Below are 53971 nucleotides of genomic sequence, written 5' to 3' on the forward strand. Positions count from 1 at the left end.
ATTACTGCGTCAAGTTCACCGTGCTGGATGCTCTGGCGCTCGGCTACGCGGTCAACGTCATCACCGACGGCTGCCGCGGGGTGAACCTTCAGCCGCAGGACAGCAGCCAGGCGTTTATGGAGATGGCCGCCGCGGGCGCCACGCTCTATACCCTTGATGACTGGCGGGAAACCCACGCCTGATCCTTCACCCGGCGCTTCCGCGCCGGGTCTTCTTCTGCCGCTTCGTTATCGTCCATAAATTGAACTCTCTCGCAGTTTCAAGAGGTTATTGCTGGTAGTCTGGCAAGGCTGTTTTTTCGCCACGCCATTTCCGTGGCGCGGTTATTTTTTTATGTCAAAGAGGAACCACTATGAAACGTTTGCCCTTGCTGGCAGCCTTGCCCCTGCTTTGCGCTTCCGCGCTCTCTGCCCAACCGCTGATGTCCGTCGGCTATTTCAACGGCGGCGGCGACGTCACTGCCGGGCCGGGCGGGGATATCGACAAGCTGGACGTCCGGCAGATCACCCATCTCAACTACTCGTTTGGCCTTATCTATAACGATGAAAAAGACGAGACCAATGCGGCCCTGAAGGATCCTGACCATCTGCACGAGATCTGGCTGTCGCCAAAGGTGCAGGCGGATCTGCAAAAGCTCCCTGCCCTGCGTAAACAGAACCCGGACCTCAAGGTCCTGCTTTCGGTCGGCGGCTGGGGGGCGCGCGGTTTCTCCGGCGCGGCGGCAAGCAAAGAAACCCGTAAGGTGTTTATTCAGTCTGCGCAGGAAATCGTTGAAAAATATGGTCTGGATGGGATTGACCTCGACTGGGAGTTTCCGGTCAACGGCGCGTGGGGGCTGGTTGCCAGTCAACCGGCCGATCGCGATAACTTTACCGCGCTGTTAAAAGAGCTGCGCGCAGCGTTTGGTACGAAGAAACTGGTCACTATTGCCGTGGGCGCCAACGCCGAGAGCCCGAAAAGCTGGGTGGATGTCAAAGCGGTGGCCCCGGTGCTGAACTACATCAACCTGATGACCTACGACATGGCCTACGGCACGCAGTACTTCAACTCGAACCTGTATGACTCCAGCCACTGGCCGACGGTTGCGGCGGCGGATAAATACAGCGCCGATTTTGTGGTCAACAATTACCTGGCCGCCGGGCTTAAACCCAGCCAGATGAACCTCGGGATTGGTTTTTATGGCCGGGTACCAAAACGGGCGGTCGAGCCGGGGATTGACTGGAGTAAAGCGGATGCGCAAAAGAACCCGGTCACCCAGCCCTATTTTGGTCCACAGCAGATCGCGCTGTTTGCCTCGCTGGGCTATGACCTGAGCAAAGACACCTACGTGAAATACAATGATATCGTGGGCAAATTGCTCAACGATCCGCAGAAACGCTTTACCGAGCACTGGGACGATGAGGCGAAAGTCCCGTGGCTGTCGGTGCAGTCCGCGGAGGGCAAGCCGCTGTTCGCCCTCTCCTATGAGAACCCGCGCTCGGTAGCCATTAAGGCGGACTACATCAAGGCGAAGGGCCTCGCCGGGGCGATGTTCTGGGAGTATGGCGCCGATGACCAGAACCAGTTGGCCCGCCAGCTGGCGGAATCCCTGGGGATCAAACACTAATCGCGGCTGTTCCTCCGCCGCATCGTCGCCGCCGGGCGGCGTGACGCAGGCAGCATCGCCTGCAATGCAGGTATATCGCGCCGCCCGGGATAGGTTATGATGCCTGTTATCCGCTGCGCCAGGGGCTGGCGCAGCTTAACCGTTTGACAGGAGGCAGGGGGCCATGGCCTATATCCCCAAAAATTACGCACGTCTGGAAGTGGGTTATCGCGAAAAGGCGCTCAAGCTCTTTCCCTGGGTATGCGGACGCTGCTCGCGGGAGTTTGTCTACTCCAATCTGCGCGAGCTGACGGTGCACCATATCGATCACGACCACTCCAATAACCCGGAAGATGGCAGCAACTGGGAGATGTTGTGCCTCTACTGTCACGATCACGAACACTCCAAGTACACCGAAGCCGATCAGTATGGCTCCACGGTGGTGGCCGGCGAAGATGCGCAAAAGAGCGTCGGCGAGGCCACCTACAATCCGTTTGCCGACCTGAAAGCGATGATGAACAAAAAGTAAGCGAAGCGGCTGACCGCCGGGCGCGGTCGTGGACGCTGACCCTTCCGGCTCCGGATCACCCGACGCCGGAACCTCTCCCCGCCGGCCGGCGGTTTATTGCAGCTTCACGGTGGCGATCGGCTTCGGCACGATACCGAAATCTTCTTTCAGCTGCTGTTTGCTCTTCATCACCATCTGCCCGCGGGTGTCGATGGTCATATGCTGGGCGTCGGTGTTATACCGGGCCTGCCACAGCATCACCAGCTGCAGGCTATTTTCCTTCTGCTCCGGCGTCAGCGCCACGCCATCCGGCCATTTTCCCAGCTCCACCGCCGTCGCCAGACGCTGATACACTTCCGGGGTCATGCTGTCGATAATTTGCTCAATATCCATCTTCCGCTCACCTCCACCTGGAATAATTTGCTGAATCGTTTCTTCAACCCTTGATCTGCTCGCCGTTCTGCTCATCGGTGAAGCTGAGCGACGCCGAATTCACACAATAGCGCTCGCCTGTCGGCTGCGGGCCATCCGGAAACACGTGACCGAGGTGGGCATCACAATTTCCGCAGCGGATCTCTATGCGCTGCATGCCGTGGGAGCTGTCGTCCAGATAGCGAATGGCCTCTTCGCTTACCGGCTCGTAGAAGCTCGGCCAGCCGCAGCCGGAGTCGTACTTGGTCTGGGAGTTGAACAGCGGCGCATCGCACACCAGGCAGTGATACACGCCATTTTTCTTGTTGTGCAGCAGCCGTCCGGTGAAAGGCGGTTCGGTACCATGATGTTGGGTCACGTAAAACTGCATTTCGCTCAAGCCGTTTTTCAGCTCTTCCGGGGAGGGTTTATTTGCCATGGGCTTACATCTCGCTTTGCAATGGACAACTTTCGCCCCAATTCTAACAAAACATTAACAATGAAGCGTACACTTTTGTTCTAAACTTATCCGGTGCCCACAGGCAGCCAGATAATTGTGACTTAAATCACGTTTTTATCTTAAATGCCCTTTAAAATTCCGCGCGCAGCCCCCATATGGAATTGGGCTCAAAGGGAGAGTGAGGCAAATCAATCGCGCAAAGGTCTGCTCAGGATTGATTTGTCGCAATGATTGACACGATTCCGCTTGACGCTGCGTAAGGTTTTTGTAATTTTACAGGCAACCTTTTATTCACTAACAAATAGCTGGTGGAATATATGACTATCAAAGTAGGTATCAACGGTTTTGGCCGTATCGGTCGCATTGTTTTCCGTGCTGCTCAGAAACGTTCTGACATCGAGATCGTTGCAATCAACGACCTGTTAGACGCAGAGTACATGGCTTACATGCTGAAGTATGACTCCACTCACGGTCGTTTCGACGGCACCGTTGAAGTGAAAGACGGTCATCTGGTCGTTAACGGTAAAAAAATCCGTGTTACCGCTGAACGTGACCCGGCTAACCTGAAGTGGGACGAAGTTGGTGTTGACGTTGTTGCTGAAGCAACCGGTATCTTCCTGACCGACGAAACCGCTCGTAAACACATCACCGCTGGCGCGAAAAAAGTCGTTCTGACTGGCCCGTCCAAAGACAACACCCCGATGTTCGTTCGCGGCGCTAACTTCGACACTTACGCTGGCCAGGACATCGTTTCCAACGCATCCTGCACCACCAACTGCCTGGCGCCGCTGGCTAAAGTCATCAACGACAACTTCGGTATCGTTGAAGGCCTGATGACCACCGTCCACGCTACCACCGCTACCCAGAAAACCGTTGATGGCCCGTCTCACAAAGACTGGCGCGGCGGCCGCGGCGCAGCTCAGAACATCATCCCGTCCTCTACCGGCGCTGCTAAAGCAGTAGGTAAAGTACTGCCAGAACTGAACGGCAAACTGACCGGTATGGCGTTCCGCGTTCCGACTCCGAACGTATCCGTTGTTGACCTGACCGTTCGTCTGGAAAAAGCAGCGTCCTACGAAGAAATCAAGAAAGCTATCAAAGCCGCTTCTGAAGGCGCAATGAAAGGCGTTCTGGGTTACACCGAAGACGACGTTGTTTCTACCGACTTCAACGGCGAAGTTTGCACTTCCGTGTTCGATGCTAAAGCGGGTATCGCACTGAACGACAACTTCGTTAAACTGGTTTCCTGGTACGACAACGAAACTGGCTACTCCAACAAAGTTCTGGACCTGATTGCCCACATCTCCAAATAAGTTGAGATGAAAAAGTAATCTGTAAGAGCGACTTCGGTCGCTCTTTTTTTTGTCTGCAGAGATAGGATTGCACAATGATAAATAAAATTTTTGCTCTCCCGGTGAATGAAACCATTTCGCCCGTTATCTCCCGTCGCCAGCTGGACGACCTGGAGCTGATTGTCATCGACCATCCGCAGGTGAAAGCCTCTGTGGCGCTGCAGGGGGCGCATCTGCTCTCCTGGAAACCCGCCGGTGAAGAAGAAGTCCTGTGGCTGAGTAACAACACCCCGTTTAAACAGGGCGTCGCCCTGCGCGGCGGCGTGCCGATTTGCTGGCCCTGGTTTGGCCCATCGGCGCAGCAGGGCCTGCCGTCGCACGGCTTTGCCCGCAACCTGCCGTGGACCCTGGAAGGCCATGATGAAGACGACGGCGGCGTGATGTTGACCTTTGCGCTGCAGAACAGCGCCGAAACCATGAAGCTGTGGCCGCATGAGTTCACCCTCTATGCCCGCTTCAAGCTGGGCAAGACCTGCGAAATCGAGCTGGAAGCCCACGGCGAATTTGAGACCACCTCTGCCCTGCACAGCTACTTCAACGTCGGCGATATCGCGGCGGTGAAAGTGAGCGGTCTTGGCGAGCGCTATATCGATAAAGTGAAAAATGCCGAAGAAGGCGTTCTGAGCAACGGCGTGCAGACCTTCCCGGATCGTACCGACCGCGTCTATCTCGACGCCGAAGGCTGCAGCGTGATCCACGACGACGCGCTCAGTCGCACTATCGACGTGGTGCATCATCATCAGCACAACGTGGTGGCCTGGAACCCGGGCCCGGCGCTGTCCGTCAGCATGGGCGACATGCCGGACGATGGCTACAAAACCTTCGTGTGCGTCGAAACCTGCTGCGTGACCCAGCCGCAGAAAGCCAGTGAAGAGACCCCGTCTCGCCTGGCGCAAACCATCAGCGTGAAAAAACGCTAAGCGCAAAAAGCCCCGTTTATCACGGGGCTTTTTCTCTTCTCCACCAGGATGCGCTGTGGGTTAAACCATATCCAACCGCGTTTTCCGCGGCGGCGGTGGATAGAGGCGGTCCAGCTGCGCAAGCTCTTGCGGGCTGAGAACGAGATCAAGCGCGGCGGCATTCTGCACCACATGTTCAATACTGGCCGCTTTCGGGATCGCCAGCATTCCCGGATGACGAATCACCCAGGCCAGCAGCAGCTGCGCCACCGTCACGCCCCGCTCGTTAGCCATTTTGATGATATCGGTATGCTGAAAAAGTCCATCGCGTAAGCGCCCCGCCTGCGCCAGCGGACAATAGGCCATCACCGGCAGGGTGTGCTGCTGGCACCAGGGCAGGAGATCGTATTCAATGCCCCGCGACGCGAGATGATAGAGCACCTGATTGGTGGCGCAGCGTTCGCCACCCGCCGTGCGCCACAGCGCCTGCATATCGTCGGTGTCCAGATTGGAGACGCCCCAGCGGCGGATTTTACCCTCGGCCACCAGCCTTTCCATCGCCTCGACCGTCTCCTCTAGCGGGATATCGCCCCGCCAGTGCAGGAGATACATATCCAGATAGTCGGTCTGCAGCCGGCGCAGACTGTTTTCACAGGCGCGGCGCATCGCCGCGCCGCCGGCGTGCCAGGGATAGACTTTGGAGACCAGCACCACCCGGTCGCGCAGGCCGCGGACCGCCTGGCCCACCACCTCCTCCGCCCCGCCGTCGGCATACATCTCAGCGGTATCGATTACCGTCAGGCCATGGTCGATGCCCGCGCGCAGTGCAGCCACCTCCTGCTGACGCTGCGCCGCGTTCTCGCCCATATACCAGGTCCCCAGCCCGATGGCCGGAACTGCCGCCTGCTCGCCAAAGCATACTGTTTTTTTCACCATCGTCTCCTCCTTAGCGCCCTGCACCACCATAAAGCAAAACAGGGCACGAAGCCCTGTTTTGATGCATAAAGCGCACTGTAATAATGCACAATCAGAAGGTGTAAGTGATCCCGGTTGAGATCAGACCGCTCCAGGATTTGTCCACCATCGGACTATCGGTAATTTCATCCGACAGACGGGTGTAGCGCGCAATACCGTATACGCTCCAGTCGCCGAGGAAGCGATAGTTGGCCGACAGCTCCAGATACGGGTTCCAGCTGCTGTCCGGATCGTAGCTGCGCATGCCGCTGCGACGGGACTCATGCTGCGAGACGCCATAATAGTATTCGTTCTGATTGTCGCTGTTCCACTCCACGCCGATGCCCGGCGTCAGCGTCAGGTTCCCGTTGGTGTAGCGGTACAGCCAGGCGAGATCCCAGTTGATGCCGTTGCTGTTATCCAGCGTATCGCCGGCAATCGTCGTGCGCAGGAAACCATAGGGCGTGTTGTGGACATAAGAAAGACCGGCCATCACGGTTGATTTACGTTTATCCAGGCGACGCATTTGTTCGCTATCGCTGTCGCCCGGCTTGAAGTACATCGGCGACCAGTAAGCCGTTATCGACAGCTTATCATTGGTGTCATTCCACAGGTAGTAACCCCCACCCAGACCGTGGAACCAGAAGTTATCGCTCTCATAACTAATGACCGGCACCGGATACACATCCGCATCATACTGCTTGTACGGATGCTCAACGATGCCGACGCCAGCGCCAAGCGTGAACTTCCCATCGGCATGCGCCGCGCTGGCGGAGGTCGCAATCAGCACGCCGAGTGCCAGAAGTTTGATTTTAGTCACAATCCATATTCCCGTTGTCAAATAATCAGCCCGTGCAGTTTACCGTCGTAGGTCTCATGCCTCAAATTCTTTACCCGATATGACACAAATCGTTCACTTTCCCACCCTTCTCTTACCATCTGGTGACAGCCCGATGACAGCTTCACGTCCCGGCGAAGCAAAAAGCGTCTTTTTCAGGATGAGTTATTGATATGTCATTGAAATTGATTTTCTGCGTCATGCAAGATTTCTAAATGCATCTACGCTTAAATTTAGAAGGTGTAATTGCAGGGCACATTCACGCTACCCCACCCGCAACCTGGCATAAGGGTTGCTGGATACCAGGAGAGCGATGTTCAGCTTATGTCTTCCGGGGGCCCCCACTATTCATATGAACGGCTCTCAACCTGTGCTAAAAAACGAAAGGACGGCATGCCATGAATATATTCGATCACTATCGCCAGCGCTATGAAGCTGCCAAGGACGAAGAGTTCACACTGCAGGAGTTTCTTACCATCTGCCGGCAAGATCGCAGTGCCTATGCCAATGCGGCAGAACGTCTGTTGATGGCCATTGGTGAACCCGTCATGGTTGATACGGCTCTCGAGCCGCGGCTATCCCGTCTCTTTTCAAACCGGGTTATCGCACGCTATCCGGCGTTTGAAGAGTTTTACGGTATGGAAGACGCCATTGAGCAGATCGTTTCCTACCTCAAGCATGCCGCCCAGGGGCTGGAAGAGAAGAAACAGATCCTCTATCTGCTGGGACCGGTGGGCGGGGGTAAATCATCGCTGGCTGAACGGCTGAAAGCCCTGATGCAGCGCGTGCCTATCTATGTGCTGAGCGCCAACGGCGAGCGCAGCCCGGTTAACGATCACCCGCTGTGCCTGTTCAATCCGCAGGAGGATGCGCAGATCCTTCAGAAAGAGTATGGCGTCCCTACCCGCTATCTCGGCACTATTATGTCGCCATGGGCGGCCAAACGCCTGCATGAGTTTGGCGGCGATATCACGAAATTCCGCGTGGTCAAAGTCTGGCCATCGATTCTCGAACAGGTCGCCATCGCCAAAACCGAACCGGGCGATGAAAACAACCAGGATATTTCGGCGCTGGTGGGTAAAGTGGATATTCGCAAGCTGGAACACTATGCGCAGAACGACCCGGACGCCTACGGCTACTCCGGTGCGCTGTGCCGCGCCAACCAGGGGATCATGGAGTTCGTCGAGATGTTTAAAGCGCCGATCAAGGTGCTGCATCCGCTGCTGACCGCGACTCAGGAAGGTAACTACAACGGGACCGAAGGGATCTCCGCCCTGCCGTTTAACGGGATCATCCTTGCCCACTCCAACGAATCGGAATGGGTGACCTTCCGTAATAACAAAAACAATGAGGCCTTCCTCGACCGCGTCTATATCGTCAAAGTGCCTTATTGCCTGCGGATCTCCGAAGAGATCCGTATCTATGAAAAACTGCTCAACAGCAGCGAGTTGACTCATGCGCCATGCGCTCCGGGCACTCTGGAAACGCTGGCGCGCTTCTCGATTCTGTCGCGCCTGAAAGAGCCGGAAAACTCGAGCATCTACTCGAAAATGCGGGTCTATGACGGCGAGAGCCTGAAAGATACCGACCCGAAAGCGAAATCCTATCAGGAGTATCGCGACTACGCCGGGGTGGATGAAGGGATGAACGGGCTCTCCACCCGCTTCGCCTTTAAGATCCTCTCAAGGGTGTTTAACTTCGACCATGTTGAAGTGGCGGCCAACCCGGTGCATCTGTTCTATGTCCTGGAGCAGCAGATTGAGCGCGAACAGTTCCCGCAGGAGCAGGCCGAGCGCTATCTGGAGTTCCTCAAAGGCTATCTGATCCCGAAATACGCCGAGTTTATCGGCAAAGAGATCCAGACTGCCTATCTGGAATCCTACTCCGAGTATGGGCAGAACATTTTCGATCGCTATGTCACCTACGCTGACTTCTGGATCCAGGATCAGGAATACCGCGATCCGGACACCGGCCAGCTGTTTGACCGTGAATCATTGAATGCCGAGCTGGAGAAAATTGAGAAGCCGGCCGGGATCAGCAACCCGAAAGACTTCCGTAATGAAATCGTCAACTTTGTGCTGCGCGCCAGAGCCAACAACAGCGGACGTAATCCGAACTGGACCAGCTATGAGAAACTGCGCACGGTTATTGAGAAGAAAATGTTCTCCAATACCGAAGAGCTGTTGCCGGTCATTTCGTTTAACGCCAAAACCTCAACCGATGAGCAGAAAAAACACGACGACTTTGTCGACCGCATGATGGAGAAAGGCTACACCCGCAAACAGGTTCGCCTGCTGTGCGAGTGGTACCTGCGGGTTCGTAAATCGTCCTGATGCGTCCAGCCCGGCGGTGCGCCGCCGGGTCAACTGCAGCTGAATGATGATAAGTAAAGTTGGCTAATGCAGTACAGGAGGGCATATGACCTGGTTCATAGACCGACGCCTGAACGGGAAAAACAAAAGCGCCGTCAATCGTCAGCGCTTTTTGCGCCGTTATAAGGCGCAGATTAAACAATCAATCTCCGAGGCCATCAACAAGCGCTCGGTGACCGATATTGAGAGCGGAGAATCCGTCTCGATCCCGACGGACGATATCAACGAGCCGATGTTTCATCAGGGTCGCGGCGGACTACGCAACCGCGTCCACCCGGGTAATGACCATTTCGTGCAAAACGATCGGATCGAACGCCCGCAAGGGGGCGGCGGCGGCGGTGGCAGCGGTCAGGGGCAAGCCAGCGCCGATGGCGAAGGGAAGGATGAGTTTGTCTTCCAGATTTCAAAAGATGAGTACCTGGATCTTCTGTTTGAAGATCTCGCCCTGCCGAACCTGAAGAAAAATCAGCACCGGCAGCTAAACGAGTTTAAAACCCATCGCGCGGGTTTTACCTCTAACGGGGTGCCGGCCAACATCAGCGTGGTGCGTTCGCTGCAGAACTCGCTGGCCCGCCGGACGGCGATGACCGCCGGCAAGCGCCGTGAACTACGCGCTCTGGAGGAGGATCTGGAGACCATCAGCCGCAGCGAGCCGGTGCAGCTGCTGGAGGAGGAGCGCCTGCGCAAAGAGATTGCCGAACTGCGGGCTAAAATTGAACGGGTGCCGTTTATCGACACCTTTGACTTACGCTACAAAAATTATGAAAAACGGCCAGAGCCCTCCAGCCAGGCGGTAATGTTCTGCCTGATGGACGTCTCAGGCTCGATGGACCAGGCCACCAAAGACATGGCCAAGCGCTTTTATATCCTACTGTATTTGTTTCTCAGCCGGACCTATAAAAACGTCGATGTGGTCTATATCCGCCACCACACCCAGGCGAAAGAGGTGGATGAACACGAATTCTTCTATTCTCAGGAAACCGGCGGCACCATCGTTTCCAGCGCCCTCAAGCTGATGGATGAGGTGGTGCAGGCGCGTTATGACCCGGCGCAGTGGAACATCTACGCCGCCCAGGCGTCGGATGGCGACAACTGGGCCGATGACTCCCCACTGTGCCACGAACTGCTGGCGAAGAAAATTCTGCCGGTGGTGCGTTATTACAGCTATATCGAAATTACCCGCCGGGCGCACCAGACCCTGTGGCGCGAGTATGAACACCTGCAGGCGACCTTTGATAATTTCGCCATGCAGCATATTCGCGACCAGGAGGATATCTACCCGGTATTCCGCGAACTGTTTCACAAGCAGTCCTCTAAAAGTGAAGCGTAGTTAAATAAAATCAGCCAGTTAGCGTCACCTGCTGGCTGATTTATTTTTTAAATGCTTTTATTTCTCTATTAATCAATACGCTCATTTTTTGTGCAGAATAGATGCAGCTGCCTCATCGCAAAATGCTTCTTTCCCCCATGTTGTACATTCCAGGTACAAATCCCTAACCCTGTGTATTATAACTGCCTAATCTGCTTCAAACATTCACGCGATCGTCAGCGTTGCACTGTTTCCACTCTCAGGAGCCTGCTATGACCCCTTTTTATCAATTGACCGCCACCCGCCTGCGCGGCCAACCTCTCTCCATGGCTGACTATGCTGGCAAGGTGGTTCTGGTGGTGAATACGGCCAGCCATTGTGGCTTCACGTCACAGTATGCTGGCCTGGAAGCGCTCTACAAAAAGTACGCGGCTCAGGGGCTGGTGGTGCTTGGTTTTCCGTGCAACCAGTTTGGCAAGCAGGAACCCGGCGGTGCGGATGAAATCGAGCAGACCTGTCACGTTAACTACGGCGTGAGCTTCCCGATGTTTGCGAAAGTGGACGTCAACGGCCCCGCTGCACACCCGCTGTTTCGTTATCTGAAACAAGCGTTGCCCGGCGTGCTCGGCGGACGGATCAAGTGGAATTTCACCAAGTTCCTCATCGGTCGCGACGGCACACCCCTCACGCGTTTTGCGCCGTTCACGACACCGGAGAAAATGGAGGCTTCCATTGTTGCCGCCCTCAAGCGCTGAGTGTGCAGTCATTCCACGTTCACCCAACGGTGGCTGTCTGCCCATACAAGATAGATGTTGGTTCCTGGCCTGTAGCCGACCGCGCCAGCTGTCGCCGGAACGCCCTATTTCACGTCAGGGGCTGTAAACGCGCAAAACCGTAAGATGCTATATGCGAAGCGCCTGTTTCTGGTTGACGAACTTATCAGTTGCGGGAGAATAATGCTGACAAACGCATGCCAGCTTATTCCCGTCAGGATCGCGCAGGTAGGCCACATAAAAGTCGGGGCCATAGGCGGGGCGTGTGCCCGGTGCGCCTTCATTTTGCCCTCCTGCAAGAAGGCCTGCGGCATGGAACTGTCTGACAATCTCTGCGTTATCAGCCTGGAATGCAAACATTGTCCCGTTTCCCGCCGTTGCGGAATGTCCGTCAAAAGGAGGGCAAATACAAAAGCTGAACGCCTTATCCGGATTATTTTTATCTCCCCACATTGCCCAGCTTTCTGTCCAGGCCGGCAGACGTGAGTAGCCAAGAACATTAAAAATAGCGTCATAAAAATCTACTGAGCGCTGAAAATCATTGGTACCTATCGTGATATAAGCCAGCATCTTATGACATCCTCTTTGCCGTTTCGCAGAACAGGCAGGATACCTCTTAACGTAACAATAAACGATTTCCGCTGATGCGCCTGACGCCGTTTGCCGTCTGAGCATCGGCGGTTTCGACATAGCCCGACCTGTTAAACGCTGGCGCAGTTGAGCGGTCCAGGGTTAATTAACCGGTGACGTCAGTCGATCTCACGCGGCCAGCAACCGTCTGTTGCTGGCCGATCTTCCACCTGCCCGGTCATCAGTCTACAGCGGCGACACGGCCTCAACTTCATGCTGAAACACGTAGGGGTCGGAGAGGAGTTCGAATACTTCATCGTCCGGATAGGTGACCGCGACGTGATAGTCTTCGCCTGCGAAGGCTTTGACCGCCGCGAGATCCTACCAGTAGGTGGCGAGAAAGAAATGCGCCCATTCGCCCTGATTTTCCCGGCGCACCAGGGCGCCTCTATTGCCGGCGATGCTCTGAGCGTGTTCTACGCCGGTCCGCTCGAGGTGGCGGGCAAACCCCTCAGCATGCTGCAATGGCACACAGCCGTGCCAGGTCCTGACAATCATTTGCGTTCTCCTGTGGTGATAAACGTCTCACCCTAACATCGACAGGCATTTCTGGGGGAGCGCGACAATGCGGCGCTGGCCACAACACTAAATTATTTTGCCGGACGGGGATATCCTCTCACTCTGCACGATTTTCGACTGCGGAGCAGCATTGGGCCGAATATTGCGCGGCGAGTATCGCTGTTAGCTGGCGCGGAAAAAATCGTGGCTCGTCAGCCTCGGGCAGTCGTATCGCTACACGCCCCTTCAGGGCATCGCCAGCCGATCTTGATGGGCCGCAAAGAGGGTGATGAGATGGTCGGCGATAACCCGCACGCGTCTGGACCCGGCCAGGTCGGAATGCATCACCAGCCAGAGAGTCTGATCCGCGCCGATCTCCGGCTGCAGGCACTGCAGGCCGCTGGCCCGTGCCATAAAGTGCGGCAGAACGCCCAGTCCGAGGCCCGCGGATACCGCGGAAACCTGGGCCACGAGCGTATTGGCTTCGACTTTACACGGCCGGCCGCGCAGGGTGCGCGCGATCCATTGGGCGGCCGGCAGGTGCTGGTGAGTTTCCGGCCACCCCACAAAGTCCGCCTCGCTCAGCGACAGGCCGTCCGCACCGGCCAGATAGCCGGCGGCGCCATAGACGCCAAACCCCACCGTCCCCAGTCGCTTTAACGTCAAATGCCCGGCCTCAGGCTTGACCATGCGGATCGCCAGATCGGCATCCCGACGGTGCAGGTTCACCGGCTGCACGCCGCTCAGCACCTCCACCCGCAGCTCGGGATAATGGTCCAGGAGCCCTTTCAGGGAGGGCAGAATAAAATGCGTGGCCAGGTTATCCGAGGTGGCCAGGCGGACAACCCCGGCGACATGCCCCTGCAGTTGCGCCGCTTCGCCAAACGCCAGGCCTGCGTATTCCAGCGCCTCGGCCCGCGCGAGCAGGGCTTCGCCATCATCGGTCAGGCGATAGCCGCTCTGATGGCGGCTGAAGAGCGGAACGTTCAACGCCTGCTCCAGCCGATCCAGCCGGCGGGAGACCGTGGCTATCCCCATGTTCATCTTGTCGGCGGCGCCGCTCAGCGTTCCCGCCCGGGCGATGGCGAGGAATATGCGCGCATCATCCCAGTTAAATTCTGCGGTCATCTGTTTTCCATTTATGGAAAACGACTCTCCGTTTTCCGCTATTTTTTATCAGTTTCGCAGGGATGATACTGCACGCCACTCGCGGAGACAACCAGGCCATCCGGTCGCCTGCTCTCTCCTCACCTGAACGTCCGTGTACCGCGCGGAACGCTCCTTTCCTAAGGATACGCCTGATATGAAAGAGATTGCTTTACCCCTCCACCCGGCGCCGGCGCGCGTCTGGATAGCCGTCGTTGCGCTCGGGATCTGCGCCTTTTCAATCGTCACCAGCGAACTGGCGCCGGTGGGCATGCTCAGCGCCCTGGCGGCGGATTTTCACCAGACTGAATCCGGCATGGGTCTCGCCGTCACCGCCTATGGCTGGGTGGGCGCCCTGGCGGCTCTGCTTTCCGGCGCAATGCCGGCGCGTATTTCCCGCAAGGCGCTGCTGGTCGGGCTGATGCTGATCCTCGCGCTTTCCTGCCTCGCGGCAACCCGGTCTTATTCGATGTTCGCCCTGATGAGCGCCCGCATGATTGGCGCCCTGGCGCATGGCGCCTTCTGGGCCTTAATTGGCATCGTCGCCGCCCAGCTGGTGCCGTCGCACCGGCTGGGGCTGGCCACGGCGATCATTTTTGGCGGCGTGTCGGCGGCAAGCGTAGTGGGGGTGCCGCTGGCGAGCTTTATCGCCACCCTGGCGGGCTGGCGACACGCGTTTATGGCGATGGCCCTGCTGTCACTGATCGCCGCTGCGGTGCTGTGCTCGACGCTGCCCGCGCTGGCCGCCCCAGCCCCCGTCAGGCTGCGCGTTTATCGTGATATTTTCCGCAATCCGCTGCTCTGTGGCCTGTATGGCGCCACGGCATGCATCATTACCGCTCACTTTGCCGCCTTCACCTACATTGAACCGCTGCTGATAAATCTGCAGGGAGTCCCGACGACCGCCCTCTCCGGCCTGCTGCTGCTGTCAGGGGTTTCCGGGCTGCTGGGTAACGTTATCGCGGGGAAGCTCATCGATCGTCATCTGAAGGGGCTGATTTTCGCTGCGCTGCTGCTGAGCGGGGGCGCGCTGGCGATCCTTGGCTACGCCCGTTTTGCGCCACTGCCATTCTGTTTTAGCGGGCTACTGTTAGCCCTGTGGGGCGCCGGCATCGCGATTGTGTTCGTCGGCTTACAGACCTGGCTACTGCGCAGCGCGGGCGCGGTCGCCCAGCCGGCGTCAGCCATTTACGTGGCCATTTTTAATGCCGCCATCGGCACCGGGGCGCTTGTCGGCGGCCAGCTGATCGCCTCAGCTGGCCTGTCGGGAATGGTGTGGCTGGCGGCGGGGATCATGGTGGGCAGTACGCTGCTGATCGCTCTGCTGAAAGCGCCCTCGGGCCGCTAAACGCTGCCCTGTAAAACCGCGTTTTCACGGTCCAGCGTGAAGACCTGCCACACGACGCGGGTCGCGCTCAAGGTAAAAATGGCCGTCGCCAGCGTATTTTCCTCATCCGGATCGTCGGGAGACAGCCGGTAAATCGGTAACAACGGATCCTGCTGGTCGGAGAGCATCGCTTTCGCTGTCACGCCATCCAGCGGCGGGTTCGTCGCCAGCCACGCGTCCAGGCGCCGCTGGCGCGAGCCGGAGCTGCCGGTCACGATCTGTTCAATAGCCGCAAGCTGGGGATGGATCAGATGGTTGGCATGCCCGCTGGTGGCGGACAACGCGAGCACCGAGCTGCCGGAGCCGGTGGCTTCCACGCTAAACAGACGGCTATCGCCCATCTGGCCCAGGATGTGGTGAAACGCGCCCGCGCGAGGCGTGGCGCTCAGCAGAGTGACGGCTTCCTCTAAGGTGGTGGCGTTCAGCGAGGCGCGGGCCAGAATCTGGCGCGGCATCCCGTCCGGACGATGCACGGCGCGAATATTGTTGACCGTATTGACTATCCCCTTCTCATTCACTGCGAAGGTATGTCCGCACAGGGAGCCGGGATAGGCGAAGCTGGTAAAGGCGAGGCCCACGTCCGGGGTTATGCTGACGATGGCGCAGTCTTCACGCAGCTGCGGGAAGCCGTCTTCATTGTGCGCAATGATCAACTCGCCCTCTGCGCTTCTCCCCGCCAGGGTGGTGCAGCCATCCGACGTCGAACGTACCAGATCGCCGCGACAGTTCCAGGCGAACACCTCATCCACCGGCGCCTGCAGCCCCTCCGCCATGCCCTCCAGCTCCTGCCAGATCAGCGGGAACTGAGCCTGCACGGCTGCGCGCATGCGCTGGGTCTGTTCCGTCGTTTTCAGGGCGGCCACCGTTTGCCACAGCGCCGTTTGCCTGATTTTTGTCTGCCAGGCCTCACGACCAAACGCGCCAAGCTGCTGACCGACCGCAAAAGCGGAACCTCGGATTGCGATTGTTTTCATATTGTCATTATTCACTTATGTTCAGGATACGTGTTGCAAAAACTCTTGCAGACGCGGATTGCTGCTGGCCGTGAGCAGCGCCTCAGGTGAACCATCTTCGGCAATAGTGCCGCCATCAATAAAAATCAACCGGGAAGCCACCTCTCTGGCAAAGCCAATCTCATGGGTCACAATCACCATCGTCATGCCCTCGTCGGCCAGCGAGCGCATGACCTTTAACACCTCATGCCGCAGTTCAGGATCAAGGGCGGATGTTGGCTCATCAAATAACATCATTTTGGGTTTCACCGCCAGGGCGCGAGCTATCGCCACACGCTGCTGCTGACCGCCCGAGAGCTCGGCAGGATAGTGGTTAGCGCGTTCACGCAGCCCCACGCGATCCAGCAACGCCAGCGCCTGCTCCCGCGCTGGGGCCTTGCTCTGCTTGCGCACGCGAAGCGGACCGAACATGACATTCTCCAGGGCGGTCAGATGCGGGAACAAATGAAACTGTTGAAACACCATACCGGCTTCGCGGCGAATATCACACTCATTCGCGTGCGGATCCGTAATATGCATGCCCGCCACCAGCAGCGTGCCCGAGGAGATCTCTTCCAGTTTGTTAATACAACGCAGCAGGGTCGATTTTCCCGAGCCGGAAGGACCGATGATCACCACCACCTCGCCCGCTTCAATCTTTAAATTGATATCGTGCAGCACCTGAGTGGCGCCGAAGTTTTTCGCCACCGCGCTAAATTCAACCATGCTCATAAAATATGGATCCTTTTCTCAACTTGTTTTAGCAGGAAGCTCAGGCACAATGTCAAAAACAGATAAATCATCGCCACCGCCGTCCACACCTCCAGCGCCCGAAAGTTGCCGGCAATAATCTCTTGTCCCTGACGGGTTAATTCTGCCACGCCAATCACAATAAACAGCGACGTATCTTTAATACTGATAATCCATTGATTGCCTAATGCCGGGATCATCCGCCGAAAAGCCAGCGGCATAATGACATGCCACAGGGTGCTGCGCGGCGATAATCCCATCGCGAGGCTGGCTTCTTTAAATCCTTTATTGATCGACAGAATCGCGCCCCGGGTGATCTCCGCTATATAAGCCCCGGAGTTAATCACAATGGTGATAATGGCGGCAGGAACCGGGTCAATACGCACCGGCAACACCATCGGCAGGGCGAAGTAGATAAACATCACCTGCACCATAATTGGCGTCCCGCGGATTAATTCCACAAACACCAGCGATACCGTTTTGGATATTGCCCCGCCTAATGCGCGGCAGGTCCCGGCCAGCAAGCCAATGATTAATCCACCTAACAAACCTGATAACGAAATAATCAGCGTCAGCTGCAAGCCTTGCATCAGCAGCGGCAATGCATCCCAAATATAGCGACTGTCAAAATTCATGCTTCTACCCGTAAAGAAAATATGAGGTCGGATCGCTCCGACCTGGCAGGGTTATTTCGGCTGTTTAGCAAACCACTTTACGTAAATCTTGTCGTAGGTACCATCGGCGCGCAGGGCCTGCAGGGCCTGGTTGACTTTTGGCGTCAGGCTGCTGTTTTTCTGCATCGCAAAGCCATACTGCTGTGGCAGAATGCTGTCCGTCTCACCAGTGGATTTGACCTTGCCATTACCCGCCGTCTTCACGTAGTAAAGGACATTCGGCGAATCATGAACGACGGCATCGAGATTACCGGCCTGCAGGTCAAGGTAAGCGTTATCAATATTCGGGAACTCGATATAATTCGCTTTATATTTGCTTTTCATAAAGCTGGCTGCCGCCGTCCCCTGCTTAAGGCCGACTTTTTTCCCGGTCAAATCACTGAATTTAACAATGGAATTGTCGGTACTTTTCACGGCTATTAACAGGTCGGCATTATAATATCCTTCACTGAAGTCCACGACCTGCTTGCGCGCATCGGTAATCGTTATTCCCGCCATCGCCACGTCCAGATTACGCGACTGCAGACCGGGGATCAGGCCGCCGAAATCCATCGGCCTTAATTCGTAGCTGATATGCATTTTCTTCGCAATCGCGTCCCACAGATCGATATCAAAGCCGACATATTTATCGCCTTGTTTAAATTCAAATGGAACAAAGGCAGTATCGACACCCACCGTTATTTTATCTTCTGCTGCTGTAACAAAACTGGCTGAACAAATAACTAATGCCAGCGTCAGCTTTAATTTCTTAAATAATCCACTCATAATTACCCTCAGCGTCAGTGAAATAGCCTACAACGAACGTCACCCTGCGAAATATCTCGCCGGAAGAACCAATAACAAGAGCTGATATACCGGGCGCAGTTTTATGCGCCCGAATAAAAATGATAACTTATGCAGAAGACAGAGAGTCAGAGGTAGCCGGTGCTGGCGTCTGGGCGCTGTTCATCACCATGGAGAGAAAACTGTAATAACCGTTTATTCCAATCAGATCCACCACGCCCTTCTCGCCCCATAACTCAATGGCTTGTTGCCAGGTCTCATCGCTGACCTTTTGCTGTTGATGCAGCTGCTGACAGAAGTCATAGACCGTCTGCTCATCGGGCCGGAGATCCACGGGCCGGCGCCTTTCCTTAATCGCCTGCACCGCCGCGGCAGCGATCCCTTTCTCGCGTGCTATCGGCGCATGGATCGCCCACTCAACCGGCTGCGACCAGTGCCGCGCGGTCAGCAAAATCGCCAGTTCAGAAAGACGCTGGCCCAGCGCGCTGCGATAGCGCAGGTACTCCCCCATACGCTGGGCATGGGCCATCAGCTCGGGGCTCCGCAGCAGCGGTTCAAAGGGCGGCAGCAAGGCGCCGCGCGGTCCGTTGATAATCTCTTCCGCTAACTGACGCTGCTGAACATCCCATTCCTGTTCCGCCAGGGGCGGTAAACGATTGCTCATAATTTCCCCGTCTCTTCGCGGATCACGCAGTTCAGGGTATCGACCACAAAATCGAGCTGCGCCGGGGTGATGATAAACGGCGGTGCAATCAGAATGTGGTCGCCAGACTGGCCATCGATGGTGCCGCCCATGGGATAGACCATCAGTCCACGCGCCATGCAGTTTGCTTTGATCGCAGCGTGCAGCTTCAGGGAAGGATCGAACGGCGTTTTGTCGTCTTTATCACGCACCAGCTCGACCCCCGCAAACAGGCCGCGTCCGCGCGTATCACCGACATGCGGTAACTCCCCCAGCACCTCGCGCAGCGCCTTGTGCAGATAGGCGCCCTGCTGTTTGACGGCGTCCAGCAAATTATCGCGCGCGATCACTTGCTGCACCGCCAGGGCTGCCGACGCGGCGGTGGCATGACAAATGTAAGTGTGACCATGCTGGAACAACCCGCTGCCCGCCTTTAGCGCGGAGACGATAGTCTCACTCGCCAGCACCGCCCCAATCGGCTGATAGCCTCCGCCGAGTCCTTTGGCGATGGTCACTAAATCGGGCACCACGTCATCCTGTTCAAACGCATGCAGCGTCCCGGTCCGCCCCATACCGCACATCACCTCATCCGCGATGTACAGGATGCCGTATTTGTCGCACAGGCGGCGGACCCCTTGCAGATAGCCCGGCGTCGGCGGCGTGGCTCCCGTCGTCGCCCCCACCACGGTTTCGGCACAGAAACCGATGATCGTTTCCGGGCCGGCCTCAAGGATGGCTTGCTCCAGCTCATTAAGCAGGCGCTCGGTATATTGCTGTTGGGTCTCGTCAGCCCGGCGATCGCGGTACTCATTGCAGGCGGAGACGCGGATAACATCCATTAATAAGGGAGCAAACTGACGACGGCGCCATTCGTTCCCCCCCACCGCCAGCGCGCCCAGCGTATTGCCGTGATAGCTCTGTTTACGGGCGATAAAGCGGGTGCGCGATGGCTGGCCGATCTCCACAAAGTACTGCCGCGCCATCTTCAGCGCTGTCTCTACCGCCTCAGAACCGCCCGAGACAAAGTAGGCGTAGTTAAGCTCGCCGGGCGCCGTGCGGGTGAGATGTTCGGCAAGCTGCTCGACGGCATCGCTGGTGAAAAAGCTGGTATGCGCATAGGCCAGCCGATCGATCTGGCGGTGCATCGCCGCCAGCACATCAGGATGCGCGTGTCCGAGGCAGGAAACCGCCGCCCCGCCGCAGGCATCAAGATACGGTTTTCCCTGGGCATCAAAGATATAGGCCCCTTGCGCACGTGAAGCCACCATCGGCGTGCTACGCAGGCTGCGGTGAATGACATGACTCATACTGGGTTCTGCTCCTGAATCCGCTACATGAATTGAGCGTATCTTGCAGGATCCATTTGGATCACGTCAACGAATTAAAGATATAAATGCATCCGTTATTCTTATAATTGATACATTTGAATCATTTATCAGGACTTACCGGGGATCACGTAGGCGCCAGACTCAATAAGATAGCGTTCGGCATTTTCAATTTTACTCACCGCCTCCCGACCGTGGCGCACCACCAGCATCGCCAGCAGGCACTCCGCCAGGCCCATGCCGGAGACCACGGAAGGGAAAAATGACGGACTGTCGATGGAGAACAGCAGCGTGCAGTCTGCCGCCTGCGCTAAGGGGGAAACCGGCGAGTCGGTAATGGCGAGGATCTTCGCCCCGGCCTGCCGGGCTGCCTGTAAAACATCCAGTGATTCGCGTGAATAGGGAGCAAAGCTGGTGAGTAAGACGCAGTCCCGGGCGGTTAGTTCGCGGGTAAAAACTTCGATATTGCTGGCCAGGCCATCGATCAATGACACCTGGCGGTTAAACAGTCGATAGACATAGAACAGCGACCACGCGATCGGAAAGCTGGCGCGGAATCCGCAGATATAGACATTCTCCGCGCTATCGAGCAAGGTCACCGCCTGCTCCATCTCCTGGGCATTTTCATTTTGCGTAAAGGTCAGATTCGCCTGATGCGCCTGAAAAACCTCTTTATACAGCTGCGTTTGCGTTCCGCGGGCCATCATTTTTTCCGCTTTTGATACGTATGTATCATTGCGCAGCCCCAGATCGTCAATGAAATCACTTTTCAGCTCGCTCCAGCCGCGGTAGCCCAGCCGCTGCGCCAGACGCAGCAGCGTCGCCGGTTTTACCCCGGCTTCCGCCGCGAAGGCACGCATTGATAACACCACCAGCTGACTGGCATTTTGCAGTGAGAACTCGGCGGCGCGTTGCAGCTCGGGCGACAACCCGCCGAATTCATTAATGATTTTTTCCCTGAGATTCATGGCAGCCACTGACTGGTTTTAAGTGAAAGCTATCTAATCATATTTGAGATCAAGACTCTATAGGCTGGTCTAACACCCGGGGGCCATCCTTTGCGCTCCTGAGCATGGCGAACCGCCTGCCCGTCACTTCTCCAGCCAGTCGATAAAAAACGCCATAAACGCCGACACCTGCGGCGGTTGCAGCTTTCGCTGGGGAAAGACAAACTGCAGCCCAACCTCCTTGCGGTCTAAAGGGCTAAATCCGGTGAAGCGATCGGCAAACAGCACCTGAAGCCGCCCCTCCTCGACATCCCTCTTCACATCCCACCATGATTTACCGGCGATCCCCGACCCGCTGAGCGCCCACTGCCGCAGCAGCGCCCCATCGTCGCAGACCATCGCCGGCGTCACCCGGATGATCTGCTCTTTTCCCGCCTCCTCAAAGCGCCACTCGTTCATCACCACACCATGCCGCTCCAGCGCCAGGCAGCGGTGATGATGCAGCGCCTCGGGCGAAGCCGGCGTTCCACGGGCGGCAAGGTAAGCCGTCGAGGCCACCAGCACCCGGTGGTTAGGACGGATGTGGCGGATGGCCAGGCTGCTGTCCGGCAGATTACCGACGCGAATGCTCATATCCAGCCGGTTGGCGACCAGATCCTCCACGCGCTCGCCTAAGTAGACGGAAAAGGTCACTTCCGGGTGACGGCGGGTAAAGTCGACGATGGCCGGGCTAAGGTATTGTCGGCCAAAGTCGGAGGGGGCGGAAAGGCGAATATCGCCGCTCAGGACGCCCTCTTTTTGCGTCAGCAACGACTCGGCGTGGCGCGCCTCCTCCAGTACGCGCCGCGCGGCATGATAAAAATCTTCCCCCGCGTTGGTCAGGGTGATAGCGCGCGTGGAGCGATGGAACAGGCGGGTCTGGTAACGCTCTTCCATCGCCTTCAGGCGGGCCGTCATGGTGGCCGGCGAAAGTGACAACCGTCTGCCGGCGGCGGAGAGTCCCCCCGCTTCGGCGACTGCCACCAGCAGCGCCATATCTTCCAGCTTGCCCATTTTTCGTATATCCCGAAAAGTGAATCTATTTTTCGTCTAATTATCAAAATCAGTTCCCGACTGTAAAGTGATTTCCATTCCACTTCGCAAGGGACACCACTATGAACACGCTCTCACTTTTTGATCGTCATCGCATCGGTACGCTGCCGCTGAAAAACCGTATCGTCATGGCTCCCATGACCCGGGCGCGCGCGCTGCAGCCGGGAAATATCCCCTCCGCGCTGATGGCGGAGTATTACCGCCAGCGCGCCAGCGCGGGATTGATCGTTACGGAAGCGACGCAAATCTCTTCCGAGGGACAGGGATATTCCTGGACGCCCGGCCTGCATTCCGCAGACCAGATTGCCGGCTGGCAGTTGACGACCCGAGCCGTACATCAGGCCGGCGGCGTTATTTTTTCTCAGCTCTGGCACGTGGGACGCATGTCGCACGCCCGTTTTCATGCGGATGGTCAACCCGTGGCCCCCTCGGCGCTGGCGCCGGACGCCCAGGTCTGGGTGGTGGATGAGCAGGGCCGGGGCCAGATGGTGGACTGTTCACCGCCGCGGGCGCTCTCCCGGTCGGATATCCAGCGTATTGTCGCCGATTACCGTCAGGCGGCGCGCAATGCGATCGCGGCGGGGTTTGACGGCGTGGAAGTACACGGCGGCAATGGCTATCTGATCGACCAGTTCCTGCGGCGGACCGCCAACCAGCGTACCGATGAGTACGGCGGCAGCCTGAACAACCGGATCCGTTTTGCCCAGGAGGTGCTGACCGCCATCGGCGACGCAATCGGCCGCGAGCGGACGGGCATCCGCCTTTCCCCCTTCATTACCCAGCGCGGGATGAATGACCCGCAGGTGATCGATGCCATCCTTGCCCTGGCGGCCTGGTGCGAACAGCAGGGCATCGCCTTTATCCATCTGGCGGAGGCGGACTGGGACGATGCCCCAGCCGTTCCCCGACGCTTCCGCGACACGCTGCGCGCGACCTTCAGCGGCACGCTGATCGTGGCCGGGAATTACGATCAGCAGAAGGCGGAGCGCATTCTTGACGCCGGTCTCGCCGACCTCGTGGCTTTCGGCCGGCCGTTTATTGCCAATCCCGACCTGCCGCAGCGGCTTCTGCACCGCTGGCCGCTGGCGACCGTCAGCGATCCCGGTACGCTGTTTGGCGGCACGGCGGCGGGCTATACCGACTATCCCTTCTATACGGAGCATAAAGAGTGAAAATGACCCGCAAAATGTTACCTGCCGGCCGTGGTGTCGCGGTTGCCCGCACGCTGGCCAGACGCGGCCTCATTCGCCGTCGCTGCGCCACCGCGCTGCTGCTTGTCGCAATGTCCGGCTCCGCGTATGCAGCCCAACAGGATCTGCTGAAGCCGGCGCAACTCATCGCTGACGGCAGCCTTCCCGCGGCCACTCGCGCCGCCAATGAATATGTCGCCAGGCAGTATGCCACGTTCTGGAATACCGGTGATGCCGCGCTGGCCCGGGCGGCGCTGGCGAAGAATTTTATCGATAAAACGCCCCCGGAAGGCCGCCGACAGGGGCCGGAAGGAGCGATCCTCGCCTCCAGAGCGTTTCGCCAGGCGGTGCCGGATTTACGCTGTGATGTCGAACAAATGATCGTGGCCGGTGACCGGGTGGTCTCACACTTACATTTTCATGGCCACTTTACCGGGACCTTCGGCACCCGGCAGGGTAAGGGACAAAATATCGATTTTATCGCCACCGATATCTATCAGATCCGCGGCGGTAAAATTACCGCCAACTGGCATATTGAAGATAACCTGACGCTGATGAAACAGCTGGGCGCGCAATAAGCTGCCTCCGGACGGTGCGTCAGCGATCGCCAACACGGCGAGCCGCCCCGGTCTCCGCTGGGACGACTCGCCTGGCGTCAGCCGGCGCTTAGATTTGCGCCAGCCCGCCGTCGACATAGATCTCTGCGGCGTTAATAAAGCTCGACTCATCCGACGCTAAAAACACCACCGTCCGGCCAATCTCCTCCGGCTCGCCCAGCCGCCCGAGCGGTACGCCGGCGGCCAGAGCATCGAACAAGCCCTGGCGATCCGCCTCCGCCACCAGCCCTCCCAGACCCGGGGTACGTACCGGCCCCGGGCTGACCACATTGATGCGGATCCCGCGGTCGCTAACCTCCAGCGCCCAGGAGCGCGCCAGGCTGCGTACTGCGGCCTTACTGGCGCTATAGATGCTGAAGTTAGCCGTCCCTTTTACCGCCGCCGTAGAGCCGGTCAAAATCACCGAGGCGCCGTCGGTGAGCAGCGGCAGCGCTTTCTGCACGGTGAACACCACCCCGCGCACGTTAGTGGCAAAAATCCGGTCAACGTGCGCTTCGGTAACGGCGCTGAGCGGCAGCATGTCTCCGCCGCCGGCATTGGCGAACAGTACATCCAGCCGGCCGGACTCGTCGGCAATGGTCGCAAATACCGCGTCAAGGTCGCTTAACACGCCGGCATCAGCGCGGATCCCGCGGGCGGCGGGTCCGATGAATCTTACCGCCGCATCCAGCTCCTCCTGACGGCGGCCGGTGATGTACACCTTCGCGCCCTGCTCCGCCAGCGCTTTCGCCGACGCCAGGCCAATCCCGGCGCTGCCGCCGGTGACTAACGCCACTTTATCCGCAAGTTTTTTGCTCATGGTGCATTTCCTTGGTTAGAGTATAAACAGGCCAGGCTCGCGAAAGCGCCCCGCCGGGTATGGAAAGCACTGTAATCGTCCCGGCGAGGCGGAAAAATGGCCTAATCTGAAAAACACTCTTCCCCTCGGTGGATAATCACCTCCAGTAACCAGGATAAAGCGAATAATGGACCGGTTTTCAGCTCTTAAAGCCTTCACCCGCGTTGTCGAAGCCGGCAGCTTTACCCGCGCCGCGGACTCGCTGAATATGCCCAACGCCACCCTCAGCAAAACCATTCAGCAACTGGAGGCGCATCTTGGGGTTTCTCTCCTGCAGCGCACTACGCGGCGTATCACCGTGACGCCGGAAGGACGGGAATACTATGAAAAGGCCCGGCGCCTGCTGGAAGACCTGGAAGAGATCGACGCCGCCTTCAATACCGCCCGCAATAAGCCAAAGGGCCATCTGCGGATCGCCATCGGCGGGTCGACCGCGCGCGATGTGCTGATCCCGCTGCTGGCGGACTTTATGACCACCTGGCCGGATATCCGTATCGATTTGCAAGTGGCCGATAAGCCCTCGGACCTGATCGGCGGCAATATTGACTGCGCCATCCGCGGCGGACCGATGGAAGACTCGACGCTGATCGCCCGTAAAATCGGCGAGGCGGCGCTGGTTACCTGCGCCACCCCGGGCTATCTTCAGCGCTATGGTACGCCCGTCTCACCGGATGAACTGAACCATGGCCACCGGCTCATCAGCTACCTGTCGCCGGCCAGCGGCAGAGCGTTTCCGTTTCGTTTTGCCCGTCACGGCGTCAGCACCGAGCTGAAGACGGAGCACCATCTCGGCATCAATGAGAGCAACGCGCATATTGCCGCCGGCGAGGCGGGCTTAGGCATTGTGCAGACCTTTACCTATTCGCTGAAACCGGCGCTGGCGAGCGGCGAGCTGGTGGAGATCCTCAGCGCCTGGCGCCCGGCTCCCTATCCTTTTCACGTTGTCTATGCCCGGCACCGGCACGTCCCGCCCCGGCTCCGCGTCTTTATTGACTGGCTGGCGGCGGTTTTTCCGTCTGCGGTGCAGGGATAGCGCGCGTTATCTGACGCGGAGCAGGTCGCCGTATCGCGTGGTGTAGCGCGGCGATAGCATCTCTCGCTTCATCTGCCACTGCTGCTGGACCCCCTGGCCGGCAAAATAGAGCGCCCCCCTGCCGTTTTTCGCATTCAGCTGGTCGAGCACCTGCATCAGCCTGGCGCTGTTCTGCCGCGGGGCAAGCTCGTCGAACAGGTTCAGCTGGGCGACGCCCTGGCTGTAGAAATCGCCGAGCATCACCCCGGCCTTCTGATAGCGATGCCCCGCTTTCCAGATGGCGTCCAGGCAGTTTGTCGCCGCGGCGATAATATCCCGGGAATCCTGCGTCGGCGTCAGCAGCTTCAGTGAGGCGCTGTTGCCGTAATAGGGTTCATTCAGCGCGAAGGGGCTGGTTTTGACAAAGGCGGAGACGAACCGGCAGTACTGATGCTCACCGCGCAGCTTTTCTGCTGCCCGCGCGGCATAGCTGCAGATCGCCTGGCGCATATCCTCATAGGCCGTAATGCGATCCCCGAACGAGCGGCTGCAGATAATTTCCTGCTTAGCGGGAGCAAACTCCTCCAGCGCCAGGCAAGGCTCGCCGCGCAGCTCCCGTACCGTTCGCTCAAGCACCACCGTGAAGTGCTTGCGGATAAAGCGGATATCGCTCTCCGCCAGCTGGAGTACCGTGCCGATCCCCATTGCCTCAAGCTTTTTACCGATCCGCCGCCCGATGCCCCAGACCTCACTCACCGGCAACAGCGCCATCAGCTTCCGCTGCCGCTGCGGGCAGGATAAATCCACCACCCCGCCCGTCTGCCGCTGCCACTGCTTCGCCGCGTGGTTGGCCAGCTTCGCCAGGGTTTTGGTCGGGGCGATCCCGACGCCCAGCGTCAGATGGGTGCGCTGCTGCACCGTGGCGCGGATTTCCCGGCCAAAGTCGGTCAGATCTTTGCAGTGGCGCACGCCGCTGACATCGCAAAAGGCTTCATCGATACTGTAAATTTCGCAGCGCGGGGCGAGCTCTTCCAGGGTGGTCATTACCCGGTTGGACATGTCGGCGTACAGCTCATAGTTGCTGCTGAACGCCACGACGCCGTGGCGAAGAAACGCCGCCTTCTGCTTAAAGTAGGGTTCGCCCATTTTCACAAACGGCTTCGCCTCCGCCGAGCGGGCGATCACACAGCCATCGTTGTTCGACAGCACCACCACCGGGCGCCCCTTCAGGTCTGGCCGGAATGCAGTCTGGCAGCTCGCATAAAAGGCGTTCACATCACAGTGCGCGAACATGATCAACCCGCCGCCTTGATGATGTAGGTCACCACGCCGAAAATATCGAGCGTCTCCTCGCGGCCGACCACGATGGGCGAATAGGCCGGGTTCATCGGGTTAAGCTGCACCCGGGGCAGAAGTTGCAGCTTTTTTACCGTAAATTCGCCGCCGACGGCGGCAATGACGATATCGCCATGCTCCGCTTTACGCGCGCTGTCCACCACCAGCAGATCGCCTTCGTCAATGCCGGCATTGATCATGCTGTCGCCTGCGGCTTTGACAAAATAGGTCGCGCTGGGATGCTGCACCAGCAGCTCGTTGAGGTCGATTCGCTTCTCGACATAGTCCTGGGCCGGGCTGGGAAAGCCGCACTGCACCAGGTCGGCAAAAAAGGGAAAGGAGACAATCTGACGTAGCTCAACCGGCGTGTAAAAGTTCATTTTTTAACCCATCACACAATACTGAATATATATACAGTAGTTTTGCCTGTTTTGCCGGTCAATATCGGCTCCAGCTATCAATCGCCAGCACTGAAATAACTCCTTGATGTCAATGGGGGTCCTCTTCAGCGCCCGCGAACCGTTTGCTGCTTTTGCGCGCAGCCCGCCCGCCGCGCAAGGTGGTAGATGCGCCGCGCCGCGGCATTCGCTTGACACTGTACATTAATACAGTAAAACTAACGCCCGCGATCAGCATACAGAGGACAGAAGATGTTTGTGGAACTGATTTATGACAAGCGCAATTTTGCCGGGCTGCCGGGCGCCAGAGAGACCATTCTTAACGAGCTGACCAAACGCATGCAGCGCATTTTCCCGGAGGCGGAAGTGCGCGTGAAGCCGATGATGACGCTGCCGGCGATCAACACCGACGCCAGCAAGCATGAAAAAGAGCTGATCAGCCGCACGGTGCAGGAGATGTTTGAAGAGGCGGACATGTGGCTCACTGAAGAGTAATGCCGCCCGTTAGTCGCGGCGCCCCCCCTCTTTAAGAGCTTTCCCGGATGTGGCAGAGCCACGGGCAACAGTACAATAGCGGCGGTTGCAGACTGGCAATGCAACCTTCGCTCACCTGCTGGCTCTTGCATACGGCCAGCAGGTGAGCCCTACCTGTCTCCCCTCATCGCCTCACAGCGTCTCCGGTAGCGCCGCTATAATTCTATCCACCAGCTCGCGATGCTGATGCACCTTCCCACATTTAACGATGATCTGCCTGGCGTTGTCATAGCCCGGGGCCCACAGCCGATTATTAAGCAGAACGTCCTTGTAGACCGCGATCAGCGGTTTGTTCCACGCCGCTGCCATGTGCACCACCGAGGTGTCCGGGGAGATAATCAGCTCCGCCAGGGCGATCAGCGCCATCGCATGGTGTAACGTGTTAAATGGGTTAATCACCACCTCCGGCGGCAGCGGGATGCGGATCTCACGCCGGTGATCGAGCAGAATAACCGCGATCCCCGGATGGCGAGCCAGCAGCTTGTCGAGCAGTTCGGCCAACTGCGTCTGCGAGAGACTGCGGTCGCCATGGCCGGCAAAAATATTAATCACTACCGCTTTTCTGCTCAGCGATGCCAGATACTGCGCCACCTCCTGCATAATCGGCCCGGGCACCGCCAGGTCGTAAGCGTCCAGCCCGCGGGTGTCCAGTTTGAGATAATCGGCGATCAACTCGAACGTTTTCGTCACGTGCCAGCGCTGGCAGTCAAAATCAAAAGAGTGGGAGTAATGCTTAATCGACGGCCATTTATTAAACCCGAGCACCGATTTCGCTTTTATTTGTCGGAAAAGCCGCAGGCGATGCACGGGAATATCGAACAGCGAAGGGTCAATAATAATATCGTACTTATTATTAGCCAGTTCATTAATAACATCGCGGGGAACGTTATGATTAAATTTTCGCAAAAAATCGGCTGACGTAACCGGGTCAGCTTCATAAATATAGCGGATCCGCGGGTTATAACGCATCACCTGGCTATTAGAGGTCGTCAGCAGGAAATCAACGATATAGCCTGACTGATGCAGGCATTTCACCAGCGCGGAATCCACCACCACATCGCCGACCGCCCCCTCATTGCGCATCAGTAAGACGGTTTTCGCGGACGACAAATCCACCGGCTGACGGCGTCGGCGATCCCAGAGCGCTTTCGCCACGCCCACCCGCAGGGCATTACGTACTTTCTTAGTAAAGTAATTTCGCCGTCTGTTGAGCTCCCTTATTTTATTAAACTTCTTGCGTGGGGAGCCCTGCATGGTTGCATCGTGCATCATCCTAACCTCATTACGGCAATCATTAATATTCTGTGTCGTCCGATAGAGACTGAGCGAAATAAAAAAAGTTCGATTGAAAATGAAAATCATTCTTTTTTTTATTTACAAAACTCATCCAGCCCTGCGGGATTGCACCACAGCACTGTGAAGCAATAATGAGTGAATAGTGAATTTGCCGGCCCACCGTTGGCAGGCCGGCGCAACAGCGCTAAGCTGGCTGCTTTATGAAGTCAGGAGGACGCTATGCTTGAAGCAGTAGAAGGTAATATCCATCAGCGGCTGTGCGCGCTGCTCGACGAACATCAGGCGCGCTATCGGGTGATGGCGCACGAGGCGGTCGGCCAGTGCGAAGCCGTCTCGGCGATCCGCGGCACCGCGCTTGGCCAGGGCGCGAAAGCGTTAGTCTGTAAAGTCAAAGGAAACGGCGTCAACCAGCATGTGCTGGCGATCCTCGCCGCCGATCGGCAGGCCGACCTCACCAGCCTGGCCCGGCATATCGGCGGCAGCAAAGCCTCGCTGGCCAGCCCGGCGGAAGTGGAAGCGCTCACCGCCTGCACGTTCGGCGCCATTCCCCCCTTCAGTTTCCATCCGGCGCTGCGGCTGGTGGCCGACCCGCTGCTGTTTGAGCGCTTCCCACAAATCGCCTTTAACGCCGGGCGCCTGGACCGATCGATCATTCTCGATACCGAAGACTATTTACATATCGCCCGACCGGAGATCGCGACCTTTCGCCGTCTTAGCTAACCGGGCATCGGCCCTGATTTCCGCCGCATGGCGTAAAAATCCTGTTTATTCACGCCACGATGCGTAGAGTCAGCGGGATATTTTTTGGCATTCTTTTTTTGGCAAGGACCTCTGTACATGTTTGATACCACCCTGTTGATCCTGCTGGGTCTGGCGGCGCTCGGCTTTATCAGTCATAACACCACCGTAGCAATCTCCATCCTCGTGCTGATTATCGTGCGCGTCACGCCGCTGAACGCCTTCTTTCCCTGGATTGAGAAGCAGGGCCTGACCGTCGGGATCATCATTCTGACTATCGGCGTGATGGCGCCCATCGCCAGCGGCACGCTGCCGCCATCGACGCTGATCCACTCCTTTATGAACTGGAAATCGCTGCTGGCGATTGCGGTCGGGGTGTTTGTCTCGTGGCTTGGCGGACGCGGCGTCTCGCTGATGGGCTCCCAGCCGCATCTGGTGGCCGGGCTGTTGGTCGGTACGGTGCTCGGCGTCGCCCTGTTTCGCGGCGTCCCGGTCGGGCCGCTGATTGCCGCCGGGATCATCTCGCTGTTTATTGGGAAGTCGTAGCCAGGCTGCCGTGATAGCGGCCCGGCGTCTGCCCCAGCCCTTTCTTAAACATGGTGATGAAGGCGGTGGTGGAATCGTAGCCCAGCGCCTGGGCCGTCTGCTGTACCGTCTGCCCGCGGATCAGCTGCTGCAGTGCAAGGATCAGCTGCAGCTGATGGCGCCAGCGGCGAAAGCTCAGCCCCGTTTCACGCACCACCAGCCGCGCCAGATTGCGCTCGCTCATCGCGAACTCCGCCGCCCACTGGTTCAGGGTCTGCCAGCGCGCCGGATCCTCAGCCATCATCGTCACCATCTGGCGAATTTTCGGGTGGTTCGATACCGGCAGCTGCAGGTGCTCCTGCGGCTGACGGGGCAGTTCATCAAACAGAACCTGCACCAGCCGGGCCGTGGCGGGGGCGGCCAGCGACTCCCCGCCGCGTTCCGCCAGGGCGAGGATCAGCTCCCGCACCAGCGGGGAAATCTTTAACGTACAGCAGCGGTCCGGCATCGGCGCGGCGCCCGGCTCGATGAACAGGAAGCACACCTGGGCGCCGGGGGTGGCGCGGTTACTGTGGGAAAGCTGCCCCGGGACCCACACCGCATACTGCGGCGGCACCATCCACATCGCGTTCTCCACCTCGCAGGTTAAGGCGCCGTGCAGGGCGAGGATCAGCTGCCCCTTACGGTGGGAATGCGCCGGAATATACTGCTCCGCCTCCACCACCCGAATACGAAAGGCAATGGCCGATTCGTGGCCACTGTCCGGTTCATAACCATCCAGACCCAGTCCGATCATCATGTTGTCCGATATTAGCGATAATCTGTCATTTTAGCTTGATTTAAACAGAGGACAAAGTCGCTATCGTAACCCCCCTCTTTAGTTACTTTGAGAATGATATGTCTTCTGTGACCTCCTCCACCGGCCGCCGCTCCGCGCTGCTGATTGCCGGTATCCTGCTCATCGCCACCACCCTGCGCGTGGTCTTTACCGGCGCGGCGCCGCTGCTGGACGCGATTCGTAGCGACTATGGCCTGACCACCGCGCAGACCGGGCTGCTCACCACCCTGCCGCTGCTGGCCTTTGGCCTTGTCTCGCCGCTGGCGGCAGGGGTTGCCCGCCGGTTCGGCATGGAGCGCAGCCTGTTGCTGGCGATGCTGCTGATCTGCGCCGGCATTGCCCTGCGCTCCCTGCCCTCCGCTGCATGGCTGTTTATCGGCACGGCGGTGATCGGTTGCGGCATTGCGCTGGGAAACGTGCTGCTGCCCGGGCTGATTAAACGGGATTTCTCGCAGCATGTCGCGCGGATGACCGGCGCCTATTCCCTGACGATGGGCGGCGCAGCGGCGCTAGGCTCGGCGCTGGTGGTCCCCGTGGCGATGGCCGGATTCGGCTGGCGCGGGGCGCTGCTGCTGCTGATGATCTTTCCGCTGCTGGCGCTCCTCAGCTGGCTGCCGCAGTCCCGGCGTCAAGCGGAGGCCCCGCTGACCGGCTCAGGCGCCATGCATAACCGGGGGATCTGGCGGTCGGCGCTGGCCTGGCAGGTGACGCTGTTCCTCGGCATCAACTCGCTGGTCTATTACGTGATTATCGGCTGGCTGCCGTCGATTCTGCAGAGTATGGGCTATAGCGAAGCGCAGGCCGGCTCGCTGCATGGCCTGCTGCAGCTGGCGACCGCTGCGCCCGGCCTGGCGATACCGCTGATCCTGCATCGGCTGCGCGACCAGCGCGGGATCGCGGTGCTGGTCGCCCTGATGTGCGCCATCAGCGCCGCCGGGCTGTGGCTACAGCCAGGGCTGGCGATCGGCTGGACGCTGCTGTTCGGCTTTGGCTCCGGAGCCACGATGATCCTCGGCCTGACGTTTATCGGCCTGCGCGCCAGCTCGGCGCACCAGGCCGCGGCGCTGTCGGGGATGGCGCAGAGCGTCGGCTATCTGCTGGCCGCCTGCGGGCCGCCGCTGATGGGCAGGATCCACGATGCCAATGGCGACTGGCATATTCCGCTGCTGGCGGTGGCGCTGATTTCGCTGGTGATGGCGATCTGCGGCGCCCTCGCCGGGCGCGACCGGGAGATTCATCCCTGAAGATGACCGGCAGCGGGCGCTGCCGGTAGGGTTATTGTGCCGCGGCGCGCAGCAACGCCTGCACCAGCGGCGCAGGACGCCCGTCCAGCGCGTGGCGCTCATGCTGGAACAAGGTGGCGACAAAAAACGGGTGCGTCACCAGCTCGACGGCGCGGATCTCACCCTCTTCATCCCAGCCGGTGACGCGCAGATCGCCCTGCTCCAGCTCCGCGGCAAACGCGCTGTCCACACCGTAGCGGCAGTGGTAGCCCTCTTCAATGCTCTCCCGACCATAGGCGCGGGCAATCAGCGTATTCGCCCGCAGCTCGACGACGGCAGAAGCCTCCACCAGCGAGCAGCTGAGGGGCGCGATCACCATCCGCCCTTCGCTGTCGGTTTCCGCATGACCGGCATCCTGCCAGCCGAGCACGTTACGGGCGTATTCAATCACCGCGTGCTGAAAGCCGCCGCAGGTGCCGAGGAAAGGAATGCTGTTTTCACGGGCATAGCGGATAGCGGTAAACGCGCCTTCCGGGTGACGATACGGGCTGCCGGGAACGACCCAGACGGCATCGTACTCCGCCAGCGCGTCGCCGGAGGCGATCGACGGGGTGGCGAGCCAGTCATATTTCACCGGCTGCTCCAGCACGGCGGCAGCATCGTCTATTGCCAGGGGAATGGCCTGATGGGCAACAATATCGGGGTGATAATCGCCGACAAGGGCGAGGCGTAAAGGGGTTTTCATAGCAGGTTCCTTATGTCTGGACGAGACGAGCAGCACAAGGCACGTCAGGATAGCGATCCCCTCTGTGGAACACAATCCTTATTTTCACCCCACCGCCGTGGCCGGCGGGTGAGGTATACTGGAGCAAGCGCAAAAGGGAGAGAGGATGAAAAGTAAGCTTTTGGTCAGCGCCTGCCTGATGGGATTCCAGGTGCGATATAACGGTAGCGAGAAGGCGCAGCTGGCGGCGACCCTGTCACGCTGGCAGCAGGCGGATCGTCTGGTGATCCACTGCCCGGAGCTGGCGGCCGGTCTGCCGACGCCCCGCCTGCCGGCGGAGATCGTCGGCGGCGCCGGCGGCGATGTGCTTGCCGGACGGGCGCGGATCGTGGAAAGCGACGGCCGCGACGTCACGGGACATTATCAGCTGGCCGCCTGGCTGGCGCTCAGCGCCGCCCGGGAAGCGGGCTGTCAGGCGGCGTTACTCACCGACGGCAGCCCCACCTGCGGCAGCCAGTTTATCTATGACGGTTCCTTTCGCGGGCGGCGCAAAGCGGGCGTCGGCGTGGCCGCCGAGCTGCTGCGCGCCCACGGCATCACGGTATTTTCCGACGGGCAGATCCCGCAGTTGCTCGCCTGGATGGCACAGAGGGAGCAGGATGATGATTCAATGTAAACGGGTGTACGATCCGCAGGAAAGCAGCGACGGCTACCGGGTGCTGGTCGACCGTCTCTGGCCGCGGGGGATTAAAAAAGAGGCGCTGGCCTGTGATGAGTGGTGTAAAGAGTTAACGCCGTCCGCTGAGCTGCGGAAAGCCTTTCACGGCGAGGCGATCGATTTCGCCCACTTCAGCCAGCGCTATCTTCAGGAGCTCGACGCCCATCGCGACACGGGCCTGCGGCTGGCGGCGCTGGCGCAGCGCCAGACGCTGACGCTGCTGTACGCCGCGAAGAACACCGAGCAGAATCATGCCCGGGTGCTGGCCGCCTGGCTGGCGGCCCTGCCGGTTACGATTTAGCCGGATGGTCCCGGCGCCATAGCGCCCACTCATCGAGGGTTTCGCCGCTGGGCAGCTTGCACTGGGTGCTGACGCCCTGCGGCGTTTGCACCGGCACCCGGGTGCCGCCGGATTGCTGACAGTAGACCGCCGCGGGATTGGGCATGCCGATGGTTTTCGTCGGCGCGGTGGGCTGCGGCTGGGCACAGCCGGCCAACGCCAGGGGCAAAATAGCCAGTAACTTTTTCATCTTTTCTCCCTTTCTCCAATTCCCGGGGATTTTAGCCTGAATCTCCATGGTTTCTCCATCTTGCCTGCACTTTTCCCCCGTAGAGTAGCCCCTGTTCTCGAACTGACCAGAGAACAGATCATTCCATAATCAATGAGTTTTTCCCCGTCGCCCCCGACGGGGCTTTTTTTCCCGGCGAGTCGACAAGTATTCCCCAGAAAGATGTGATAAATTTAAAAATATCACTGTTTATTCGACGCTGATGTCCGTTTGCAGCCCAATATGCTGGGGTGACGTTTGGCGTGCTGGAGCTGTATTATTCATGTCAGATTTTATTCTTGCCCGGGTGTCGCAAACCCTTGCTACGGAACAGTCCCTGGAAACCCTGGTGCGCCAGCTGCTGGAGATGCTGGAGGCGGTGACGCGAATGGAGTCCACCTACCTTACCCGCATCGATATCAACGCCCAGCGGCAACAGATCATGTTCGCCCACAACAGCAGCGAAATGCAGATCCCGGAAGGGTTTTCCGTCCCCTGGGATGAATCCCTGTGCAAACGCGCCCTTGAGGATCAGTGTACGTTTAGCAATGACGTCGCCCGTCGCTGGCACTCCTGCATCGCCGCCCAGGAGCTGGGGATCGCCACCTTTTTAAGCATTCCTGTGCGCCTGGCCGACGGCTCTCTGTTCGGTACCCTCTGCGCCACCAGCCGGCAACAACAGCCTTATAACCTTGAAGGTGAACAGGTCATGGGCCTGTTCGCGAAGCTCATTTCCCACTACGTGGAAAAAGACACCCTGGTGCAACAGCTGCAGGCGGCAAACGTCGCGCTGGAGCTGCACTCGTCTACCGATGAGCTCACCCAGCTCCCTAACCGCCGCGCGCTGTTTAAGCAGCTGGCGCTACGCTTTGCCTCCGCCCGCGCTCAGCAGCAACAGGTCGCGCTCATTTTTATCGATCTCGACGGTTTCAAAGCCATTAACGATCGGTTCGGCCATCCGTGCGGCGACAGCTTTCTGGTGCAGGTCGGTGAACGACTCACCGCCGTCGCGCGCCGTGAAGATATCGTTGGCCGCCTTGGCGGCGATGAGTTTTTGATCGTCGGTAGCGCCCAGCCGCCCGCGGCGCAGCAGGCGTATGTCACCACCCTGCGCCAGGCCCTGTGCGGGGTCTACTTCCTCGGCGAACAGCGTATCAACTATGAGGGCGCCAGCTTCGGGGTGGTCATCTGCGATCCGCAGAGTATCGATGTTGAAGCGGCCTTACGCGCTGCCGATGAGGCGATGTATCAGGATAAGAAGTCTCGCCGGCAGGAGAATTTTATTCATATTGACTAAAGTCACGCGATATCCAGTATCATGCAGGGCATCATTCGTGGGTACAGGGACACTATCATGAAATTGGGTATTCTTTTCCCGGTGGCGATCTTTATCATCGCCGTCGTCTTTCTCGGCTGGTTTTTTGTCGGCGGCTATGCGGCGCCGGGCGGGGCATAATGAAAAAAAGCACCATTATTATGCTGGTTGTCGCCATCGTGGCGGTGGCCGGCGCCCAGTTCGGCTGGTGGTGATCGCCGCGACGATATTGCGGAGTTGTCCTATCCCATCAATAAGTTAACGCTTTACACTCACGTTATCCGCCGCGGCATTCTCGGCCACGGGGAAAGAAAAATAGCGGGAGAAGTAAGGATGAAAAAGCCGATCGTGTTACCGTTGATTATCGCGCTGTGCACGCTGTTATCGGGATGCATTGTTGACGATGGGTATCACCACCATCGCCACCATCACCACTATCATGACGATGATTAATGCTTCACGCTGTTGATGAGCCGATAAGACAGGGCGAACCGCGGTTCGCCCGTTGACGCTTAATCCTGACGCTCGTCGCCGAGGAAAATAAAGCCGAGCGGAATAGCGAAGAGCGCGGTAAAGACGATGCTGTAAACTGTCACCATCGCCCCCTGCAGGAAGAACATAGACGTCGTCCACTCCGAGTACGGCATATTGTACTCGCTCACCACGCCGCCAAAGGTCGCCCGTCCCACCACCGCCAGCGCGATAGCAAACACCGCCGCGAGCGACAGACAGTATTTTTTGCAGTTTTTATTGCTGAGGAGTTTTTGCAGAATCATCCGGGCTTCCTTTTTGCTGAGCGATAAACGGCTGTATATGTAACACCAATGCAATAAAAAATGAAGGGTTTTTGTTACAGGACAGAATAAGAGGCGGCGGGCCGGTCTGTGAGTAACCGGCCCGTGGGGATCAGGACTGCAGGGTAGCCAGGCGCGCGGCGAATCCAACGAAAACCAGGCCAATCAGGCTGTTGCCAAGTTTAGCCAGCTTCTTGCGGGTTTTGACGTAGCGGGTGACAAACGAGCCGGAGAGGATCAAAAAGCTCATATAGCAGAAGCTAATCACCTCAAGGGTCAGCGCCAGAATAAAGAACGCCACCCCGGGGGCTTTGGCGTTGACATCGATAAACTGCACGAAAAACGACACATAAAACAGAATCGCTTTCGGGTTGGTCAGGCTCAGGGTCAGGGAACGCTTGAGGATCGCGCTCGCCGGCTCTGCGCTGGCGTCGGCCTGGCCGTCACGCTGGGTCAGCACCGCATAGAGCATTTTGCCCCCCAGCCACAGCAGGTAAATCGCCCCGAGGTAACGGACGACGTTAAACAGCACCGGCGTGGTCTTAATCAGCGTCGCCACGCCGGCAAAGGCCAGAAACATCAGCACCGCGTCGCCAATAAAGACGCCCGCCGCCGCCAGATAGCCTTTCTTCACGCCGTGGGCAATGCCCGTCTTCAGCACAAAAAACGTATTAGGGCCAGGGACGAGGATGATAAACACCGCCCCGACCAGGTAAGTCAAATAATTCAGAACACCAAACTCAGCGAACACTCTGCACTCCTTCGCGCACGACTAAAACATGATCCGGCTCACGTTACCCCAACTGTCGGGATTTTGAAAGCGCAGCCTGTGCGGGAAGGTTAATAGACGGAAGGTTCACCCAGCGGGCGGGTTTTAAAACGGCGATGCACCCACAGATACTGCTCAGGGGCGCGGAGGATCTCGCGCTCAATCACCTTGTTGATATAGCCGGCGGCGATCTGCTTATCCTCACCCGGATAGTCATTCATCACTTCGCTAATGTGCAAGCTGTAGCCCTGGCGATCCAGCTTGCGCACCATGCTGATGCTCAGCATTTTCGCCCCCGATAAGCGGGAAAGCACATAGGTGCCGTTAGTGGTTGCCGCCTGCGGGACGGAGAAAAACGGCGCAAACACGCTGCCCTTGGGGCCGTAATCCTGGTCCGGAGCAAACCATACCGCTTCGCCTGATTTTAAGGCATGTACCAGGCCGGTCAGGTTGTTACGATCGATCATCGCTTTGTTCGAGCGCAGGCGACCGCGGGTTTGCACCCACTCCATCAGCGGACTGTTATGCGGACGATAGGTGGCCATCATTGGACGACACAGCCCCATGGCGCGCCCGCCCAGCTCCAGCGACATAAAGTGCACGCCGACGACCATCACCCCTTTCCCGCCGCTAAGCGCATGATTAAGATTGGCAAAGCCCTCGACATCAAACCATTTTTTGACCCGTTCGTCGCTCCAGAACCAGGCCATGCCGGTTTCAATCAGCCCCATTCCCAGCGACATAAAGTTTTGATCGATCAGGGTCTCGCGCGCCGCCGGCGACATCTCCGGGAAGCAGAGTTCAATATTGCGCCGGGCGATATGTTCGCGGCGTTTGAGAAAACGTCGGGAAAGACGACCCGCGCTGGTGCCGATAAAATGCAGCAGCGGATAAGGCAGTTGTACAATCAACCAGAGGATGCCGAGCCCAAACCAGGTCAGCCAGTTGCGCGGGTGTAAAAGTTGTTTATTAAATACGCAGGCCATGATTTTTCCTGTAAACATTAATTATGTGGTAACGCTTAAGGAAAACAGAATCCATTTATCATCATTAGGCGGTACGTACAGCAAGTAGGACAATACTAATCCGCTGAAATTCCCTCCGGCAAGTAAAAAACAGCGTGCTGACAAAAAAACATAATTGCGGCACAAATGTTACTAAATGTAAACTTAAATCTTATCCTCTTCTTAATATATTCATCGTGCATATCATTTTCACGCTAATCATCAGCGTTACTACCGGACATAATCGAAACCCGACGCGAGAACGCCTTGTCTGCCGGGGTCTGATGCCCGCTCAGCCACACGGCCCGCAGCCTGCCCGCGTCTCCAAGCTCTTCGTCTGTGCCGCGAAAAAATAAAAGGGTTCCCCCTTCAGCGTGACTCATTTTTTATCCGTCAGCATAAGGAATATTAAAATCGCCTTAAGGGAATAATTAAGAATAGACTTATTTAAAGATGCTTTAAAAATAAGCGCCCTGGCAATTGTTTGCGCGTTAATACCGCCCTTACCCGCCGCTGAAAAAATATTTCTTTACGCCTTACCGGCATAAAGCACCGTGTTTAGCGCGGACAGTGACCCGACATCGGGTCACTGTAGGGCAAACCGCAGCGAAGACGTGATGGACGCCCCGGCGGCAGAGGATCAGTAGGTGTGGAAATATTGCTGGATCAGCAGCGGATCTTTGGTCTGCGTCAGCGCCGTCATCAGCAGAATACGCGCTTTCGCTGGATTGAGGGAATCGGCCACCAGCCCGGGCTGGCTGTCGTCCGGCGGCACCACGCCGCTGCCGGTGCGGGAGGCGCGCACCACCACGATGCCCGCCTGCTGCGCTTTTTTAATACCGGCGGCGCTACGTACCGACACCGAACCTGCCCCCGTGCCGGCGTAAATAATACCGTCGGCATGATGGGCGATCGCCGCATCGTACATATACTCCGGGTCGTCCTGGTAACCATAGATGATTACCACTTTCGGCAGGGCCTTCAGCTGACGCACATCGAAGACCGAGCGCAGGGTGTGGATCTTATCCACCCGCGTTTCAAACTGGGGTTTTCCCCCCACCACGACGCCAAGATACCCCTCCTCCGGCGCCCGGAAAGTATCCAGCGAGGTGGCATTGGTTTTGGTGACGAAGCGCGCCGCGCCGATGCGGTCGTTAAGCACCACCATTACCCCGCGCCCGCGGGCATCCGGGTCGGCGGCGACGGTGACGGCTTCCAGCAGATTCATCGGCCCGTCGGCGCTGATCGCCGTCGCCGGACGCATCGCGGCGGTAAAGACCACCGGTTTATTGCTTTTCACCGTCAGATTGAGGAAATAAGGGGTTTCATCGAGGGTGTCGGTGCCATGCGTGATCACCACGCCATCGACATCATCCCGGGCTAATAACGCATTCACCCGCTTCGAGAGCTGCAGAATAATATCGCTGGTCATATTCTCACTGCCGATATTCGCCACCTGCTCACCTTCGACGTGGGCAATTTTACTGATTTCCGGCACGGCGTTAATCAGCGTCTGCACGCCAATTGCCCCGGCTTTATAGCCCGTCGTCTGGGTATTGCTGGCCGCCGAGCCGGCAATCGTCCCGCCGGTGGCTAAAATGACAATATGCGGTAAACGCGTCTCGCTAAACGCCAGGCTGCTTATCGTCAGTAACGCAATGGCAAGTAATGCTCTAAAATTCATACAGGTCACTCCCTTCATAGACATTAATCAAACTTACGCTTGCTTAATGCAAAGGGCTTGCCAGAATTGATATCTTTTACGGGGGGTAAATGGTTAACTATCAGACAATAATAAGGTTCTCGCCTCAACATCGCCCAAATCTGGTGCATGACTGGATCTGAACCGGGCAGGCGCCATGACCCCATACATTATGAGTTTTTACCCGTTCAGCAACACACAACACGCATTGCGATCAGATTATCGACACTTCCGTCACCCTCGAGGTCATTTATGCCCGCCAGGTGACGCGAACGGAGAACAGAAATGCGCATTGCCCTGAAGTCGGCCCTGATGCTGACCACCAACGTCATTCAGATCATTAACCCTGAACTGCACCGGCATATGCAACGAACGGCCTTAATCGCGCTGACGCTGGCGCAAAGGCTGGGGCTGCCTGCCGAGCGTCAGCAGACCATTTTTTGCGCCGCGCTGCTGCACGATATCGGCGTACTGGGTGATAGACGCACCATCCATTCGCTGGATGCCATCGATAATATCCACGATCCGCATCAGCGCCAGGGGGCGGCGATGCTTGAGGGGTTAGCAACCTTCCAGCCCATCGTCCCCTTTATTCGCGACCACCACTTTAGCCCGGAGCACCGCGGCAGCCGCGAACAGCATATTGTCTATTTCGCCGATGCCTTTGAACGGCTGCTGCCGGCGGATAGCCGCGTGGCCGCGTGGCCCACGCGGGCAGTGGTGGAGCAGTTCGTCACCCTGCACCGGGAGATCGATCCGCTGCTCTGCGATACCCTGTGCGAGGTCGCTGAAAATGCGAGCTTCTGGCAGCACCTGCATCCCGGGCATATTCAACGGCTGCTGGAAATTATTGCCCCCATCAACACGCTATATCTGGATATTGACGGTCTGAAAGATGTCTGCCTGCTGATTGCCAAAATTGTCGACACCTACAGCAGCTTTACCGCCAGCCACAGTATTATGGTGGGGGAAATCGCCCGCCAGCTTGCCCATTGGATGCAGCTGCCAGAGCCCACCTGCCAGCAAATACAGGTTGCCGGCTATCTGCATGACATTGGTAAGGTTTATATCCCTCTTTCTATTCTGGAAAAAGAGGGCGAGCTGGATGACGACGAGCTGAGTCAGGTACGCGAGCACAGCTACATGACCGGAGATCTCCTGAGCGACTACAGCGAGCTTGGCGACATTATCAACTGGGCCTCGAATCATCATGAAAAACTGGACGGCAGCGGCTACCCTCTGCATCTCGAAAAGGATCACCTGACCCTCGCCGACCGGATTATCTCCATCGCCGATATTTTCACCGCCCTGACCGAAAATCGCCCTTATCGTAAAGGGATGGCCTGGCAGGAGGCCTTACAGATTATGGAAACGGATGTTATAAATGGCGCTCTGGATCGCGATGTCTTTCTCGTTTTACGCCACCATGCGGAAACGCTACACGCCATCATTCTTCAGACCCTTGAACACCCCCGCAGCGAGCACCGTCCCTGAAGCGGGCCGCCGTCATAACCGGGGGCGGGTTCTATAATTAAAACCGCTTCATCTGCATGCAAGGAAACACAGGGTGAGAATCGCCACCATCACCAACTGGGCCTACGGGATCACCGTCGGCCTGACGCTGGCATCCGGGAGCGCCATGCTCATGGCCTCCAGCGCTGACCGCGTCGAACGCCAGGCGGTACAGCAGCGCCAGGTCTTTGATACCCTCTCCGACGAGGTGGAAAACGACGCCTGGGCGTTGTCTGACCTCGCCCGGCTATACGTGGTTAAGCCCTCGCCGGAGACGCTGGAGCAGTATCAGCAGCTGCAGCGGAGCGACAAAAGCATTGAGCTGCGGCTGGCCAGATTGAAAGATAACGGCGCCAACCGCGAGGAGCTGGCGCTGCTGCACGATGGCCTGCAGATTGCCGCTGAACTTCAGGATGAACAGCAGGCCGCCCTGGCGCATGTCGCCAACGGCGATGCGCCAGCGGCCATCGCGATACTGTATGGCAAAGCGTACGAGACCGAGCTGGAACGTATGCAGACGCAGATCGATCGCTTCCGCCAGATGCTCGAAAATCGCGCCGCCGTTGCCATTGACCAGGCTACCGACCGCTCGCGGATCTGGCGAACCCTGTCGGAAATCATGGTCGGCCTGACCGCCCTGATGTTTTTGTTCGTCCTCGGCTTTATTCTCAAACGCCGGGTGCTCTACCCGGTGGTTCGCCTGAGCGACGTGGTGCAGCGTCTCGCCTCCCAGGACTATGCGGTGGAGACGCCGCAGTTCACTCAGGTGGATGAGATTGGCGATATGGCCCAGGCCATCCGCATTTTTCGCGAGAACGGCCTGGCCCGCCAGCAGTTGGAGCAGCAGCGCGACGCCGACTGGGCGATCCGCGAACTGCTGGCGCGCATGACCCAGCGGCTGCAGGGCTGTGAAACCATTGAGGATGTGATTAAGGTGGCGGAACTGTTTGCGCCGAATATCGCCCCGACGATCCCCGGGAAACTGTATATTCTGGATACCGATCCCTGGCAGATGCGCTGCGTGGCGCAGTGGCTAACGCCCACCGGGGAGACGACGCCCTTTTCACCCGACGACTGCTGGGCGATACGTCGGGGACTCAGCCATCCGCCGGTGCAGGGCGAACCCGATATCACCTGCTATCATCTGCCAGAGGCGCACGCCGGCCAGTCGCTCTGCGTACCGCTTATCGCCCAGGGCGAAGCCATCGGGCTGCTGACCTTTCAGAACGTTACCGCCAGTGACGCCCCTTCCCGGGCCTACCTTGAGCTGATGGCGGAAGCGCTGGGCCTGGCGCTGGCCAATCAGCGCTTACGCAGCGCCCTACTGGAAAAAGCGCTGTTCGATTCCCTGACCGGCCTGCGTAATCGCCATCATCTTGACGAAGCGCTGCATTCACAGATGGCGCTGGCGGTCCATACCCACACCCCGCTGAGCTGTCTGATGATCGACATCGATCATTTTAAAGCCATCAATGATCGCTACGGCCACGAGGCCGGGGATCTGGTGATTAAGAGCGTCGCCACCATCGTGCAGCGCGCGGTGCGCGATATCGGCATGGCTTTCCGCTACGGCGGCGAGGAGTTTCTGGTGCTGCTCCCCGGCATTGACGAAGCCGAGGCGCACCAGTGCGCCAGCGAGATCTATACCCAGGTGCATAATATGACGCTGCGCGATGGTCTGACCGAAATAGGTCAGGTGGATGTGTCGATTGGTATCGCCAGCTATCCGCAGCATACCCAAAGCGACAGCCTGCTGCGCGCGGCGGACGCCGCGCTGTACCGGGCGAAAGAGCTGGGCCGCTCAAGGATTGTCAGCTTTGGCCGCCTGAAGACCGGTTAACCGGGTGAGTGCTCAGTCGCATTGAGCAGCGAGATGACTTTCCGTACTACCGCCGAACGGATATGGCGGTGGTAAACCATGCTCAGCTCACTCTCCGCCAGCCGGTCCTGAAGATCGATGTACACCACGTTATCGAGGCGTAAGGCCCGCGCCGAGACCGGAACCAGGGCCACCCCGACCCCGGCGGAGACCAGGCTAATCATCGAGGTGACGTCGTTGACCCGCTGCGCCACCTGCGGCGTAAAGCCCGCGACGCGGCAGGCGTCAATAAATACCTGCTCCAGCCCGGTGCCCTGCGGATCGTTAAGAGAGATCCAGTTATCCGCGCGCAATGAGGCCAGATTGAGCGCCCCTACCCCTGCCAGTGGATGCTGCTGATAGAGCGCCAGACAGAGCTTTTCCCGCATAAACGGCCTGACCACCAGCGCGTCCGGCGGCGAGGCCAGCGGCGCGCGGATGATGGCGATATCCAGGCGCAGATCCAGCAGCGCTTCGTAGAGCATTTGCACATCGCCATGCACCAGCGACAGCTCAATCCCCGGCCAGTCGGCGCGCAGCTCGCGCAGGAGCCCCGGCAGTTTGCTGTCGTACATCGCGCTGGAGACATACCCCAGATGCAGTCTTCCCTGCTCGCCCCGCGCGGTGCGCTGGGCGTCCAGTGCCGCCTGGTCGACCATCTCCAGCGCCAGCCGCGTCTTCTGCCAAAAGGCCTCGCCCGCGGCGGTCAGGGTCAGACGGCGGTTAGCGCGGGAGAAGAGCACCACCCCCAGACGCTGCTCGAGCTGTTTGATCTGCTGGCTGAGGGCGGGCTGGGCGATATGCAACCGCTCCGCCGCCCGGTGCATATGTAACTCTTCGGCAACGACCACAAAATGGCGTAACGCTCGCAAGGACATGGCCGGACTCCGGTGGGCTTGATTGATAACAAAAATATTATCAATAAAGCATGAATGATGCAATTGATAACCATTAGCCTGCGAAGCATACTGTGCGCATCGACACGCTAAGGAGAACATCATGACCGCACCGATTCAGGATCTGCGCGACGCCATCGCGCTGCTGCAACAGCATGACAATCAATACCTCGAAACCAATCATCCGGTGGACCCTAACGCCGAGCTGGCCGGCGTTTATCGCCATATCGGCGCCGGCGGCACCGTGAAGCGCCCCACCCGCATTGGCCCGGCGATGATGTTTAACAATATTAAGGGCTATCCGCATTCGCGCATTCTGGTGGGCATGCACGCCAGCCGCCAGCGGGCAGCGCTGCTGCTGGGCTGCGAAGCTTCGCAGCTGGCGCTGGAGGTGGGTAAAGCGGTGAAAACACCGGTCGCGCCGGTAGTCGTCCCGGCCGACAGCGCCCCCTGTCAGGAGCAGATCTTTCTGGCCGACGATCCGGACTTTGATTTGCGCACCCTGCTCCCGGCGCCCACCAACACCCCGATCGACGCCGGCCCCTTCTTCTGCCTGGGCATGGCGCTGGCCAGCGATCCTGACGACGCCTCGCTCACCGACGTCACCATCCACCGCTTGTGCGTGCAGGGCCGGGATGAGCTGTCGATGTTTCTTGCCGCCGGCCGCCATATCGAAGTGTTTCGCCAGAAAGCCGAGGCTGCCGGAAAACCGCTGCCGATAACCATCAATATGGGTCTCGACCCGGCCATCTATATTGGCGCCTGCTTCGAAGCCCCCACCACGCCGTTTGGCTATAACGAACTGGGCGTGGCCGGCGCGCTGCGTCAGCGCCCGGTGGAGCTGGTGCAGGGCGTCAGCGTCCCGGAGAAAGCCATCGCCCGCGCCGAGATCGTTATTGAAGGCGAACTGCTGCCCGGCGTGCGCGTCAGAGAGGATCAGCACACCAACAGCGGCCACGCGATGCCGGAATTTCCCGGCTACTGCGGCGGCGCCAACCCGTCGCTGCCGGTGATCAAAGTCAAAGCGGTCACCATGCGGCACAATGCGATCCTGCAGACGCTGGTGGGACCGGGGGAAGAGCATACCACCCTCGCTGGGCTGCCGACGGAAGCCAGTATCTGGAATGCCGTCGAGGCTGCCATCCCGGGCTTCTTACAAAATGTCTACGCCCACACCGCGGGCGGCGGTAAATTTCTGGGGATCCTGCAGGTGAAAAAACGTCAGCCCGCCGACGAAGGTCGTCAGGGACAGGCTGCGCTGCTGGCACTGGCGACCTATTCCGAACTGAAAAACATCATTCTGGTTGATGAGGATGTCGATATCTTTGACAGCGACGATATCCTGTGGGCGATGACCACCCGCATGCAGGGGGATGTCAGCATCACCACCCTCCCCGGTATCCGCGGTCACCAGCTCGATCCTTCCCAGACGCCGGAATACAGTCCGTCGATCCGCGGGGAAGGTATCAGCTGCAAGATGATTTTTGACTGCACGGTCCCCTGGGCGCTGAAGCCACACTTTGAGCGTGCGCCGTTTGCCGATGTCGACCCGCGTCCGTTTGCTCCGGAGTATTTCGCCCGTCTGGAAAACGGCCACGGTCAGTAAGTCAGTCAAGCTGGGCGACTGGCGCCGGACACGCGGCGTCTGTCGCCCGATTCAGCGCCATCCGGAGCGGATGGCGAAGGCCGGGTTAATTAATCGCCGCGGCGAGGTCTTTTTTCACCTGCTCGCGCTGCTCGGCAGTCAGCACCTGGCTGACGTCAAAGTAGTATTTCACACGATAGTAGCGCACCTGCTGATCCAGCTGGCCAAAAGCAGCCAGCTGCTGTTTGACTTTAGCTTCATCCCATTTCCCGGAGTGAATAACGTCGGCCAGGGCGCCGTCCTGATAGCCGCTGATTTTAATCTGGCTCACATTGTTTTCGAATCCCTGACGCAGCGCCTGGATTTTGGCGACCTGCTCCTCACTCAGCTTCAGATGCTGGACGACCGGGTCCTGCGAGACAGACGGCACGTCAGCCGAGGTCGACGCCTGGCTGGCGGCAGTGAAGCAGGTGGTCAGCGCAATGGCGATCAGGGTGTTACGCAAGCGTGTATTCACAATGAGTTATCCTTCAGGCAAGTAAAAGAGACGGGATTATCATCGCGGGAATAAAGCCTATCTGTAACAAAGCATTCGTTTAAAACTGGATAAGAAAAGAATGGCAGGTCACCGAAACCTCGACCCGGTGGGGGCTCAGCAGCAGAGAAAGATATATTCATCCTTCCAGTAACGGCCCTGACCAATGATATCCCCGGCCGCAGTGATTAACCGTTTTTGCTTTTCGGTTTCGATCCCCTCCACAATCACATGCCCGGTCAGGGTATGAATAGCCTGTAACAGCCCAGGCAAAGCGGGATCGTTTTCTTTGTCCCAGAAATAATCTTTATCCACTTTGACGCAATCGAAGCGAAATCGCTCCAGCAGCCGGAAAGTCGTGCGTCCGCGTCCAAAGTCATCCAGCCAGACCGGGCAAAGCGCCGCCAGCGTGCTCAGCGCCGTCAGTTCGCGACCGGCGATAAACTCATGAAAATTCTCATTTATTTCCAGGGCGATGTATTTACTGGCGCGCAGAAAATCACACAGATAGCGATCGGTCAGAATAAAATGGCTTAATAAATCATCAATATTCAGCGAGATCGGCTTATTATCGACCTGGGAAAAATCAAAGACGGAAAGCAATTCGATTTGCCGGGTAAATAGTGCAAGCTTGTCGCGTTCGGTGAGCGTGGAGAAAGAAAACGTGGGCGCGGAGGTGTTATTTTGTGCGGGTGCTATAATGTCTTTAGTGAGCAATTCCCACGAGTGGTAGGCACCATCATCGCTAATAGCGGGCTCCAGAACGAAGCGATAAGAGGTATTTTTCACGTTTTCTTTAACCATTTAAAAAATACCAGAAATAAGAAAGGGTTAAAGCATGTCATATATTTCCCGCCAACAAAAATAGTTTAAAATGATCGATAAGAAACATTCGATAGCTAAAAGCTATCAAGATATAATTTATTGATCGGTAAAGTGAATTAATATAAATTTGCCACCGCTGTCATCCCCACCTAAGTCAAAATTAAAATATCGTTTCAAACCAGCTAGTTACAAAATAATCCATCACCAGGCATTGCGGCTTCATGCTTTTTCTCTACGGGGAAAAAAGCATGGAGTAATAAAACCGAAAAAAAACAAGCCGCCAGTTTTTGGCATTTTTATGCCGAAGATCAATAACGCATCACCCGGCACGGCCCGCCTGCCACGCCTGCCACGCCGTCTGCAGGCGATAAATCAGGCAGACGGGTCAACGAAACGTCATATTTTCCCGCTACCTTACTGGCAAAAGAGGCGAAGTGGGAAAAGGATAGTGAGAAGAATATACGGGGTTCCGCTGGCGCTGATGCTAGTCATGCTCAGCGCCAGCGCGTGGCTGGAACCGGCTCCGCGGCATGCCGCCAGAGGCCTGTGCGTCTGGTTTGATGGAGCAATGGTCGACTGCCTGCAGAGGCAGCGGCTGGGCGAAGGGAGGCCCGCTCACGCGCTGGCCAGACGATAAACCGGTACCCGCCGGGTGGTATTGAACAGAGTGTCGCAGACCTCCACCTCCTCAGTGATAATGGCCATACCGGACCGGCGCAGCTGGGCAATGTCCGCCGCTACCCGCTGACTGCCGAACCAGAACAGGGCATCCAGCGCGGTAACCGGCAGGCCGGCGATTAATGCCTGCCGGAGTCGATCCCGGGCTGGTTTAATCTCCCGGGCGATCTGCTGGTACGGCGCCGCCGTCTGGCCCGTCGCCTCGACGCGACGAATACGGTTTGTCAGGTGGTAATGAAAGCTCTCCGGTACAGCCTGTAAATCCTGCTTCAAACTGTAGACGCAGCCGTAACGTTTGCCGTTGAAAACGGCGGCTTTACGACTGAGCTGCAGCGTCTCGCGGACGTCGGCGATCAGCTGCGGCGCGCGCACCAGCAGCAGGCGAAAAGGCAGCTCGAAGCTGGTGACATAGTCGACGTTCAGCAACGCAATGCGCAGACGCTCCTCTGCCCCGGCCTGCAGCTGACGGCACTCCTGATAGACTTCTCGCCACTGCTCCCGCAGCCGCGACGTTTCACCGGCTTCGGTAAACTGGTATTTTTCAATATCGTAATCAATTCTCCCGAGCACCGCACATTCCTTCCTGAATCAGTCCCGGCGTTATACTATCATCCTCCGGCGCGGTACCCTATGCCCAGCGCCGTCGCCTCTGTCGGTTATTTACGATAAAGATAACGGGTGATGACCACATCAAGAACAAACAGCAGGAAAATAACGCTGCTTAACCACAATAAGCCTGCGAATAAATCAAGTAATTGCATCGTTGTTCCCTCGCCGTTGGCCATAAAAAATAAAGCCCCATCACCATAAGGTAGTTAAGAACTACCTTAACAGCCACAGATTAAAAATTATTTAGCGATATGAAATCCCGAGCCCTTGCAGGTTCATTTTACTGACATCAAATTGTCATCAAACAATGTCTATCATCAGCCGACGCCGCAGGATGGTTCCTGCCGTCATGGTATCGCCGGCAAACGCGCGACCGCACGGTTTAACAACACGGAATAATATCGCCCTACCTCACTCTTACTGTCATTGCATAATCTTATATCAGGCGCCATTACCATTCTGCTGAATAATCCGGAATGCGCTATAAGTCATAAACGCCCTGCTGATTGGTTGACCATGGAGAAATACGATGCCCAGCGAAAAAGCCCGCAGCCTTGACCATTTCTATGAGTTACTGGCGACAGGACAACATCAGAAAATCGAACTCGATTTTGACGTCGCCGCAGACGATTTTTTTAAAATCGCCACCGAGTTTGGCGACATTGGCGCGAGGATCACCCGGGTGAATGAGCGATTTATTATTAAGATCAAGTCGCCAAAAGCGTAAGCCTCTGCCCGCCTTCCCCGGCGGGCGTCAGGCCAGCATCATGCGGGCTCTGTGGCTCGCAGGGAGTCACAGCCTGCCCCTGATTGAACGCCCATCGCGTGGGTACGCTTTCCTGTTGGCGGGTGACACCTTGCGCCTGTTGGGCTTTGCCGCCGTCTCCAGGCCCGGAACCCTTTTTGACCCTGCGGTGATCCGGGTGGAGAAGATAATGATCGGTATCTTAAGCGCCGACCTGACCGACGGCTTCGGGCTGCCGGTGCGCCCCCATATTGACACCCTGCCCAAGCAAGGAGGGAACGGATCGCCGGTCTGCCCGCGACTATCTGGTTCATTCCCGGGCCGCCGGCGCGTATCTCGCTCAGTGATAGCCTTCACTGCCGGACACTTTGCCGCGAAAGACGTAATAGCTCCAGGCGGTATACATCAGGATCACCGGGATGATCAGCAGCGCCCCCGGCAGCATAAATACCTGGCTGGAGGGCGGCGCGGCGGCATCCCACAGGGAGATGTGCGGCGGAATAATGTTCGGCCAGACGCTGATTCCCAGCCCGCTGAAGCCGAGGAATATCAGGCCCAGCGTCAGGATAAAGGGACGAGCATGGCTTGCGGGGCGCGCACTCAGGCGCCAGATCCACAAGCTCAGGGTCAGCACCAGGATCGGCACCGGCACGAACCAGAAGAAATTGGGCAGCGTAAACCAGCGTTCCGCCACGTAGCGCCAGCCCAACGGCGTCCAGACGCTGACCACCGCGATCACCGCCATCAACGCCAGCAGCGCCTTGCGGGTCAGCTCGCGCATCCGTTGCTGCAACGCGCCTTCGCTTTTCATGATCAGCCACGTGGTGCCCAACAGCAGATAGGCTACTACCAGCCCCAGACCGCAGAACAGATTGAAGGGGGTAAGCCAGTCCAGCGTCGAGCCGGCGAAGCGGCGGTCAGCCACCGCAAAGCCGTTGATAAACGCGCCGACGACAATCCCCTGGCTGAAGGTCGCCAGCAGCGAGCCGCCAGCGAAGGCATAGTCCCAGAAGGTGCGATGCGAGGGAACCGCTTTAAAGCGAAACTCAAACGCCACGCCGCGGAAAATCAGGCCGATGAGCATCGCCGTCAGCGGGATAACCAGCGCATCGGTGATCACCGCGTAAGCCAACGGAAAGGCGCCGAACAGCCCTGCCCCGCCGAGCACCAGCCAGGTTTCGTTACCATCCCAGACGGGCGCCACGCTGTTAACCATCACGTCGCGCTCTTCGGCGTCATGCACCACGCTGAACAGCATTCCGATGCCTAAATCGAAACCATCCATCACGATATACATCAACGTGGCGAAGACAATGATGACAAACCAAATCACCGAGATATCGATGCTCATGATGCGTTCTCCTCATCCCGCACCGGCTCTGCCGCCGAGAGCGGACGCGCCGGGGTGCCTGCGGTTTGCGAGGTCAGCTCCGTCACCGGCTGCGGCCCTTTTTTGATAAGCCGGAAGATATAGTAATACCCCACGCCAAACACCGCGCAGTAGACCACGATAAACACCAGCAGGCTGATGGCCATCTGCAGCGTGCTGTGCAACGACACCGCGTCCCGGGTGCGCAGCAAACCGTAGATCACCCACGGCTGACGGCCCATCTCGGTGGTCACCCACCCGGCGACCAGCGCAATCAGACCGGCGGGCCCCATACAGAGCGCAAACCACTGGAAGGGACGCGAATGGTACAGCCGCCGCCGATAGCGAAGCCAGGCGCTGCAGATCCCTAAGGCGATCATCAACACCCCCATCCCAACCATAATGCGAAACGACCAGAACACGGCGGGCGAATAGGGCCGGTCCTCTTTCGGGAAATCTTTCAGGGCCGGCACCTGCTTATGCAGGCTATGGGTGAGGATCAGGCTGCCGAGCGCCGGCATCTCCAGGCCATAGCGGGTGCGCTCCTGCTCCATATCCGGCAGGCCAAACAGTAACAGCGGGGTGGCCTCGCCCGGCCGGTTTTCCCAGTGTCCTTCAATCGCCGCAATCTTCGCCGGCTGATGCTCAAGGGTGTTAAGGCCATGCATATCCCCCACCACCGCCTGGATGGGCGCCACCAGCAGCGCCATCCACATCGCCATCGACAGCATTTTGCGGATGGCCGGCGAGTCGTTGCCGCGCAGCAGATGCCAGGCGGCGGAGGCCCCGACGAACATGGCGCTGCTGAGGAACGCGGCGATCGCCATATGGAACAAGCGATACGGGAATGAGGGGTTAAAGATAATCGCCAGCCAGTCCTGCGGGATAAGGTGGCCATTTTCGAGGGTAAAACCCTGCGGCGTCTGCATCCAGCTATTGGAGGCGAGGATCCAGAAGGTGGAGACCAGGGTGCCAAGGGCTACCATGCAGGTGGTAAAAAAATGCAGCGCCGGCGGCACCTTGCTCCAGCCGAACAGCATCACGCCGAGGAATCCCGCTTCGAGGAAGAAGGCGGTCAGCACTTCATACAGCAGCAGCGGGCCGGTAATACTGCCGGCAAACTGGGAGAATCCGCTCCAGTTGGTGCCGAACTGATAGGACATGACTAATCCGGAAACCACGCCCATGCCAAAATTGACGGCGAAAATTTTCAGCCAGAAGTTGTAGAGCGAGCGCCAGACGTTATCCCGGGTTCGCAGCCACATCCCTTCCAGCACCACAAGGTAGCTGGCAAGGCCGATGGTGATGGCCGGAAACAGAATATGGAAGGAAACGGTAAAGGCAAATTGCAGTCGGGCCAGATGAAACGCGTCAAATTCAAACATAATCCGCACCCATCATTATGAAACGCCCCGGCCGCAGCCGGGGCTTATGCGAACATCACTTAGCCGATGATGAGGTGTTTTGCTTACCGGCGCCGAGTTCGGCGCCGGTCAAAGGATCACCCTGCGGGTCAGACTGTGTTCGCTTCAGCATCGCTTTGCACAGCGCTTCCTGCTCCGGCGTCAGGCCGACAGAGGCGCTGCCATCTCCGCCATCCACGGCCGGCTGCGGATCCTTGACATAATCGAAGTGTTTGTCACTGTTCCAGCTGCCGCGTACTTCTCCACCTTCAGACATATTGTAGTAGGTGTTCGCGTACTCGCTAATGGGCGGCAGTTTGCCCGGCGGATAGTTATTACGAATCGACTGCAGCGCTTTCTCAAAAGAGAGCTGATGCGCCGCTTCGCGAGTCATCAGGAACGCCAGCGCGTCCTTCACGCCGGGATCGTCGGTCACGTTGATCAGCCGTTCATAGACGATCTTCGCCCTCGCCTCCGCCGCGACGTTCGATCGCAGGTCTGCGGTGGGTTCGCCGATAGTATCAATGTAGGCCGCTGTCCACGGCACGCCCGCCGAGTTGGTCAGCGGAGTACCGCCGCCGTAGAGCAGCGACGTAATATGGCTGTCGTTGCCGTTGGCGGTGAGCGAACGATAGAGTTCCGCCTCGCTCTCGGTGCCCTCCGCCAGCGCCCCTTTGGCGCCTTTATTTAGCATGCCGACCAGGGTGCCAATGATCTCCAGATGGCTTAGCTCCTCTGTCGCGATATCCATCAGCATGTCTTTACGGCCGGGATCGTCATCGCTTAATCCCTGAGTGAAATAACGACACGCGGCGGCCAGCTCGCCCTGAGGGCCGCCAAACTGTTCGAGCAGTAAATTCGCGAGCCCCGGGTTGGGTTCAGCAACGCGCACGGTATACTGCAGTTGTTTCACATGACGAAACATAGGCCTGCCTCCTGGGTTATTTTTTCGCTTCTACGCCGTCAGCATCTGAACGCAGGAGAAACTGCTCCGTGGTCTGAGGAATATGTTTGATCAGCCAGTCGGCCATTTCCCGCTCTTCCGCCAGGATGGCCTCAATGGCTGGGATGGAGGCGGTATCGCCCGCTTTTTCAGCGGCCGCCAGCAGAGAGGTATAGCAGGCGATCTCAAACTGCTCGAAAACGTACCCGCTGATCGAGCCTTTGACGATTTCATCGGAAGGAAACATTCCGCCAATGGACTGGCCAAGAGCCGCCATTTTACTCATCGAATCTTTAATCACCGAGCGCGAAATGTCGTTGCGGTCGAGGATCTCTTCCAGCACGGTAATTTGCCGTTTGGTCTCATTAATATGCTGTTCGATTCTGGCACGGAGATCCGGATAATTATCGATACGGCCAGCCATTGATTCCAGCATGGATTCTGCCTGTTTTTCCATGGCATGCGCATCTCGTAGCCAGTCATGATAATGTTCAATGTGATTCATCGTGATTTCCTCGTGTCAGGGAG

The 53971-nt window shown here is 58.0% G+C and carries 61 protein-coding genes and 3 pseudogenes (1 of these 64 only partly in view); 29 read left to right on the forward strand and 35 right to left on the reverse strand.

All coding sequences use genetic code 11. The features are described 5' to 3' along the window. The 3 genes from pncA to yajD form a co-directional block, all read left to right on the forward strand. Nucleotides 1-182: the 3' end of a bifunctional nicotinamidase/pyrazinamidase gene (gene pncA, locus ACQUTI_RS08125; protein ID WP_254465558.1), read on the forward strand. Its footprint begins 460 nt before the window's first position; only the last 182 of its 642 coding nucleotides appear in the window; its start codon lies beyond the left edge, outside the window; the stop codon is at nucleotides 180-182. Between the two features lie 170 nt (nucleotides 183-352). Continuing rightward, nucleotides 353-1606 carry a glycoside hydrolase family 18 protein gene (locus ACQUTI_RS08130; protein ID WP_004203789.1) on the forward strand — a complete coding sequence of 418 codons (1254 nt, stop codon included), beginning with the start codon at nucleotides 353-355 and terminating at the stop codon, nucleotides 1604-1606. A 163-nt stretch (nucleotides 1607-1769) separates the two neighbouring features. Continuing rightward, a complete protein-coding gene (gene yajD, locus ACQUTI_RS08135; RefSeq protein WP_002901254.1) occupies nucleotides 1770-2114 on the forward strand; it encodes an HNH nuclease YajD in 345 nt (114 codons plus the stop codon). Nucleotides 2115-2207: 93 nt separating this feature from the next. Here yajD and ACQUTI_RS08140 read toward each other — a convergent pair whose 3' ends face one another. Continuing rightward, nucleotides 2208-2486, reverse strand: a complete 279-nt coding sequence (locus ACQUTI_RS08140; RefSeq protein ID WP_004203787.1) for a YeaC family protein — start codon at nucleotides 2484-2486, stop codon at nucleotides 2208-2210. A 43-nt stretch (nucleotides 2487-2529) separates the two neighbouring features. Then, nucleotides 2530-2943, reverse strand: a complete 414-nt coding sequence (msrB, locus tag ACQUTI_RS08145) for a peptide-methionine (R)-S-oxide reductase MsrB (protein ID WP_004203786.1) — start codon at nucleotides 2941-2943, stop codon at nucleotides 2530-2532. Between the two features lie 338 nt (nucleotides 2944-3281). On the opposite strand from msrB, the gene gapA reads away from it, so the two are divergent. Then, a complete protein-coding gene (gene gapA, locus ACQUTI_RS08150; protein WP_004203784.1) occupies nucleotides 3282-4277 on the forward strand; it encodes a glyceraldehyde-3-phosphate dehydrogenase in 996 nt (331 codons plus the stop codon). Between the two features lie 74 nt (nucleotides 4278-4351). Then, nucleotides 4352-5236 carry a D-hexose-6-phosphate mutarotase gene (locus ACQUTI_RS08155; RefSeq protein WP_004203783.1) on the forward strand — a complete coding sequence of 295 codons (885 nt, stop codon included), beginning with the start codon at nucleotides 4352-4354 and terminating at the stop codon, nucleotides 5234-5236. A 60-nt stretch (nucleotides 5237-5296) separates the two neighbouring features. Here the strand turns inward: ACQUTI_RS08155 and ACQUTI_RS08160 are convergent, their stop codons facing one another. Together ACQUTI_RS08160 and ACQUTI_RS08165 are read right to left on the reverse strand one after the other, a co-directional pair. Continuing rightward, nucleotides 5297-6151: an aldo/keto reductase gene (locus ACQUTI_RS08160; RefSeq protein ID WP_023317989.1), complete on the reverse strand. Its 855-nt coding sequence runs from the start codon at nucleotides 6149-6151 to the stop codon at nucleotides 5297-5299. 91 nt (nucleotides 6152-6242) lie between these two features. Beyond that, nucleotides 6243-6989: a MipA/OmpV family protein gene (locus tag ACQUTI_RS08165; protein WP_004203780.1), complete on the reverse strand. Its 747-nt coding sequence runs from the start codon at nucleotides 6987-6989 to the stop codon at nucleotides 6243-6245. 416 nt (nucleotides 6990-7405) lie between these two features. Between ACQUTI_RS08165 and yeaG the strand changes: the two genes are divergently transcribed. The 3 genes from yeaG (at nucleotide 7406) to ACQUTI_RS08180 (ending at nucleotide 11443) form a co-directional block, all read left to right on the forward strand. Then, nucleotides 7406-9340, forward strand: coding sequence for a protein kinase YeaG (gene yeaG, locus ACQUTI_RS08170; RefSeq protein ID WP_004203779.1), 1935 nt, complete (start codon nucleotides 7406-7408; stop codon nucleotides 9338-9340). 85 nt (nucleotides 9341-9425) lie between these two features. Then, nucleotides 9426-10709: a YeaH/YhbH family protein gene (locus tag ACQUTI_RS08175; RefSeq protein WP_049115129.1), complete on the forward strand. Its 1284-nt coding sequence runs from the start codon at nucleotides 9426-9428 to the stop codon at nucleotides 10707-10709. Nucleotides 10710-10960: 251 nt separating this feature from the next. Then, nucleotides 10961-11443, forward strand: coding sequence for a glutathione peroxidase (locus ACQUTI_RS08180; protein WP_004203776.1), 483 nt, complete (start codon nucleotides 10961-10963; stop codon nucleotides 11441-11443). A 147-nt stretch (nucleotides 11444-11590) separates the two neighbouring features. Here ACQUTI_RS08180 and ACQUTI_RS08185 read toward each other — a convergent pair whose 3' ends face one another. Both ACQUTI_RS08185 and ACQUTI_RS08190 read right to left on the reverse strand, forming a co-directional pair. After that, nucleotides 11591-12031: a VOC family protein gene (locus ACQUTI_RS08185; protein ID WP_048294513.1), complete on the reverse strand. Its 441-nt coding sequence runs from the start codon at nucleotides 12029-12031 to the stop codon at nucleotides 11591-11593. A 246-nt stretch (nucleotides 12032-12277) separates the two neighbouring features. Continuing rightward, nucleotides 12278-12589, reverse strand: a pseudogene (locus ACQUTI_RS08190) (hypothetical protein). 91 nt (nucleotides 12590-12680) lie between these two features. Here ACQUTI_RS08190 and ACQUTI_RS08195 point away from each other — a divergent pair. Beyond that, complete coding sequence (locus ACQUTI_RS08195) at nucleotides 12681-12776, forward strand: hypothetical protein (protein WP_226549950.1); 96 nt, start codon at nucleotides 12681-12683, stop codon at nucleotides 12774-12776. A 59-nt stretch (nucleotides 12777-12835) separates the two neighbouring features. Here the strand turns inward: ACQUTI_RS08195 and ACQUTI_RS08200 are convergent, their stop codons facing one another. Continuing rightward, nucleotides 12836-13717, reverse strand: coding sequence for a LysR family transcriptional regulator (locus ACQUTI_RS08200; protein ID WP_017898598.1), 882 nt, complete (start codon nucleotides 13715-13717; stop codon nucleotides 12836-12838). Between the two features lie 175 nt (nucleotides 13718-13892). Between ACQUTI_RS08200 and ACQUTI_RS08205 the strand changes: the two genes are divergently transcribed. Further along, nucleotides 13893-15083 (forward strand): MFS transporter, encoded by a 1191-nt coding sequence (locus ACQUTI_RS08205; RefSeq protein WP_254465557.1) that lies wholly within the window; start codon nucleotides 13893-13895, stop codon nucleotides 15081-15083. On the opposite strand, the gene ACQUTI_RS08210 is transcribed toward ACQUTI_RS08205, so the two are convergent. From ACQUTI_RS08210 to ACQUTI_RS08245, 8 genes are all read right to left on the reverse strand, one after another. Beyond that, entirely contained in the window at nucleotides 15080-16096 is a 1017-nt protein-coding gene (locus ACQUTI_RS08210) for a C45 family autoproteolytic acyltransferase/hydolase (RefSeq protein ID WP_135715769.1), read from the reverse strand. The two genes, ACQUTI_RS08205 and ACQUTI_RS08210, sit on opposite strands and share 4 nt — an antisense overlap. Before the next feature lie 21 nt (nucleotides 16097-16117). Then, nucleotides 16118-16840 carry a glutamine ABC transporter ATP-binding protein GlnQ gene (gene glnQ / locus ACQUTI_RS08215; protein WP_428923281.1) on the reverse strand — a complete coding sequence of 241 codons (723 nt, stop codon included), beginning with the start codon at nucleotides 16838-16840 and terminating at the stop codon, nucleotides 16118-16120. 2 nt (nucleotides 16841-16842) lie between these two features. After that, the gene (glnP, locus tag ACQUTI_RS08220; protein WP_062913803.1) at nucleotides 16843-17499 is read right to left on the reverse strand and encodes a glutamine ABC transporter permease GlnP; all 657 of its coding nucleotides are present in this window, start codon (nucleotides 17497-17499) and stop codon (nucleotides 16843-16845) included. 51 nt (nucleotides 17500-17550) lie between these two features. Next, nucleotides 17551-18303, reverse strand: coding sequence for a glutamine ABC transporter substrate-binding protein GlnH (gene glnH / locus ACQUTI_RS08225; RefSeq protein ID WP_017898602.1), 753 nt, complete (start codon nucleotides 18301-18303; stop codon nucleotides 17551-17553). A gap of 127 nt (nucleotides 18304-18430) precedes the next feature. After that, entirely contained in the window at nucleotides 18431-18985 is a 555-nt protein-coding gene (locus tag ACQUTI_RS08230; protein ID WP_017898603.1) for a carboxymuconolactone decarboxylase family protein, read from the reverse strand. Continuing rightward, nucleotides 18982-20310 carry an aspartate aminotransferase family protein gene (locus tag ACQUTI_RS08235; protein ID WP_017898604.1) on the reverse strand — a complete coding sequence of 443 codons (1329 nt, stop codon included), beginning with the start codon at nucleotides 20308-20310 and terminating at the stop codon, nucleotides 18982-18984. Before ACQUTI_RS08235 ends, ACQUTI_RS08230 begins: the two co-directional genes overlap by 4 nt. Before the next feature lie 128 nt (nucleotides 20311-20438). After that, nucleotides 20439-21296 (reverse strand): MurR/RpiR family transcriptional regulator, encoded by an 858-nt coding sequence (locus tag ACQUTI_RS08240; RefSeq protein WP_004203760.1) that lies wholly within the window; start codon nucleotides 21294-21296, stop codon nucleotides 20439-20441. 123 nt (nucleotides 21297-21419) lie between these two features. After that, complete coding sequence (locus ACQUTI_RS08245; protein WP_004203758.1) at nucleotides 21420-22328, reverse strand: LysR family transcriptional regulator; 909 nt, start codon at nucleotides 22326-22328, stop codon at nucleotides 21420-21422. A 101-nt stretch (nucleotides 22329-22429) separates the two neighbouring features. Between ACQUTI_RS08245 and ACQUTI_RS08250 the strand changes: the two genes are divergently transcribed. Further along, nucleotides 22430-23539, forward strand: coding sequence for an alkene reductase (locus ACQUTI_RS08250; protein ID WP_108450515.1), 1110 nt, complete (start codon nucleotides 22430-22432; stop codon nucleotides 23537-23539). 2 nt (nucleotides 23540-23541) lie between these two features. Continuing rightward, entirely contained in the window at nucleotides 23542-24135 is a 594-nt protein-coding gene (locus ACQUTI_RS08255; RefSeq protein WP_043522480.1) for an ester cyclase, read from the forward strand. Nucleotides 24136-24223: 88 nt separating this feature from the next. Here the strand turns inward: ACQUTI_RS08255 and ACQUTI_RS08260 are convergent, their stop codons facing one another. Continuing rightward, the gene (locus ACQUTI_RS08260) at nucleotides 24224-24973 is read right to left on the reverse strand and encodes an SDR family oxidoreductase (protein WP_023317977.1); all 750 of its coding nucleotides are present in this window, start codon (nucleotides 24971-24973) and stop codon (nucleotides 24224-24226) included. 166 nt (nucleotides 24974-25139) lie between these two features. Between ACQUTI_RS08260 and ACQUTI_RS08265 the strand changes: the two genes are divergently transcribed. Then, nucleotides 25140-26045 (forward strand): LysR family transcriptional regulator, encoded by a 906-nt coding sequence (locus ACQUTI_RS08265; RefSeq protein ID WP_043522466.1) that lies wholly within the window; start codon nucleotides 25140-25142, stop codon nucleotides 26043-26045. 6 nt (nucleotides 26046-26051) lie between these two features. Here the strand turns inward: ACQUTI_RS08265 and ACQUTI_RS08270 are convergent, their stop codons facing one another. Further along, nucleotides 26052-27317 (reverse strand): Y-family DNA polymerase, encoded by a 1266-nt coding sequence (locus tag ACQUTI_RS08270; protein WP_004203752.1) that lies wholly within the window; start codon nucleotides 27315-27317, stop codon nucleotides 26052-26054. A gap of 2 nt (nucleotides 27318-27319) precedes the next feature. Beyond that, on the reverse strand, nucleotides 27320-27739 hold the full coding sequence (locus ACQUTI_RS08275; RefSeq protein WP_004203751.1) for a translesion error-prone DNA polymerase V autoproteolytic subunit: 420 nt from the start codon (nucleotides 27737-27739) through the stop codon (nucleotides 27320-27322). 270 nt (nucleotides 27740-28009) lie between these two features. Between ACQUTI_RS08275 and ACQUTI_RS08280 the strand changes: the two genes are divergently transcribed. After that, a complete protein-coding gene (locus tag ACQUTI_RS08280) occupies nucleotides 28010-28252 on the forward strand; it encodes a DinI family protein (protein ID WP_004203750.1) in 243 nt (80 codons plus the stop codon). Nucleotides 28253-28423: 171 nt separating this feature from the next. Here the strand turns inward: ACQUTI_RS08280 and ACQUTI_RS08285 are convergent, their stop codons facing one another. Beyond that, a complete protein-coding gene (locus tag ACQUTI_RS08285; protein ID WP_162921974.1) occupies nucleotides 28424-29560 on the reverse strand; it encodes a glycosyltransferase family 9 protein in 1137 nt (378 codons plus the stop codon). On the opposite strand from ACQUTI_RS08285, the pseudogene ACQUTI_RS08290 reads away from it, so the two are divergent. The 3 genes and pseudogenes from ACQUTI_RS08290 (at nucleotide 29555) to ACQUTI_RS08300 (ending at nucleotide 30871) form a co-directional block, all read left to right on the forward strand. Then, nucleotides 29555-29711 (forward strand): annotated as a pseudogene (locus ACQUTI_RS08290) (hypothetical protein). The gene ACQUTI_RS08285 and the pseudogene ACQUTI_RS08290 sit on opposite strands and share 6 nt — an antisense overlap. Before the next feature lie 95 nt (nucleotides 29712-29806). Next, nucleotides 29807-30307: a YbaK/prolyl-tRNA synthetase associated domain-containing protein gene (locus ACQUTI_RS08295; RefSeq protein ID WP_108450516.1), complete on the forward strand. Its 501-nt coding sequence runs from the start codon at nucleotides 29807-29809 to the stop codon at nucleotides 30305-30307. Between the two features lie 117 nt (nucleotides 30308-30424). Continuing rightward, nucleotides 30425-30871 (forward strand): DUF441 domain-containing protein, encoded by a 447-nt coding sequence (locus ACQUTI_RS08300; protein WP_004203746.1) that lies wholly within the window; start codon nucleotides 30425-30427, stop codon nucleotides 30869-30871. Here the strand turns inward: ACQUTI_RS08300 and ACQUTI_RS08305 are convergent. Continuing rightward, nucleotides 30855-31649: an AraC family transcriptional regulator gene (locus ACQUTI_RS08305; RefSeq protein ID WP_072500731.1), complete on the reverse strand. Its 795-nt coding sequence runs from the start codon at nucleotides 31647-31649 to the stop codon at nucleotides 30855-30857. The genes ACQUTI_RS08300 and ACQUTI_RS08305 overlap by 17 nt on opposite strands. A 107-nt stretch (nucleotides 31650-31756) precedes the next feature. Between ACQUTI_RS08305 and ACQUTI_RS08310 the strand changes: the two genes are divergently transcribed. Continuing rightward, on the forward strand, nucleotides 31757-32932 hold the full coding sequence (locus tag ACQUTI_RS08310) for a CynX/NimT family MFS transporter (RefSeq protein ID WP_162921973.1): 1176 nt from the start codon (nucleotides 31757-31759) through the stop codon (nucleotides 32930-32932). A 31-nt stretch (nucleotides 32933-32963) separates the two neighbouring features. Here ACQUTI_RS08310 and ACQUTI_RS08315 read toward each other — a convergent pair whose 3' ends face one another. After that, nucleotides 32964-33656: a CTP synthase C-terminal region-related (seleno)protein gene (locus ACQUTI_RS08315; RefSeq protein ID WP_004203741.1), complete on the reverse strand. Its 693-nt coding sequence runs from the start codon at nucleotides 33654-33656 to the stop codon at nucleotides 32964-32966. Between the two features lie 145 nt (nucleotides 33657-33801). On the opposite strand from ACQUTI_RS08315, the gene ACQUTI_RS08320 reads away from it, so the two are divergent. After that, nucleotides 33802-34311 carry a DUF523 domain-containing protein gene (locus ACQUTI_RS08320; protein ID WP_048294500.1) on the forward strand — a complete coding sequence of 170 codons (510 nt, stop codon included), beginning with the start codon at nucleotides 33802-33804 and terminating at the stop codon, nucleotides 34309-34311. Nucleotides 34312-34315: 4 nt separating this feature from the next. Continuing rightward, nucleotides 34316-34654 carry a DUF488 domain-containing protein gene (locus ACQUTI_RS08325; protein WP_074195258.1) on the forward strand — a complete coding sequence of 113 codons (339 nt, stop codon included), beginning with the start codon at nucleotides 34316-34318 and terminating at the stop codon, nucleotides 34652-34654. Here ACQUTI_RS08325 and ACQUTI_RS08330 read toward each other — a convergent pair. Beyond that, complete coding sequence (locus ACQUTI_RS08330; protein ID WP_004203736.1) at nucleotides 34644-34883, reverse strand: putative hemolysin; 240 nt, start codon at nucleotides 34881-34883, stop codon at nucleotides 34644-34646. The two genes, ACQUTI_RS08325 and ACQUTI_RS08330, sit on opposite strands and share 11 nt — an antisense overlap. A gap of 301 nt (nucleotides 34884-35184) precedes the next feature. On the opposite strand from ACQUTI_RS08330, the gene ACQUTI_RS08335 reads away from it, so the two are divergent. The 4 genes from ACQUTI_RS08335 (at nucleotide 35185) to ACQUTI_RS08350 (ending at nucleotide 36669) form a co-directional block, all read left to right on the forward strand. Beyond that, a complete protein-coding gene (locus ACQUTI_RS08335; RefSeq protein ID WP_017898645.1) occupies nucleotides 35185-36198 on the forward strand; it encodes a sensor domain-containing diguanylate cyclase in 1014 nt (337 codons plus the stop codon). Between the two features lie 57 nt (nucleotides 36199-36255). Beyond that, on the forward strand, nucleotides 36256-36357 hold the full coding sequence (locus ACQUTI_RS08340; protein ID WP_004150782.1) for a YoaK family small membrane protein: 102 nt from the start codon (nucleotides 36256-36258) through the stop codon (nucleotides 36355-36357). Further along, on the forward strand, nucleotides 36357-36431 hold the full coding sequence (gene yoaJ, locus ACQUTI_RS08345) for a protein YoaJ (RefSeq protein ID WP_137910537.1): 75 nt from the start codon (nucleotides 36357-36359) through the stop codon (nucleotides 36429-36431). Before ACQUTI_RS08340 ends, yoaJ begins: the two co-directional genes overlap by 1 nt. A 118-nt stretch (nucleotides 36432-36549) precedes the next feature. Next, nucleotides 36550-36669, forward strand: a complete 120-nt coding sequence (locus ACQUTI_RS08350; protein ID WP_048294499.1) for a hypothetical protein — start codon at nucleotides 36550-36552, stop codon at nucleotides 36667-36669. 59 nt (nucleotides 36670-36728) lie between these two features. Here the strand turns inward: ACQUTI_RS08350 and ACQUTI_RS08355 are convergent, their stop codons facing one another. The 4 genes from ACQUTI_RS08355 to fraE form a co-directional block, all read right to left on the reverse strand. Beyond that, on the reverse strand, nucleotides 36729-36992 hold the full coding sequence (locus ACQUTI_RS08355) for a DUF2534 family protein (RefSeq protein WP_004203731.1): 264 nt from the start codon (nucleotides 36990-36992) through the stop codon (nucleotides 36729-36731). Between the two features lie 130 nt (nucleotides 36993-37122). Beyond that, entirely contained in the window at nucleotides 37123-37761 is a 639-nt protein-coding gene (leuE, locus tag ACQUTI_RS08360) for a leucine efflux protein LeuE (RefSeq protein WP_004203730.1), read from the reverse strand. Nucleotides 37762-37850: 89 nt separating this feature from the next. Beyond that, nucleotides 37851-38765: a kdo(2)-lipid IV(A) palmitoleoyltransferase gene (gene lpxP / locus ACQUTI_RS08365; RefSeq protein WP_017898648.1), complete on the reverse strand. Its 915-nt coding sequence runs from the start codon at nucleotides 38763-38765 to the stop codon at nucleotides 37851-37853. A 658-nt stretch (nucleotides 38766-39423) separates the two neighbouring features. Further along, on the reverse strand, nucleotides 39424-40467 hold the full coding sequence (fraE, locus tag ACQUTI_RS08370) for a fructose-asparagine asparaginase (protein ID WP_049115112.1): 1044 nt from the start codon (nucleotides 40465-40467) through the stop codon (nucleotides 39424-39426). Between the two features lie 303 nt (nucleotides 40468-40770). On the opposite strand from fraE, the gene ACQUTI_RS08375 reads away from it, so the two are divergent. Both ACQUTI_RS08375 and ACQUTI_RS08380 read left to right on the forward strand, forming a co-directional pair. Continuing rightward, on the forward strand, nucleotides 40771-41979 hold the full coding sequence (locus tag ACQUTI_RS08375; protein WP_043519433.1) for an HD domain-containing phosphohydrolase: 1209 nt from the start codon (nucleotides 40771-40773) through the stop codon (nucleotides 41977-41979). 73 nt (nucleotides 41980-42052) lie between these two features. Next, a complete protein-coding gene (locus ACQUTI_RS08380) occupies nucleotides 42053-43837 on the forward strand; it encodes a diguanylate cyclase (RefSeq protein ID WP_043519434.1) in 1785 nt (594 codons plus the stop codon). On the opposite strand, the gene ACQUTI_RS08385 is transcribed toward ACQUTI_RS08380, so the two are convergent. Continuing rightward, complete coding sequence (locus ACQUTI_RS08385) at nucleotides 43834-44733, reverse strand: LysR substrate-binding domain-containing protein (RefSeq protein WP_032425984.1); 900 nt, start codon at nucleotides 44731-44733, stop codon at nucleotides 43834-43836. The genes ACQUTI_RS08380 and ACQUTI_RS08385 overlap by 4 nt on opposite strands. 121 nt (nucleotides 44734-44854) lie before the next feature. Between ACQUTI_RS08385 and ACQUTI_RS08390 the strand changes: the two genes are divergently transcribed. Next, a complete protein-coding gene (locus ACQUTI_RS08390) occupies nucleotides 44855-46357 on the forward strand; it encodes a UbiD family decarboxylase (RefSeq protein ID WP_428923237.1) in 1503 nt (500 codons plus the stop codon). A gap of 85 nt (nucleotides 46358-46442) precedes the next feature. Here ACQUTI_RS08390 and ACQUTI_RS08395 read toward each other — a convergent pair whose 3' ends face one another. The 4 genes from ACQUTI_RS08395 to ACQUTI_RS08410 form a co-directional block, all read right to left on the reverse strand. Then, the gene (locus tag ACQUTI_RS08395) at nucleotides 46443-46853 is read right to left on the reverse strand and encodes a Spy/CpxP family protein refolding chaperone (protein ID WP_017898654.1); all 411 of its coding nucleotides are present in this window, start codon (nucleotides 46851-46853) and stop codon (nucleotides 46443-46445) included. A 135-nt stretch (nucleotides 46854-46988) separates the two neighbouring features. Then, entirely contained in the window at nucleotides 46989-47675 is a 687-nt protein-coding gene (locus tag ACQUTI_RS08400) for a KPN_01159 family EAL domain c-di-GMP phosphodiesterase (RefSeq protein ID WP_004203719.1), read from the reverse strand. 435 nt (nucleotides 47676-48110) lie between these two features. Then, nucleotides 48111-48266: a hypothetical protein gene (locus ACQUTI_RS08405; protein ID WP_043519503.1), complete on the reverse strand. Its 156-nt coding sequence runs from the start codon at nucleotides 48264-48266 to the stop codon at nucleotides 48111-48113. A gap of 45 nt (nucleotides 48267-48311) precedes the next feature. Beyond that, nucleotides 48312-48944: a helix-turn-helix domain-containing protein gene (locus ACQUTI_RS08410; protein ID WP_043519436.1), complete on the reverse strand. Its 633-nt coding sequence runs from the start codon at nucleotides 48942-48944 to the stop codon at nucleotides 48312-48314. A gap of 568 nt (nucleotides 48945-49512) precedes the next feature. On the opposite strand from ACQUTI_RS08410, the gene ACQUTI_RS08415 reads away from it, so the two are divergent. Both ACQUTI_RS08415 and ACQUTI_RS08420 read left to right on the forward strand, forming a co-directional pair. Beyond that, nucleotides 49513-49710, forward strand: a complete 198-nt coding sequence (locus ACQUTI_RS08415; protein ID WP_004203716.1) for a hypothetical protein — start codon at nucleotides 49513-49515, stop codon at nucleotides 49708-49710. 40 nt (nucleotides 49711-49750) lie between these two features. Then, nucleotides 49751-49936, forward strand: a pseudogene (locus ACQUTI_RS08420) (FUSC family protein); the annotation flags it as partial. Nucleotides 49937-50068: 132 nt separating this feature from the next. On the opposite strand, the gene cydB reads toward ACQUTI_RS08420, so the two are convergent. Genes cydB through ACQUTI_RS08440 form a run of 4 tightly spaced genes read right to left on the reverse strand, consistent with a single transcriptional unit; the run spans nucleotide 50069 to nucleotide 53948 of the window. Then, a complete protein-coding gene (cydB, locus tag ACQUTI_RS08425; RefSeq protein ID WP_023317966.1) occupies nucleotides 50069-51079 on the reverse strand; it encodes a cytochrome d ubiquinol oxidase subunit II in 1011 nt (336 codons plus the stop codon). After that, nucleotides 51076-52482, reverse strand: a complete 1407-nt coding sequence (locus tag ACQUTI_RS08430; RefSeq protein ID WP_428923238.1) for a cytochrome ubiquinol oxidase subunit I — start codon at nucleotides 52480-52482, stop codon at nucleotides 51076-51078. Before ACQUTI_RS08430 ends, cydB begins: the two co-directional genes overlap by 4 nt. Before the next feature lie 55 nt (nucleotides 52483-52537). Next, on the reverse strand, nucleotides 52538-53425 hold the full coding sequence (locus ACQUTI_RS08435) for a manganese catalase family protein (protein ID WP_004140512.1): 888 nt from the start codon (nucleotides 53423-53425) through the stop codon (nucleotides 52538-52540). 16 nt (nucleotides 53426-53441) lie between these two features. Then, nucleotides 53442-53948 carry a ferritin-like domain-containing protein gene (locus ACQUTI_RS08440; protein WP_004203713.1) on the reverse strand — a complete coding sequence of 169 codons (507 nt, stop codon included), beginning with the start codon at nucleotides 53946-53948 and terminating at the stop codon, nucleotides 53442-53444. Between the last annotated feature and the right edge of the window lie 23 nt (nucleotides 53949-53971).

The organism is Klebsiella sp. 7-CIP_Kleb., from assembly GCF_050378655.1.
Lineage (GTDB): Bacteria > Pseudomonadota > Gammaproteobacteria > Enterobacterales > Enterobacteriaceae > Klebsiella > Klebsiella quasipneumoniae.

Excerpts from the sequence above, each read along its gene's own strand:
- ACQUTI_RS08130 (WP_004203789.1), top strand. The coding sequence starts at position 353 with ATGAAACGTTTGCCCTTGCTGGCAGCCTTGCCCCTGCTTTGCGCTTCC.
- yajD (WP_002901254.1), top strand. The coding sequence starts at position 1,770 with ATGGCCTATATCCCCAAAAATTACGCACGTCTGGAAGTGGGTTATCGC.
- ACQUTI_RS08140 (WP_004203787.1), bottom strand. The coding sequence starts at position 2,486 with ATGGATATTGAGCAAATTATCGACAGCATGACCCCGGAAGTGTATCAG.
- msrB (WP_004203786.1), bottom strand. The coding sequence starts at position 2,943 with ATGGCAAATAAACCCTCCCCGGAAGAGCTGAAAAACGGCTTGAGCGAA.
- gapA (WP_004203784.1), top strand. The coding sequence starts at position 3,282 with ATGACTATCAAAGTAGGTATCAACGGTTTTGGCCGTATCGGTCGCATT.
- ACQUTI_RS08155 (WP_004203783.1), top strand. The coding sequence starts at position 4,352 with ATGATAAATAAAATTTTTGCTCTCCCGGTGAATGAAACCATTTCGCCC.
- ACQUTI_RS08160 (WP_023317989.1), bottom strand. The coding sequence starts at position 6,151 with ATGGTGAAAAAAACAGTATGCTTTGGCGAGCAGGCGGCAGTTCCGGCC.
- yeaG (WP_004203779.1), top strand. The coding sequence starts at position 7,406 with ATGAATATATTCGATCACTATCGCCAGCGCTATGAAGCTGCCAAGGAC.
- ACQUTI_RS08175 (WP_049115129.1), top strand. The coding sequence starts at position 9,426 with ATGACCTGGTTCATAGACCGACGCCTGAACGGGAAAAACAAAAGCGCC.
- ACQUTI_RS08180 (WP_004203776.1), top strand. The coding sequence starts at position 10,961 with ATGACCCCTTTTTATCAATTGACCGCCACCCGCCTGCGCGGCCAACCT.
- ACQUTI_RS08185 (WP_048294513.1), bottom strand. The coding sequence starts at position 12,031 with ATGCTGGCTTATATCACGATAGGTACCAATGATTTTCAGCGCTCAGTA.
- ACQUTI_RS08200 (WP_017898598.1), bottom strand. The coding sequence starts at position 13,717 with ATGACCGCAGAATTTAACTGGGATGATGCGCGCATATTCCTCGCCATC.
- ACQUTI_RS08205 (WP_254465557.1), top strand. The coding sequence starts at position 13,893 with ATGAAAGAGATTGCTTTACCCCTCCACCCGGCGCCGGCGCGCGTCTGG.
- ACQUTI_RS08210 (WP_135715769.1), bottom strand. The coding sequence starts at position 16,096 with ATGAAAACAATCGCAATCCGAGGTTCCGCTTTTGCGGTCGGTCAGCAG.
- glnQ (WP_428923281.1), bottom strand. The coding sequence starts at position 16,840 with ATGGTTGAATTTAGCGCGGTGGCGAAAAACTTCGGCGCCACTCAGGTG.
- glnP (WP_062913803.1), bottom strand. The coding sequence starts at position 17,499 with ATGAATTTTGACAGTCGCTATATTTGGGATGCATTGCCGCTGCTGATG.
- glnH (WP_017898602.1), bottom strand. The coding sequence starts at position 18,303 with ATGAGTGGATTATTTAAGAAATTAAAGCTGACGCTGGCATTAGTTATT.
- ACQUTI_RS08230 (WP_017898603.1), bottom strand. The coding sequence starts at position 18,985 with ATGAGCAATCGTTTACCGCCCCTGGCGGAACAGGAATGGGATGTTCAG.
- ACQUTI_RS08235 (WP_017898604.1), bottom strand. The coding sequence starts at position 20,310 with ATGAGTCATGTCATTCACCGCAGCCTGCGTAGCACGCCGATGGTGGCT.
- ACQUTI_RS08240 (WP_004203760.1), bottom strand. The coding sequence starts at position 21,296 with ATGAATCTCAGGGAAAAAATCATTAATGAATTCGGCGGGTTGTCGCCC.
- ACQUTI_RS08245 (WP_004203758.1), bottom strand. The coding sequence starts at position 22,328 with ATGGGCAAGCTGGAAGATATGGCGCTGCTGGTGGCAGTCGCCGAAGCG.
- ACQUTI_RS08250 (WP_108450515.1), top strand. The coding sequence starts at position 22,430 with ATGAACACGCTCTCACTTTTTGATCGTCATCGCATCGGTACGCTGCCG.
- ACQUTI_RS08255 (WP_043522480.1), top strand. The coding sequence starts at position 23,542 with ATGACCCGCAAAATGTTACCTGCCGGCCGTGGTGTCGCGGTTGCCCGC.
- ACQUTI_RS08260 (WP_023317977.1), bottom strand. The coding sequence starts at position 24,973 with ATGAGCAAAAAACTTGCGGATAAAGTGGCGTTAGTCACCGGCGGCAGC.
- ACQUTI_RS08265 (WP_043522466.1), top strand. The coding sequence starts at position 25,140 with ATGGACCGGTTTTCAGCTCTTAAAGCCTTCACCCGCGTTGTCGAAGCC.
- ACQUTI_RS08270 (WP_004203752.1), bottom strand. The coding sequence starts at position 27,317 with ATGTTCGCGCACTGTGATGTGAACGCCTTTTATGCGAGCTGCCAGACT.
- ACQUTI_RS08275 (WP_004203751.1), bottom strand. The coding sequence starts at position 27,739 with ATGAACTTTTACACGCCGGTTGAGCTACGTCAGATTGTCTCCTTTCCC.
- ACQUTI_RS08280 (WP_004203750.1), top strand. The coding sequence starts at position 28,010 with ATGTTTGTGGAACTGATTTATGACAAGCGCAATTTTGCCGGGCTGCCG.
- ACQUTI_RS08285 (WP_162921974.1), bottom strand. The coding sequence starts at position 29,560 with ATGCACGATGCAACCATGCAGGGCTCCCCACGCAAGAAGTTTAATAAA.
- ACQUTI_RS08295 (WP_108450516.1), top strand. The coding sequence starts at position 29,807 with ATGCTTGAAGCAGTAGAAGGTAATATCCATCAGCGGCTGTGCGCGCTG.
- ACQUTI_RS08300 (WP_004203746.1), top strand. The coding sequence starts at position 30,425 with ATGTTTGATACCACCCTGTTGATCCTGCTGGGTCTGGCGGCGCTCGGC.
- ACQUTI_RS08305 (WP_072500731.1), bottom strand. The coding sequence starts at position 31,649 with ATGATGATCGGACTGGGTCTGGATGGTTATGAACCGGACAGTGGCCAC.
- ACQUTI_RS08315 (WP_004203741.1), bottom strand. The coding sequence starts at position 33,656 with ATGAAAACCCCTTTACGCCTCGCCCTTGTCGGCGATTATCACCCCGAT.
- ACQUTI_RS08320 (WP_048294500.1), top strand. The coding sequence starts at position 33,802 with ATGAAAAGTAAGCTTTTGGTCAGCGCCTGCCTGATGGGATTCCAGGTG.
- ACQUTI_RS08330 (WP_004203736.1), bottom strand. The coding sequence starts at position 34,883 with ATGAAAAAGTTACTGGCTATTTTGCCCCTGGCGTTGGCCGGCTGTGCC.
- ACQUTI_RS08335 (WP_017898645.1), top strand. The coding sequence starts at position 35,185 with ATGTCAGATTTTATTCTTGCCCGGGTGTCGCAAACCCTTGCTACGGAA.
- ACQUTI_RS08340 (WP_004150782.1), top strand. The coding sequence starts at position 36,256 with ATGAAATTGGGTATTCTTTTCCCGGTGGCGATCTTTATCATCGCCGTC.
- ACQUTI_RS08350 (WP_048294499.1), top strand. The coding sequence starts at position 36,550 with ATGAAAAAGCCGATCGTGTTACCGTTGATTATCGCGCTGTGCACGCTG.
- ACQUTI_RS08355 (WP_004203731.1), bottom strand. The coding sequence starts at position 36,992 with ATGATTCTGCAAAAACTCCTCAGCAATAAAAACTGCAAAAAATACTGT.
- lpxP (WP_017898648.1), bottom strand. The coding sequence starts at position 38,765 with ATGGCCTGCGTATTTAATAAACAACTTTTACACCCGCGCAACTGGCTG.
- fraE (WP_049115112.1), bottom strand. The coding sequence starts at position 40,467 with ATGAATTTTAGAGCATTACTTGCCATTGCGTTACTGACGATAAGCAGC.
- ACQUTI_RS08375 (WP_043519433.1), top strand. The coding sequence starts at position 40,771 with ATGCGCATTGCCCTGAAGTCGGCCCTGATGCTGACCACCAACGTCATT.
- ACQUTI_RS08385 (WP_032425984.1), bottom strand. The coding sequence starts at position 44,733 with ATGTCCTTGCGAGCGTTACGCCATTTTGTGGTCGTTGCCGAAGAGTTA.
- ACQUTI_RS08390 (WP_428923237.1), top strand. The coding sequence starts at position 44,855 with ATGACCGCACCGATTCAGGATCTGCGCGACGCCATCGCGCTGCTGCAA.
- ACQUTI_RS08400 (WP_004203719.1), bottom strand. The coding sequence starts at position 47,675 with ATGGTTAAAGAAAACGTGAAAAATACCTCTTATCGCTTCGTTCTGGAG.
- ACQUTI_RS08415 (WP_004203716.1), top strand. The coding sequence starts at position 49,513 with ATGCCCAGCGAAAAAGCCCGCAGCCTTGACCATTTCTATGAGTTACTG.
- cydB (WP_023317966.1), bottom strand. The coding sequence starts at position 51,079 with ATGAGCATCGATATCTCGGTGATTTGGTTTGTCATCATTGTCTTCGCC.
- ACQUTI_RS08430 (WP_428923238.1), bottom strand. The coding sequence starts at position 52,482 with ATGTTTGAATTTGACGCGTTTCATCTGGCCCGACTGCAATTTGCCTTT.
- ACQUTI_RS08435 (WP_004140512.1), bottom strand. The coding sequence starts at position 53,425 with ATGTTTCGTCATGTGAAACAACTGCAGTATACCGTGCGCGTTGCTGAA.
- ACQUTI_RS08440 (WP_004203713.1), bottom strand. The coding sequence starts at position 53,948 with ATGAATCACATTGAACATTATCATGACTGGCTACGAGATGCGCATGCC.